Raw genomic sequence first — 55,296 nt, forward strand, 5'->3', positions numbered from 1 at the left:
GAGTACGGAGCTGCGCTGGGCGCGGCAGCAGGCTCACTCGGCGGCGTGTAGCTCACCGATCCTGAAGTGGCCGACCCGGACGCGGCTGGCGGCGTGTACTGGCTGCCCGCGGCAGAAGGCGGCGTGTAGTCGCCTCCCGAGGACGAGGGAGCCGAGGAGTCCGTGCCGGACGCGGCCGGCGGCGCGTAGTCGGTTCCCGAAGCTGCGGGTGCCGAGTAGTCCACGGACTCCGCGGGAGGCGTGTAGGCGGCGGGCGCCTCGTACTGGGGAGGCGTGTTCCCGTCGTCGGGAAGCTTGGGCTTGTCTCCTGGGACCTGGTTGCTGTCGCTCATTGCGGAGCTCCTTCCGGTTCACCGCTCTCGCGGTGTTGTTGGCTGGTGTTCACGTGCGTGGAGCAGGCGAGGGTGCTCTTGCGGGCGTCCGTCAGACCCTAGGTTCCCAGGGTTTGACTGGGAACCGTCACACAAGGTGCGGTCGGTCGTTGACGCTCAGTAGGAGCTGAGGCCGCCGAGGAGTCCGATACCGCCGAAGAAGAGCAGCGCGAGGACGATGAGGAGGAGCAGCCCGAAGACGGAGATGAACCCGAGCACGATGGAGGTGACGGCGAGGGCGCGGCCTCGCGGCTCGCGGCGCAGCGCGATGAAACCGCACACGACGCCAGCGATGCCGACCATCCACCACACGAACTGGAGCACCGGGATCAGCGCGACCAGGAACGAGCCGCCGCTGAGGCAGAGCGCGACGATGCTGAGGGTGAGCGTGCCGGCTGCTGGCGGTCGCGGGCCGGCGTATGGGGCTTGCGTGTAGGGGGCGACCGGATAGGCGGGGTGCTGTGCGGGCATGGGCTGCCCACTTCCCGCGTACCCCTGGCCGTACCCCGTCGAGCTGGCTGTGCCTGTCGAGAATCCAGGATCGTAGCCTGACGAGGCGACGTCGGGGGTCGAGAAGAGTGGAACGGATGCGCCGCCACCCCGCTGATCGAGCGAGTCCTGGCGCACATCCGCGGCCCGGTCTTCAGGACGTTCGTTGAGATTCGGGGCGGGGATCCGCGCTCCGGGGCCTTCTGGTGTTGACCAGGTCATGTCCGCTCCTCTCAAAGCGTCTTGGGATGCTCCAACGGTACGGCCGCGGGCTTGGCGGAGCGTCATCCCCGCGGTCAGAGCACCGTCATCCCGCAGGATGACTTCACGGCAGGCAGGACAACCCGCGGCTTGCCTCAGGCGACGGCGAACGCGAAGCCGACGCAGCCGACGGCGATGACCGCCGCGAGCACGAGGGCCACGACCCAACCGCGATGCCGACGCGCGAGCACTGCCAGCAGCACGGCGACCGCGGCGATGCTCGCACCGGTGTACAGCGGCCAGAGCGGAGACGGCGTCACCGCGACCGAGAGCGCGGTTGCGCCGATGCCGGCCGCGAGCGACAGCAGCACGGAGACGACAAGCGCGAACCGGCTCAGGCCCAGACCTGCGAGCTCAGGCGATTTCGTCGTCGGAGCGGATGCTGACGCGGTGGCCTGGACATGCGCGACGGCCGGGTCGACCTCCACGCGCGGAGCCGACGCAGCGACCGCGGCGGTTTCGGTGCCGGCCTCCGCCGGCGGGTGACCGTCTGCGGTCGTCCGCGGGGTGAGCGCCGAGTAGGCGGCGTTGCTGGTGTCCTCGACCGGGGTGCGGTCGATCGGCGGCAGCTCCACCGGTTTGCGCGGCGGCAGCTTCGGCTGCTCCGGTGTCGTCACGCGATTCCCCCTCCTGCTGAATCCCTCATCGCTGATCCCACCTGCACCCCGAGGGGCGTCGCCACCGGCAGGGTCGAATCCGCGGCGAAGTCGAGCGGCACCGGCGCCTTGCCCGCGGCGAAGAGCATCGCACCGACCGCGGCGATCATCGCCCCGTTGTCCGTGCAGAGACGGAGGGGTGGGATGCGCAGCTCGATCCCGGCGTCCGCGCAGCGCTCCTCGGCAAGCTCACGCACACGGGCGTTGGCCGCTACTCCCCCGCCGAGAACAAGACGGGGCACGCCGAGTTCGGTGCAGGCGGCGACCGCTTTGGCGGTGAGCACATCGGCCACCGCCTCCCGGAAGCTCGCGGCGACGTCGGCGACGGGCACGGGCTCGCCTGCATCCTCCCGCGCCTCCACCCACCGGGCGACAGCGGTCTTGAGGCCCGAGAACGAGAAGTCGTAGCGATGCTTCTCGAGGTCCTTCGGCTTGGTCAGTCCCCGCGGGAAGCGGATCGCCCTCGGGTCGCCGCCGGCGGCAGCCTTGTCGATCTCCGGACCGCCCGGGTACGGCAGGCGGAGCAGGCGCGCTACCTTGTCGAATGCCTCGCCCGCCGCATCGTCGATCGTCTCACCGAGCAGCTCGACATCATCGACGAGGTCGCGAACGTGCAGGAGAGACGTGTGCCCGCCCGAGACGAGCAGCGCGACGGCGGGCAGCTCGAGCTGGCCGACATCGTCGCGGAGCACGTCAGCCGCGACGTGGCCGACGAGGTGGTTCACCGCGTAGAGCGGGATGCCTGTGGCGACGTGCAGCGCCTTGGCCGCCGCCGTGCCGACCATGAGCGCCCCCGCGAGGCCAGGGCCCTGGGTCACGGCGATGGCATCGAGCTCATCGAGCGTCACCCCCGCTGTCTCGAGGGCCGCGGCGATCGTCGGCACGATGGCATCGGCGTGGGCGCGCGCGGCGATCTCCGGCACGACGCCACCGAAGATGGCGTGCTCATCCATGGACGAAGCCACCTCGTTGGCGAGCAGTTCGCGACCGCGGACGATGCCGACGCCGGTCTCGTCGCACGACGACTCGATGCCGAGCACCAGCGGCTCCCGTCGCGAACCCGCCGCGGCGCGCGTTTCCGCAGACACCCGAACCGCTGGCAGCTGGCCGCGCATCACGATCGCATCCACACCCTCTCTTGGGTAGTACTTCGGCCTCCGGCCGATCTCCTCGAAGCCGAGCCCGGAGTACAGGGCCCGGGCCGCCTCACCGTTCTCGCGCACCTCGAGGAACACCTGCTTCGCGCCGCGGCCCTCGGCCCAGGCGAACAGCTCGGCCAGCATCCGCGTCGCCCACCCGCCGCGCCGGAGCCGCTCGTCGACGGCGATCGTCTGCACATCCGCCTCACCACCGCCCTGCAGCGCCATGACTCCTGCGGCCGCGAGGATCTCACCCGTAGCCGCGTCCTCGACGACGACATACCTCGTGTGCTGGCTCTTGACCTCGCCAGCGAGCATGGACGGCGACCACGGGTCGAGCGGGAACGCCGCCTCGTCGAGCCTCACCATGGCTGGGATGTCGTCGTGGGACGCGTCGCGAAGCACGGCCCGCATCATCCGGTCACCCGCTTCGGGCCGTTCGATGGAACGGCATCGGCGCCACGCAGGTAGACGATCGAGTTCGGCTCGGCTTCGAGACCCTGCACCTCGCGGTCGAGCCAGGCGAGGGCGAGGTGAGCGGCCGAGATCGTGCGCGTGTCGAAACGGTGCGCGGCACCGGGAACGGCGTCAGGTCTGTGCAGCTCGCACGAGCTCGCAACCAGGAGGCCCTGTTCGTAGCGGGAGCAGGCGAGCTCACCGCGCCGGGCATCAGTCGACACGAGGAGGTCGCCGTTCGCCTCCGGATGCGCGGCACGCCAATCGTGGGCCGCCGCGTCGTGGCTCGGCATCGGGATGAAGCGCGCACCACGAGCGAACGCGAACGTGCGTGCCGCCGCGACGCCCACACGGAGCCCCGTGAACGGGCCGGGGCCCATCCCGCCGATCACCTGCGTGACGTGCTGGGGTGAGAGCCCCGCCTGGGCGAGCACCGTCTGGATGGCGTTGCCGACCGCCTCGGCATGGTGCCGGGTGTCGGAGCTGCGCAGCTCACCGAGCACGCGACCGTGCGGGGTGACGATCGCGACATCCGTGCCCGCTGACGTATCGATCGCTAAGAGCATGCGGTCGATTCTACGCGGGGGACGCGCCGAACTCGGTGCGCAGCGCGCGCCCGAGCGACTCGCCGACGGGACGGTCCCACACCCCGTGGACGCTCAAGGTCAGACGGCGTGGGTCGAGCGGCTCGTCGTCGGCGTCATCATCATCGTGACCCCCACCCGACAGGGCCCGTTCAGCCTCTGGCGCCGCACGGAACGACGCCGTCGAACGGTCGATGGTGAGCTCCAGCCAGCGATCGGCGACCAGCGGCACCGCATCCCGCCCCCACTCGACGACGGTCACGCTCGCAGCCAGATCGAGTCCGAGGTCGTCGAGCTCCGCGGGGTGCCCGAGGCGGTAGGCGTCGACGTGGATGAGCTCGGGACCGCCCACGAGCGACGGATGGGTGCGGGCGAGCACGAACGTCGGACTCGTGACCGGTCCGCGAACGCCGAGTGCCGAGCCGAGTCCGCGCGCGAACGTCGTCTTGCCTGCGCCCAGTGGGCCGGTGAGCACGAGCACGTCGCCGGCCACCAGCTGACCGCCGATGATCTCGCCAGCCCGAACCATGTCGTCGGCCGTGGCGAGACCGACGATGGCACTCGGTGTCATCTCAGCTCCCATCTTCTTCCCCCTGGAGTTCCCGGCGCACGACGCGCGTGCCCAGCGCCGCCACGAAGGCCCTGGGTTCGACGCCAGACCATGAGGCCCATTCATCGAGGCGGATGTCCTGAGGGCCCGAACCGAAGACGGAGACCGGCATGCCGATCCACGCCTCCTGATCCTGGAGGTCGATGACCACCTGGTCCATGGCCACGCGTCCGACGATCGGTCGCCGCCGGCCACCGACGACCACCTCGGCCCGGCCTGCGACCCGACGGGGAATGGCGTCGGCGTAGCCGAGTGGGACAAGACCCAGGATCGTGGACTCCTCGGCGACCCAGTCGTAGCCGTAGGAGACGCCGTGCCCTGCGGCGACACGCTTGACGTGCACGAGCTCGCTCGCGAGAGAGACCGCCGCGTGCGCTCCCAGCCCGTCGAACCCGTAGACCGCGCGGGTGCCGGCGTCCCTCGTGCGCTCGTGGTCGACGAGCGTGCTGCTCCGTGCCGACTCCCCGATGTGCGCGAGCTCCGCCGTGGTCGCGACGAGCGGGAGCAGGCCGTGTTCGAGGGCAAGACCGGCGACGAGTCGCGCGCCGAGCCCGTACGCGTCCGCGGAGACGTCGACGCTGAACATCCGAGCCGCCTGGCGAGCTCCCGTCCCATCGGCGAGCGCCTTCGCGAGGCCGCGTGCTCGCTCGCCCATGCGCGTGCGCAGCAGCTCGACGTCGACGGTGAGCTCCCGCCGCGGCGCGAGACCGTCGGTCCGCGCCGGGAAGCCCGCAGCGTCGTCCGGCGCTGCGCCGCCGAGTGCGGACGGGCGGCGCGGGATGCGCGCACTGAGCCGGGTGACGACCTCGTAGTTGATGGTGCCCGCCGCGGCCGCCCAGTCGTCGGCGCTCGCAGAGCGATCCGCGTCGATGACCAGCAGGCGAGGCTGCTCGTCACGCGCGGCTGCCTGCTCGGACGGGGCGACGTCAGCGTCGACCGGCTCGATGCGAAGCTCCAGGGCCTCGATCGATGCCAGGCGCCAGCCGGCCCCCGCGTCGTCCGTGAAGAGCAGCGAACCCGGTGCAACCGGGGGCAGCCCGGCTGCATGCCCGACGTCGACTCGAAAACCTCGTTGGTCTTCGCGGATCGGAGCGCTCAGCGCGAGCGCCGGTCGCAGGGCCACGGGACAGTCGGCGTCCGCGGAGAACGGCGAGAGCCCGTACAGCGAGACGCCGAGGCGCACGAGGTCCAAGCGGGCCTCCGGCAACGTCATCGAGCCCGCCGTCGCGGCCAGATGCCGGATCGACGGAGTCAGCCCGCAGCGTTCCGCGAGATCAAGCGCACGCTCGAACGAGGTGAGCTGGGCGACGTCAGCCGCGTGGCCCGCACCCGCGAGGTGACTGAAGAGCCCGTCGAGCCGGATGATGCCTCGTTGCTCGAGCTCGGCCGCCTTCGTGAACGCGGCTTCCCACTCGAGCACACTGATCCCGTTGCGCCCGAGGCCGGTGTCGAGCTTGAGATGCACCGCCACGGAGCGATCCGAGTGCTCGAGGCGACCAAGACCGATGTCCAGGAGTTCAAGCTGGGCGAGCGAGGAGATGCCCAGCTCGATCTCGGCGCCCAGCGCCGCGAGCCAATCGGTGCGGGCCCCGTGCATCCAAGCGAGGATGGGCGCGGTGATGCCAGCCGCCCGGAGCGCGAACGCCTCAGCGAGGTCGACGACGCCGAGGCGCTCCGCTCCGCCCTCGAGTGCGGCCCGCGCTACGTCGGACGCCCCGTGCCCATAGGCGTTCGCCTTGACGACGGCGAGGAGGGGCGTGCCGGTGAGCTCGGCGACCGCGCGCACGTTCGCCCGGATTGCATCGAGGTCGACGTCGATGCGGGCGCCGGTCACGCGCCCGCTCCAGCGCCGACAGCCCGCTCGGCGATGACAAACGCGGTCGCCGTCGTGCGCTCATGGGTGAGCGAGAGGTGCAGGTGGTCGACACCCACGGCGTCGAGGTGCGCGCGGAGCGCGGGGGTCACCGCGAACTCGGGTCGACCCGCGGGACCGCTCTCCACCTCGAAATCGAGGAAGCTGAGCGACCCGATCCCGCCGAGCGCCTTCACGGCCGCCTCGCGAGCCGCGAACCGTGCGCCGAGTGACGCCACAGACCGCTCCCGCTCAGCGGGAGTGAAGAGTCGTTCACGCAAGCGCGGCGCCCGCTGCAAGGCCCGCGCGAACCGCGCGAGCTCCACAGTGTCCACTCCGATACCGACGATCACGCTCGACTACTCGACGGTGACGGACTTCGCCAGGTTGCGAGGCTGGTCGACGTCGAGGCCCTTCGCCGTCGCCAGCTCGATCGCGAAGATCTGCAGCGGCACAACCGCGAGGAGCGGCTCGAAGAAGGGCTCTGTCGGCGGAACCGCGATGACCTCGTCGGCATACGGCAGCACGGCCGCGTCGCCGACCTCGCAGATCGCGAGCACCCGGGCGCCGCGCGCGCGGATCTCCTGGATGTTCGAGACGATCTTCGGGTGCAGCGTGTCGTCGTGGCGAGGGCTCGGCACGATGACGAACACGGGCTGCCCAGGTTCGATGAGCGCGATCGGGCCGTGCTTGAGCTCGCCCGCCGCGAAGCCCTCCGCGTGGATGTACGCGATCTCCTTGAGCTTGAGCGCGCCCTCAAGCGCGATCGGGTAGCCCACATTGCGGCCCAGGTACAGCACCGAACGGGTGTCGGCCATCCAGTTCGCGAGCTCGTGGATGCGTTCCCGAACGCCGAGGACCGTGCGCACCTTCTCGGGGATCGTCTGGAACTCCGTGAGGAGCTCCTCGCGGCGCTCGTCGGTCATCGTGCCGCGCACGGTGGCCGTGTAGATGCCCAGCAGGTAGAGCGCGGTGATCTGGGCGAGGAACGCCTTGGTCGATGCGACCGCGACCTCGGGCCCCGCGTGCGTGTAGACGACCGCGTCCGACTCGCGCGGGATCGTCGCGCCCTGCGTGTTGCAGATCGAGAGCGTCTTCGCGCCTCGGGACATGGCGTAGCGAACCGCCATGAGCGTGTCCATGGTCTCGCCCGACTGGCTCATCGAGACGATGAGGGTGCGGGAGTCGAGGACAGGGTCCCGGTAGCGGAACTCGTGGGCGAGCTCCACCTGCACGGGTACTCTGGCCCACTTCTCCATGGCGTACGCGCCGACCTGCGCCGAGTACGCGGCCGTTCCGCACGCGACGATGATGATGCGGTGGATGTCGTTGAAGAAGTCGTCCCCGAGCGCATCGAGATCCGGCAGCACCACTCGACCCTCGACGATGCGACCGCGCAGCGTGTTCGCGACGGCCTCCGGGTCCTCGTCGATCTCCTTGGCCATGAAGCTCGGCCAGCCACCCTTCTCGGCGGCTGACGCGTCCCACGACACCTCGAACGCCTCTGCCGTGGCAGGCTCGCCATCGAACGTCGTGATCTCAACCGAATCCGGTCGCACGAGCACGATCTGCTCCTGACCGACGGCCAGTGCGCGCGGCGTGTACTCGACGAAGGCGGCGACGTCGGAGCCGAGGAAGTTCTCTCCATCGCCGAGGCCGATGACCAGCGGCGAGTTGAGACGCGCTCCGACGACGAGTCCGGGCTCGTTCGCGTGCACGGCGAGGAGCGTGAACGCTCCGTCGAGACGGCGGACCACGGCGCGGAAGGCCTGCTCGAGGCTGCCGACCTCGCGATAGACGTGGCCGATCATGACGGCCGCGACCTCCGTATCGGTCTCCGACTGGAAGGTGTAGCCCAGCTCGACGAGCTCGGTCTTCAGCTCGGCGAAGTTCTCGATGATCCCGTTGTGAATGACGGCCAGCTTGCCGTCATCGGCGAGGTGCGGATGCGCGTTCGCGTCCGTCGGACCGCCGTGCGTCGCCCACCTGGTGTGGCCGATACCCGTGTGGCCATCGGAAAGCGGGTGGCGCTCCAGGTCCTCACGCAGCACCTTCAGCTTGCCCGCACGCTTGCGGGTCTCGATCTGCCCCTCATCATCGATGACCGCGACACCAGCGGAGTCGTACCCCCGGTACTCGAGTCTTGCGAGGCCGCCCATCAGGATGTCAAGGCTCTCTCGTGGACCAACGTAACCAACAATTCCGCACATACGGGCCATCTTAGGGGCACCGCTCATGCGGGGCCGGACACCGCACTAGACTCGCGTTCTATGTCCGCAACTGGTCAGATTCCGCGCAGCGGAGGAGACTCGCCCTTCGTCGAGATCCTCCGCCAGGACTGGGCCGACCTGGCACCATCCACCCCGATGACGCTCGACGAATCCGACCTCATCCGGCTCCGCGGCCTCGGGGACCACCTTGATCTCGACGAGGTCCGGGACGTCTACGTGCCGCTCTCCCGCCTCATCAACCTGTACGTCTCGAACGCCCGTTCCCTGCACCGGGCGACCAGCGGCTTCCTCGGCGAGCGCAGCGCATCCACCCCGTTCGTCATCGGCGTCGCCGGGTCGGTGGCCGTCGGGAAGTCGACGGTGTCGCGCCTGCTGCGCGAGCTCCTGCGCCGCTGGGAGGACACGCCCCGCGTCGAGCTCGTCACCACGGACGGCTTCCTCTACCCCAACGCGGAGCTCGAACGCCGCGGCCTCATGGAACGCAAGGGCTTCCCGGAGTCGTACGACCAGCGGGCGCTGCTGCGGTTCATCACGAAGGTGAAGAGCGGTGCGGCTGAGGCTCGCGCGCCGTTCTACTCGCACCTGAGCTACGACATCGTCCCCGACGCCGAGATCGTCGTGAATCAGCCGGATGTCCTCATCGTCGAGGGGCTCAACGTGCTCCAGCCCCCGCGCGCTCACTCGCTCGCCGTGAGCGACATGTTCGACTTCTCCATCTACGTCGACGCGCGCTCCGAAGACATCGCCCGCTGGTACGAGCAGCGCTTCCTCTCGCTGCAGCGCGGCGCGTTCACGAACCCGAGGTCGTACTTCCGGCGCTTCGCCGATCTCAGCACCGATGAGGCCCTCGAGCATGCCCGCAGCATCTGGTCGCGCATCAACGGCCCGAACCTGCGCGAGAACGTCATGCCGACCCGCTCCCGCGCGCAGCTCGTGCTTCGGAAGGCGAGCGACCACACCGTACGCAGCGTCCTCCTCCGCAAGGTCTGAGCCCGACTCCTCACGCTCGCACCCTCGGGCGCCCAGGTCGGGGTCTCGTCGTGCACCGCCGTACTCGGTCGCGCGCCGCGGCGTCGAGGTCTCGGGATGGCGGCCTCGCTTCGTTGCGGGAAACTTCCCGCAAGAGAGGAAGGTTCCCATCCCGAGACGACGTGGCACCGCTGGGCGGCCGATCAGCAGGACGCCCCCTCCGAGCGGGCTCGGAAGGGGCGTCCTGCCTGCGTGGAGCGGATGCCTAGGCGGTGCGTGCCGCCTGCGCCTGCTCGACCTCGGCGACGACCGCCGCGAAGAGCGCGCCGCTCTCGAGGCCGGTCACCTCGCGAGTGAACGTCTCCGCGTCCAGCGTGGCGAGCTTCTGCTGCAGCTCGACGCTCTCCTGGTCTGCCTCGACGTCGAACCGAAGGGCCGCTCCGATCGCTCGCACGAGGGCGTCGTACGACAGCCCTGCGGCGGCAGCCTCCGACGCCGGACGCACGAAGCGCTCCTTCGCCGAGAGCTTGCGCAGCGGCTGACGGCCGACACGAGCGGGCTGGTCGGGCAGATCACGGTTCGCGAACCTCGAGAGCGTCGTCGCGACGTACTCGGCGTGGTCGGCTTCCGAGAAGCCGAACTGTGAGACGAGCACTCGGCTCGTCTCGCCGAGCACCGCTTCGACCTCTGCCGCGACCGCAGGAAGCGCGAGCGCATCCTGCATGTTCGTGGCACCCGCGACGAAGCCGTGATAGGCGATCGTCGCGTGACCCGTGTTCACCGTGAAGAGCTTGCGCTCGATGTACGGCTCGAGGTCGTCCACGAAGTGCGCGGCCGGGATGTTGGGCTCGGCACCGTCGAAGGGCGTCCGGTCGATCGTCCACTCGAAGAAGTCCTCGACGGTGACGTCCACTCCGTCGACAGCCTGCTCGGGAACGATGCGGTCGACGGCGGTGTTGGCGAAGACCGCTCGATCGGCCAGCTCCTCAGCGCCTTCGAGGACAGGCCCCCTGAGCGTGTCGGATGCGCCGATCGCGTTCTCGCACGCCATGACCGCCAGCCTCGGCGCATCAGCCGCGCGGGCTGCGAGGCCCTTGCGGATGACGGGCGCGATGAAACGGAGCACGTTCGGACCGACAGCGCACGTGACGACGTCGGCCGTCGCGATCTCCTGCACGACCTCGTCCTCGTGCGTGGCCGAGTTGATCGCCCTGAAGCGATCGACGACGTGGCTCTTCGCGGATGAGCCGACCTCGTGCACCGTGTAGGTGTCGACCGCCTGAAGGGCGCCGATGAGATCGGCGTTGACGTCGGCGTAGACGACCTCGTACCCGGCTTCATGCAGGACGAGCCCGATGAACCCGCGCCCGATGTTGCCAGCTCCGATGTGGACTGCCTTCATTACTCGTTCACGTCCCCGAGGAGCCGCGCGAGCTCTTCCGGTGTCTCCGCCTTCAGGAGGGCTTCCACGTTGCCCTCGTCGCTGAACACGATCGCGACGCTCGAGAGGATCTCGAGGTGGCCGCCGTCCTTGCCTGCGATGCCGATGACGAAACGAGTCTCGTTTCCGCCCCAGTCGATGGGCTCGTCGTAGCGGATCACGGAGAGGGCGGAACCGAGGATCGAGTCCTTGGCCTCGTTCGTGCCGTGCGGGATAGCGAGGTAGTTGCCCATGAACGTCGAGACGCTCTGCTCGCGATCGTGCATCGCCTGGATGTAGTCCTGCGTCACGGCACCGGCTGCGACGAGCAGCTCGCCCGCTTCCGTGATGGCTTCCTCGCGCGTTCGTGCGGTTCCGCCGAGACGGATGCTGTCGAGGCTCAGTACTTCTGCCATTTTTTCGGTTCCTTTCGATAGGAGGCCCCGAGCTGGAGTGTTCCAGCTCGGGGCCGAGGGTCAATCGATGGCGGGGCTCACTGGTTGGCGAGCCTAGCCACGACCTCGTCATACCTGGGGCTGTTCATGAAGTTTTCCACGGACACGTGGATCGCGTCTGGGGACTTCTGCTTCGCCCGGTCCGTGAGGTCCTGGTGCGTGACGATGAGGTCCGGTGTTGCATCGAGGTTCGCGATCGAGACGTTCTTCACGTTGATCCCCTCGATTCCGGCCTTCTTGATCTTGTTCCTGAGCACGGATGCGCCCATGGCGCTCGAGCCCATGCCGGCATCGCACGCGAACACGACGTTGGTGATCACCCTGGTTCCGACCGCGTCGCCACCGGCCTGCGTCGCAAGACCCGACAGCGCGTCGGACTTCTTCCCCTTGTTCGCTTCGGTCTGCGCGACAGCATCCGCGAAGCTGTTGGCTCCGGCAGCTTCCGCGGCCAGGTCCTTCTTGCGCGAGCTCAGCAGGATCGCGGCAGCGATCGCGAAGGTGACTCCGGCCGAGAACACGACCGACAGGATGACGCCGAGGTGGCTTCCCTGCGCCGTCATGATCATGATCGCGAAGATCGACCCGGGAGAAGCCGGTGCGACGAGACCCGAGCCGAAGATGACGTTCGTGAGGACACCGGTCGCGCCACCGCCGATGACCGCGAGGATCAGGGCGGGCTTCGCGAGCACGTACGGGAAGTAGATCTCGTGGATGCCGCCGAGGAACTGGATGACGACCGCGCCAGGTGCACTCGCGCGTGCGACGCCGACACCGAAGAAGCAGAACGCGAGGAGGAGTCCGAGACCGGGGCCGGGGTTCGCCTCGAGCAGGAACAGGATGCTCTTGCCCGCCTCTTCCGACTGCGCGACACCGAGGGGCGTGAGGACGCCCTGGTTGATCGCGTTGTTGAGGAAGAGGATCTTCGCGGGTTCGATGAGGATGCTCGCGAGCGGCAGCAGCCCAGCGTTGACGAGTGCGTCGACTCCCTCGCCGAGGCGTTCGGTGAGCCACGTGATGACCGGAGCGATCGCGAAGAACCCGGCGAGAGCCAGAATCATCGCGAGGATACCGGCGGAGAAGTTGTTGACGAGCATCTCGAAGCCGGCGCGGATCTTGCCGTCCCAGATGCTGTCGACCTTCTTCATGATCCATGCCGCGAGCGGGCCCATGATCATGGCGCCGATGAACATCGGGATTCCCGCGCCGACGATGACACCCATCGTCGCGATCGCGCCGACGACGCCACCACGCGTGTCGTAGACCATCTTGCCGCCCTGGTAGGCGATGAGAAGGGGCAGCAGGTACGTGATCATCGGGCCGACGAGGCCGGGGAAGGCCGAACCCTCTGGGTTCTCGTCGCTGATGGTGCCCGGGTCGATCGCCCAGCCACCGAGGGTGCCCCAGAGCTGGCCGTTGGCGGGGAACAGCTCGTTCAGCCAGCCGGTCTCGATGAAGAGCGTGGTGATGAGGCCCCAGGCGATGAACGCCGGGATATTCGGCATGACCATGCCGGAGAGGAACGCACCGAACTTCTGGACGCCGACCCGGGCGCCCTTGCGTTCGGTCGTAGTGGCTTCTGCAGTCATTGTTGCTCCAAGCAGTCCCCATGCGCGGGGATCGGAGGGGAGAAGTCAGTTCGACTGTTCCCGGATTTCAAGAATTGGCCGAGTGGCCAGAGCGCGCGCGGCGGCTCAAGCGTCGTGGTCGGTCTCCAGAAGAGCCACGAGCTGGTCGGCGACGGCTTCGTCTCCATCAACGGAGAGGGTGATCTCGTCACCCTTGGAGACGCCAAGCGAGAGAACGCCGAGGATGCTGGCCGCGTTGACGCTCTTGTCGCCCTTCGCGATCGTCACCGGGACGCCCGCTTCGGTTGCTGCCTGCACGAAGATCGCTGCGGGACGTGCGTGAAGGCCGTGTTCCGAGGCGACGGTGATCTTGCGTTCGATCATGGAGAGCTCCTTACGATTGGCGGGATTTCCGCGTGTTGAGCATATCCACGCGCGAAGCCCGAGATGCGAGATTGTCACCAAAACTTTGCCTCGGGCTTTGTTTTGTTCGCACACCGAGGTGCGCTCCCCTCACGGAAGGCTCACTGAGGGTGCCAGAGGCGAGGCTGGAGGATCAAGAGGAGTCCCGCAGAACGAGAACGGGGTTCCGCCGCACCATGTGCTGGTGCGGCGGAACCCCGTTCTTGAATGGTGTCCGCGGTGCCTCGCGAGCCCGACTCAGAGAGCCAGGCGTTCGCGGACGACCGCGGCAAGGGCCTCTGCGTGACGTTGCGCGGTCTCCTGCTCCCCGGCTTCGATCATGACGCGCACGAGTGGCTCGGTGCCGGACGGGCGCAGCAGCACTCGTCCGCTCTCACCGAGGTCGCGTGCGACCTGGGCGACTGCAGCCTGCAGCGGTTCGTCGGTGGCGCAGTCTTCCTTCCGCACCCCCGGCACGTTGATGAGCACCTGCGGGTAGACGCGCATGACGGATGCGAGTTCGGCGAGGGTCTTGCCCGTGCGCCGCATCTCCGCAGCGATGTGGAGTCCGGTGAGAATGCCATCCCCCGTCGTCGCATAGTCGGTCAGGATCACGTGCCCCGACTGCTCGCCACCGAGAGCGAGGCCTCGCTCGTTGAGCTCCTCGAGCACGTATCGGTCGCCGACCTTGGTCTCGATCATGCGGATGCCTGCTTCGCGCATCGCGATCTTGAGGCCGAGGTTCGACATGACGGTCGCCACGAGCGTGTCTTCACGCAGGGCGCCGCGTCGGCGCATGGAGACGGCTAGGATCGCCATGATCTGGTCGCCGTCGACGACGTTCCCGTCAGCATCGATGGCGAGGCAGCGGTCGGCGTCGCCGTCGTGGGCGATGCCGAGATCAGCCCCGAGGTCCGTCACGGTGCGCGCCAGCTCACCGAGGTGGGTCGACCCGACGCCCTCGTTGATGTTGAGGCCGTTGGGCGCGTTGCCGATGACCGTCACCTGCGCGCCAGCATCGGTGAAGACCTCGGGAGAGACCCCCGCGGCCGCACCGTGGGCGCAGTCGAGCACGACGTGCAGTCCCCGCAGCGGCGAAATGCCGTCCTCGCGGAGCGGCAGGCTGCGCAGCAGGTGGAGCGCGTAGCGGTCTTCCGCGTCGGCGAACCGCTCGATGCTCCCCACACCAGCACCGGTCGGCGTGAGCTTCTCTCCGCCGAGCAGCGCCTCGATCTGATTCTCCAGATCGTCGGCCAGCTTGCGTCCGCCGCGCGCGAAGAACTTGATCCCGTTGTCGGGCGCAGGGTTGTGCGACGCGGAGATCATGACGCCGAAGTCTGCGCCGATCTCCGCCGTCAGGAACGCGGCGGCAGGCGTGGGGATGACCCCGGCGTCGAGCACGTCGACCCCGGAGGAGGCGAGCCCAGCCGCGACGGCAGCTGAGATGAACTCGCCTGAGACCCGCGGATCGCGGGCCAAAACAGCACGAGGCCGCCGCCCGTGCTCGCGAGCAGATGTCGCGAGCACGATGGCAGCGGCCTGGGCGAGGCTGAGGGCGAGCTCGACCGTGAGGTGGTCGTTCGCAAGCCCACGAACCCCGTCCGTTCCGAAAAGCCTAGGCATTCGAAATGTCTGGACTTAGCGCTTCGAGTACTGAGGCGCCTTACGGGCCTTCTTGAGTCCGGCCTTCTTGCGCTCCTTGACGCGAGCGTCACGAGAGAGGAAGCCAGCCTTCTTGAGCTCCGGGCGGTTGTTCTCGCGGTCGATCTCGTTGAGAGCGCGCGCGATGCCGAGGCGGAGTGCACCGGCCTGACCGGAGGGTCCGCCACCTGAGATGCGTGCGATGACGTCGTACGCGCCACCGAGGCTCAGGATCGTGAACGGGTCGTTGATGAGCTGCTGGTGCAGCTTGTTCGGGAAGTAGTCGGCGATGTCGCGGTCGTTGACCGTGATGGTGCCGGTTCCCGGGATGAGGCGCACGCGGGCGATGGCCTGCTTGCGGCGACCGACAGCTGCACCGGGAACGGTGAGTGCCGGACGAGGAGCCTGGACGGCTGCCTCTGCCTCTGGGGTTTCGGTCGAGTAGCTCTGCGGCTGCTCGATGGACTCTGCAATGGTTGCCACTGTGTTCTCTTTCCTAGCTCGGGCCGCTACTGGGCAACCTGGTCGAAGACGTACGGCTTCGGCTGCTGGGCTGCGTGCGGGTGCTCAGCACCTGCGTAGACCTTGAGCTTCTTGAGCTGGTCGCGTCCGAGCGTGTTCTTGGGGAGCATGCCGCGGATCGCCTTCTCGACGGCGCGCGTTGGGTGCTTCTCGAGCATCTCCGTGTAGGAGGTCGCCGTGAGGCCGCCCGGGTAGCCCGAGTGGCGGTAGGCGAGCTTCTTCTGGAGCTTGGAGCCCGTCAGCGCGACCTTCTCAGCGTTGATGACGATGACGAAGTCGCCCATGTCAACGTGCTGAGCGAAGGTTGCCTTGTGCTTGCCGCGGAGCAGTGCTGCCGCGTGGGTTGCGAGACGGCCGAGAACGACATCAGTCGCGTCGATGACCACCCAGTCATGGGTGATGTCACCGCCCTTTGGTGTGTACGTGCGCATGAATGTGCACCTTTCGTCGAAATGAGGAGGTCGTGAATCCCGCTCTGTCGTGATGGTTGCGGATGACGTGCCGGGAACCGTGTCCCGGGGACGCTCAGCCGCGAACGTCACAGTCGAGGGCTCAACTTCGAAGCCGACACCGGAGTGCAGACAACTTGAGTAGCTTACGTCAGCGAACGTCCGATGGCAATCTCATGCGGGCACATGCGCGAGGCGGCGCGCGCGGATCGTCCGGAACCTCGCCGCCGCGCCGAACACGCCGACGATCAGCATGGTCCCCACTCCCCCGGCGATCAGGGATGCGGCGAAGAGGAAGGAGCCTAGGAAGAAGTCGGGGTCGGTCGGGTCGAGCGAGGGAATCGCCATGCTCACGACGCCGTAGGCGGCGACGATGATGCCGACTCCGAGCGCGGTCCAGGCCCCGGCCGCCGTGGCCCTGGGCCAGAGCTTCGAGGCCAGGCTCAGCAGGATGAAGACGGCGACGGGCAGAGCCAGCGCCGCGTAGCTGATGAGATCGACCATGCATCCAGTCTGAACGCTCGCGAGACCCTGGGAATCAGTCGGGAGATGTAGATCCCGCATCGACGCTCGGCGACTCAACCAGCGGCTCGACCAGATGCAGTGCCGGGCGCTGCGCCCTCGTCACCTGCTGGCGTGCGAGCAGCTCGTGCTCCGGCGGGTAGCCGACCCCCGTCAGCGTCAGTCCTCGCGCAGAGAGGACGGGGAACGCGCTGCTTCGCTCGGTGGCCTCGAGCAGCGCTGGCACGTCCTTCAAGCGGATGCGACCGGCCCCGACCTCAGCGCACATCCCCACAAGTGAGCGCACCATCGAGTGGCAGAACGCATCGGCCTCGAGGTGCGCGACGAGCACGCCGTGTTCATCGCGCATCCACTCGAACCGCTGCAGAGTTCGGATCGTCGTCGCGTTCGGGCGGGGCTTGCAGAAGCCGGCGAAGTCGTGGAGGCCTACGAGGGTCTCCGCCGCCGCCTGCATGAGACCAGCGTCCAGCGCGCGCGTGACAACGGCGGTCCGGTGCCGCTCGATGGGATTCGGGGGCGTGAGCCGATCTGCGATACGGAACTCGTAGCTGCGTGAGATCGCCGAGAAGCGCGCGTCGAAGCCGTCCGGCGCTGGTGACACACGCGCGATGACGACGTCGCTGTCACGCCCGAGGACACCGTTGGTGCGTCGGAGGAGGATCGCAGCGATGTCGTCGTCTGACCGCCGTCGGATGTTGTCGACCGCGCGCTCATCGAGATCGAGGTGCGCGACCTGAGCCGTGGCGTGGACGCCGGCGTCGGTCCTGCCCGCGACCGTGAGGAGCGGCCCGGGCGGGAGTTCGCGGGCAACGAGGCGAAGCGCGTCCTCGAGCGCCCCTTGGACGGTGCGCAGCTCGGGCTGCGCGGCCCAACCGCTGAACGCTGTCCCATCGTAGGCGACGTCCAGACGGAACCGTGCTGTGTCTCGCCCGTGCGCCATGAACCCATCTTCCCTTACTCGATCATGATTCTCTGCGACACGACGAAGCCCCCGAGCATTCCGTGTGGATGCTCGAGGGCTTCGGTGTCAGGTCCGACTACTTGGCGTCGTCGGCCTTCTCGTCGGTGTCCGACTCGGCGGCGTCTGCTGCCGCGTCGTTGGCTTCCGTCGGCTGCGTGCCGCCGTCGGCCGTGGGCTCGGACGCCTCGGTGTCACCCGCGGCCGTGTCGACCTCGTCAGCTTCGACCTCGGGCTCAGCAGGTGCCGCGGCCGGCGCGGTCTTCACTGCGGAGGCCTTCGGGGTGACGGGCTCGAGGACGAGCTCGATGACTGCCATCGGGGCGTTGTCGCCCTTGCGGTAGCCGGTCTTGATGATGCGGGTGTATCCGCCGTCGCGACCTTCCATCTGCGGTGCGATCTCCGTGAAGAGCTCGTGCACGACGGTCTTGTCGGTGACGATCTGCAGCACGCGACGGCGTGCGTGGATGTCGCCGCGCTTCGCGAACGTGATCAGGCGCTCAGCGAGCGGGCGGAGGCGCTTGGCCTTCGTCTCGGTCGTCTGGATGCGCTTGTGCGTGTAGAGCTGCGCCGCGAGCGTAGCGAGCATGAGGCGCTCGTGTGCGGGGCCGCCTCCGAGGCGAGGACCCTTGTTGGGCTTAGGCATTCGTCATTCTCTTTCGTGTGAAGTCGGTCTGGCGGGCAGGTCTGTTTAGACGTACTCGCCGGTGTCGTCGCCGGCACCGTAGAAGTGAGCACCCTCGAACCCGGGAACCGAGTCCTTGAGCGAGAGGCCGAGCTCGGTGAGCTTGTCGCGCACCTCGTCGACCGACTTCTGACCGAAGTTGCGGATGTTCATGAGCTGGGTCTCGCTGAGCGCCACGAGCTCGGAAACCGTGTTGATGCCCTCGCGCTTGAGGCAGTTGTACGAGCGCACGGAGAGGTCGAGGTCTTCGATCGGCATCGACAGCTCGTTGGTGAGGACCGCGTCGACCGGCGCTGGGCCGATCTCGATGCCCTCTGCCTGCTCGTTCAGCTCGCGGGCGAGGCTGAAGAGCTCGACGAGCGTGCGACCAGCCGAGGCGATGGCGTCGCGCGGCGAGATGGCCGGCTTCGTCTCGACGTCGACGACGAGGTTGTCGAAGTCAGTGCGCTCACCGGCACGCGTCGCGTCGACACGGTAGGTGACCTTGAGGACGGGCGAGTAGATCGAGTCGATCGGGACCTGTCCGGCCTCGGAGAACTCGTTGCGGTTCTGCGTCGCCGACACGTAGCCGCGGCCGCGCTCGATCGTGAGCTCGAGCTCGAACTTCGCGTCGTCGTTCAGCGTTGCGATGACGAGGTCCGGGTTGTGCACCTCGACACCGGCCGGTGCGGAGATGTCAGCAGCCGTGACCTCGCCAGCCCCCGTCTTGCGGAGGTAGGCCGTGATCGGCTCATCGTGCTCGCTGGAGACGACCAGCTGCTTGATGTTGAGGATGATCTCGGTGACGTCTTCCTTCACACCAGGGATGGTCGTGAACTTGTGGAGGACACCGTCGAGACGGATGCTCGTGACTGCAGCCCCCGGGATGGAGGACAGCAGGGTGCGACGCAGTGAGTTGCCGAGGGTGTAGCCGAAGCCGGGCTCGAGCGGTCCGATCGTGAACTTCGAGCGGTTCTCGGAGAGGCTTTCCTCGGTGAGCGTTGGACGCTGTGCGATAAGCACTATGGGTTCCTTTCGGCAAAGTGTCCGCTATATGACACTTGGCGATTCAGCCGACGCACGTCGTCGACCGGGTGTGGAGTTCGAGCGGGGACGCCGAACATCCGCCACAAGGCCCTCCCTTGCGGGAGAGCCTCGCAGCGGACGAGAGGCTAGACGCGGCGACGCTTCGGGGGGCGGCAGCCGTTGTGTGCCTGGGGGGTGACGTCGTTGATCGAGCCGACCTCGAGGCCAGCGGCCTGAAGCGAGCGGATCGCGGTCTCGCGGCCTGAGCCCGGTCCCTTGACGAAGACGTCGACCTTCTTCATGCCGTGCTCCTGCGCCTGGCGAGCTGCTGCCTCAGCGGCGAGCTGCGCGGCGAACGGGGTCGACTTGCGCGAGCCCTTGAAGCCGACTCCACCGGAGGAAGCCCAGCTGATGACAGCGCCGGACGGGTCGGTGATCGACACGATCGTGTTGTTGAAGGTCGACTTGATGTGAGCCTGGCCCACTGCGACGTTCTTCTTGTCCTTCTTGCGCGGCTTACGAGCGGCGCTCTTTGGGGTAGCCAATGTTCTCTCCTACGAAATCTGCGGGCGCTGTCGCGGCGGCGACTAGCGTGCCTTCTTCTTGCCGGCGACCGTGCGCTTCGGGCCCTTGCGGGTACGCGCGTTGGTCTTCGTGCGCTGGCCGCGCACGGGGAGACCGCGGCGGTGGCGGAGGCCCTCGTAGCTGCCGATTTCGACCTTGCGGCGGATGTCAGCTGCGACCTCGCGTCGGAGGTCACCTTCTACCTTGAAGTTGCCTTCGATGTAGTCACGGAGCTGGACGAGCTGCTCGTCGTCGAGGTTCTTGACGCGGATGTTGCCGTCGATGCCGGTGTCCTCGAGCGCCTTGAGTGCGCTCGTGCGGCCGACGCCGTAGATGTAGGTGAGTGCGATCTCGACGCGCTTTTCGCGCGGGAGGTCGACGCCTGCGAGACGTGCCATGGGATTTCTCCTGTGGGTTGAGGTGTGATGCACCGGATGGGCCCCGGCCTCGGTCCGAAGGTGTCCCCGTCGGGCTTGACGCCCTCCGGTTCTTACTGGTGCTGTTTCGTATTCAGTTGTGACGTCGAGTGCAGGTGCACTCAGGGGCATCCCTCACGCCGGCCCTGCACGTGAGAGAGGAGCCCCGAGCGATTAGCCCTGGCGCTGCTTGTGGCGCGGGTTCTCGCAGATGACCATGACGCGACCGTGACGGCGGATAACCTTGCACTTGTCGCAGATCTTCTTGACGCTGGGGTTGACCTTCATTGAAGTTCCTTCTGTGATCGCTGGCCTCGTGCTGGGCATACGCATGCCCAGCCGTTCCTTACAGCGTGCCTACTTGTAGCGGTAGACGATGCGGCCGCGGGTCAAGTCGTACGGGCTCAACTCCACGATCACGCGGTCCTCAGGAAGGATGCGGATGTAGTGCTGACGCATCTTGCCCGAGATGTGAGCAAGAACCTTGTGTCCGTTCGAGAGCTCTACGCGGAACATTGCGTTTGGCAATGCCTCGACAACCGAACCCTCGATCTCGATGACGCCGTCTTTCTTGGCCATAGCCTCACTGTCGTTTGCTATTGAATGCACGCTGGTCGTGCGGATGGACGGTGACGACGCGCGCGAAATCGCAACGCAAAAGACACCAAGCGTCAACTCTAGGTGGTCTTCCCGCGGAGTGCAAGTGCGGTCTATACTCCGGCGCCGGCCGGCGGCGTGGGGACGACGCCGAACGCGGCGAGGCCCGCCGCGCCCCCGTCGTGTGCCGTCGAGACCCAGATGCCGTCGGCGTGCACGAGGATCGTGTGCTCCCAGTGGGCGCCGAGCGTTCCGTCTGCTGAGCGGACGGTCCACTCGTCAGCGTCGATGACAACATCCGGCCCGCCGAGCGTGAGCATGGGCTCGATGCAGATGGCGAGACCGGGCTTCACGACTGGCCCGCGGCCGAACACTCGGATGTTGTGCACGGTCGGCTCCTCGTGCATGCTTCGCCCGATGCCATGGCCCGCGAAGTCCTCGAGGATCCCGAAGTCGCCGGACTGCTCGATGGACTCCTCGACCGCGGCGCCGACCTCGGCGAGGTGCTTCGCCGTCGCGAGCCTCGCGATACCTGCCCACAGCGAGCGCTCGCAGGCCTCGCTGAGACGCGTCCCATCTGCCACCGCGGCCGCGTCTGCGCCATCGCCTGGGACGACGAAGGTGCGGGCCGAGTCACCGTTCCAGCCTTCGAACATGGCGCCGGCATCGATCGAGACAAGCTGACCTGACCTGAGCGGCTCAGCGTTCGGAATGCCGTGCACCACTGCATCGTCGACGGAGGCGCAGATCGTGTGGCGGTACCCGGGGACGAGCGCGAAGTTCGGCACCGCGCCGTTATCGCGCACGACACGCTCCGCGATGGCGTCGAGCTCCAGGGTGGTCACTCCCGGCCGGATCGCCTCGGTGACGGCGTCGAGGGCGAGGGCCGTGATCCGTCCGGCTGGGACCATCGCTGCGAGCTCGGCGGGGGTCTTGTAGATGCTCTTGCGCATCAGGAGAGTCTACGACCCCGGTGAAGGCGGCGACCGCGTCCACACTCAGCCGGTGGCGACGCAGTCGCCGTCGATCCACAGGTACAGCCACCCATCGTTCGTCTCCAGGGTTGCGAGGGCCAGGGCGTCGCTGCTGAGACCGTCTCCCGTCACCGAGGTGCTGTCCGCGATGAACTCGGTGTCCCTGGAGACAACCAGCCCGTGCTGCGTCCAGAGTTCCTCGACCGCGGTCATGTCGATGTCGGCGGTCGGGCTCCTGAAGCTCGCCGAGACCCATGCCTGGACCCCGGGATGCTCCTCATCGCCGCATGCGACCTCATTGACGCCCACGTACTGCGCGTAGTCGGGGTTGTCCTCGAGGGGTTCAGGCACGAGCGCTCTGGTCTCATCTGCAAGGGCTGTGACAGCCGCCTTCACCTCGTCGGCACTCAACGACGAGAACGTCGGGACTACGGGAGCAGCGGGCGACGGCTCGACGTACGTGTCGTCGTAGCCGTACCCGAACTCCGCCTCGTCGTAGCTTCCCTCGTAGCTGGTGGAGAGGCTGGAGGACGCGGTCACAACACCGTTCACCACGACCGTGGCGGCGATCAGGAGCATGGCGAGCGTCGATAGAGCCGAGATCGCCAGGGGCCCATAGAGAGGGCCAGCCTGCTCGGCCTTCCCCTCGCGGCGCATCCGGCCCACCAGCAGCCAGACCACCACGGCGACTAGCGCGGGGATCAGAGCGAGGAGCACGATCAGGAGCGCCTGCAGAATCGCTCCCCACACGTAGCTCCCTGCCGTGGCCATCCCGTCGAGGAAGTACGTGGGCGAGAGAATCGCCATGCCGACGGAGGAGAACGGGCTCAGCGCTATCACAGCCGCGAAGACGGGAACCTGCACGACGGCGACGGCGAGCCCGTACAGGCCGATGAACAGCGCGCGGTCTGGCGTACTGGGGGCACGGCCAACGGCGCCCTGCTGTCGTTGCGGCTCCGGTCGCGCCGGGTCCACGCCAACCTCGGCCGCGCGCTCGTCTGAGCTCTCCATCGTGTTGTCCTCCTGCACGTCATGCACCAGCAGCCCGGCTTGCCGCGACGGCACACCAGATGATTGTGAAGGCAGCGTTCGCCGCTGCCAGCAGACCGGCGGCCACGACGGCGGCGAGTGCCCCGCGCGTCCGGATCCTCGCGAGCCGGACCGAGCCGCCGACGGCCACGGCGAAGATGAGGGCAGGGAAGGCGGCGAGCAGCCCCCCGCGGATCCAGAGCCACGCGGCCGGCAGGTCGCCGGTCGCGGCCGCGAACGGGAACGTGATCGCGACGAGCGGCGCGAGCGAGCTGATCGCGGCGCAGACCAGGACGACGGTGGCCAGCGGCCACGGTTGCGGCTTCTCTGCGAGCGAGGAAGCAGGGGCGCTCGGTGGCGCGGGCAGTTCAGTCATCGGCCACGCCGCATTTCCCCGAGATGGTGAGGGACAGCCACGGTTCGCCCGGCAGGGTCTCATCCGGCCCCACCAGTGATACGAACGACACGGAGGGATGGTAGGTTCCGCTGGCCACCAGCGTGTCCACGGTCGCCTCTACGAAGAAGCCTTCGCCGCGCACGAGCGCTTCGACGGCCGCCCAGCTCGCGGCGTCGTCAGCTGTCCTGAAGCTGAAGACGTTCTCGTACCTGACCCCCGGATGCGCGTAGTCCCCGCAGTCCTGCGGGTTGGGCTGCGCGCGCAGCGGGAACTGCGAGTCCTCGGTGACCGGCTCGGCAAGCACATCGACGAGCGCATCGACAAGAGAGCTGTAGTCCGCTTCCAGCTCGTTCTGGGTCAGGACCGTCGTGGTCTCTTCGCCGGCGATCCCCCACTGCTCCCAGCTGGCTACCGCGCGCTCGTTGTCGACCCGCTGAGCCGCTGCGGCCATCTCACCGGCGTGGCGTGCGGGGGCAACAACGAGGGTGGAGCTCCCCGCGACCGCGACGAGGCACAGAGCGGTTGTGATCCACGTTCGGCGTCGCGCGTCCCTCACGCGTCGCCGGCGGAGCGGGAGGGCGACGATGCACGCCGCCGTCACCAGCGCAAAGGCGAAGAGGACGCCGGACACCGCTCCGTCGGAAACGAGCGCATCACGCACCGCCGTGAGCGGGGACGCCTCTGACAGCGCGACCGCGGTCAGCACGCCAACGACGGCCGCGACGCCAGCTGCGGCAAGGATCGCCGCGTCCTCAGCGCTGCCCCGCTGCGGTGCAGAACCGTTTGTCATGCATGCACCCCGACCTCTTGGCGCCCCTGATGTGGCGCACCAGAACGACGCTAGTGGGCGGCCCGGGCTTCTCCGGTCACCAGACGACAACGCTTCGGCAACGCTGCGCGTCCGCACGTCACGGTTCAGTAACGCGCTCCTGGTGCCAGACGGCCCTCTCCCCCGCCGTTGGGAGATCGGGCGGCGGCCCGGCGGAGCGCGCGGGTGTCGACGAGAGGTGGATGGGGTTCGCCACCGACCGCACACGCTCTCCTTCCTCGTCCGTCAGCTCGAGGACCGCCTCGAGCCCGAGCGACTCCGCGAAGGCGAACGCCTCCGCGACGTCGTTCACCAGACCGGCTGGAACCCGAGCGTCGCTCAGACGCCCCACCCAGTCGCGGGCATCATCTTCGCCAAGTCGGGCGCCCAGCAGCGCTCTGAGCTCCGACCGGTGGTGCACGCGGAGCTGATTCGAGGAGAAGCGGGCATCGGTGGCCAGCTCCGAGCAGCCCAAGGTCTCGACGAGGGACGCGAACTGACGATCGTTGCCGACGGCGATCACGAGTGGCCGGTCCCGAGCATCGAACAGCTCGTACGGAGCGATGCTCGGGTGCGCGTTGCCGAGCCGCGCAGGAGCCTCTCCCGTCGCCAGCGTGCTGGACGCCTGATTTGCGAGCGCCGACAGGAGGCTCGTCATGAGATCGACCTCGACCCGCTGCCCGGCGCCGGTCCTGTCCCGCTCACGAAGAGCGAGAAGTATCCCGGTCACCGCGTTCAAGCCTGTCAGCACGTCGACGAGCGCGACGCCGGCCTTGCTCGGCTCGCCGCCCACGGGCCCGGTGATGCTCATGAGGCCGCCGACGGCCTGCACCAGCAGGTCGTACCCCGGCAGCACCGCACCGCCGGCGGCGCCGAATCCCGTGACCGAGCAGTACACGGTGGACGGGTTCTCACCGCGCACCGTCTCGTAGTCCAGCCCGAAGCGCGCCATGACCCCCGGTCTGAAGTTCTCCACCACAACATCAGCCTCGACGGCGAGGCGTCTCGCCGTCGCCACGTCAGCCCCGTCGGTCAGGTCGAGCAACAGCGACCGCTTGCCCCTGTTCACGCCCCCGAAGTACGTCGACTGCCCACGCGCGTCGACCGGCGGCGTCCACGCGCGCGTCTCGTCACCGCCGGGCGGCTCGATCTTGATGACGTCCGCGCCGAAGTCGGCCAGCATCATCGTCGCGTATGGGCCCGCGAGCACCCGCGAGAAGTCCGCGACCCGCACCCCGCTCAGCACGCCGTCGTGTTCGCGATCCGGAAGCATCGGCCGTGCCTACCTGAAGGCCGGGATGCCGGTCAGCTTGCTGCCGAGGACGAGGGTGTGGATCTCGTCTGTCCCCTCGTAGGTGCGCACCGACTCGAGGTTGTTCGCATGACGCAGCGGCGAGTAGTCGAGGGTGATGCCGTTGCCGCCCAGGATGGTCCTCGCCTCACGTGCGATGGCGATCGCCTCGCGCGTGTTGTTGAGCTTGCCAGCGGAGATATGGTGCGGTTGGATGCGGCCGGCGTCCTTGAGGCGTCCGAGCTGGAGCGCGAGCAGGAAGCCCTTGTTGATCTCGAGCGCCATATCGACGAGCTTCTGCTGCGTCAGCTGGAAGCCGGACAGCGGACGATTGAACGGCTGCCGCTCCCCCGCGTACGCGAGCGCCGCCTCGAAGCTGTCCCTGGCCGCTCCCATGACGCCCCACGCGATGCCGTAGCGCGCTTCGTTGAGGCACTCGAAGGGCCCGCGCAGCCCGCGTGCCCCGGGGAGCATCGCATCGGCAGGGACCCTGACCGAGTCCAAGACGATGTCGCACTGCACGGAGGCGCGCATCGAGAGCTTCGGGCCGATCGGCGTCGCCGAGAACCCAGCGGATGCCGTCGGCATGAGGAAGCCGCGGACGCCGTCGTCGGTCTGCGCCCAGATGACCGCGAGCTGAGCGAGCGACGCCAGGCCGATCCAGCGCTTGGCCCCGCTGATCACCCAGTCGTCGCCGTCCCGCCGGGCGAATGTACGCATGGTCCCCGGGTCAGATCCAGCCTCCGGCTCGGTCAGGCCGAAGCATCCGATGACCTCGCCCGCCGCCATGCGCGGAAGCCACTCGTTCTTCTGATCCTCGCTGCCGTGCTTCCAGATCGCGCTCATCGCGAGGGAGCCCTGCACGGAGACGAACGTGCGGATCCCCGAGTCGCCGGCTTCCAGCTCGGCGGCAGCGATGCCGTACTCGACGGCGCTGCGTCCGGCGCACCCGTACCCGCCCAGGTGCATGCCGAGCAGTCCCTCGCTCGCAAGCACCGGCACGAGGTCGATCGGGAACACAGCATCCTCGTACCAGGAGGCGATTCGCGGCCGCACGTGCTCGTCCACGAGGAGCCGCACCCGTCGACGCGAGGCCAACTCCTCCTCGCTCAACAGCACGTCGAAATCGACGAGGTCATGTGGCTCAGCTGAGGGCGAGGGCATACGCGTCTCCATTCCTGGACAACCTTGTCTACAGGGCTCATGCAGCGCCTCCCGACTGAGAGGGCCGACAGGGCAACGCTAGCCGAGAAGCTTCGCGCAGAACCAGGGACGAAAGGCCCGAGACGACGCCCGCCGTGTGCGATCGGCCCTCAACCACGAAGGACCCGCCCGGAGTCTCCTCCCGGCGGGTCCTTGGTTGTGGTGCTGTGTCGGGCTTACTTGCCGCTCAACCGATGCAGCGGGTGACGCAGGCCACGTTGCTCGAGGGCGGCGAAGATCCGGTTGCGAACTTCCTCGACGGTGCCGAAGCCATTGACGCTCACGAGCACACCGCGCGCTGCGTAGGTCTCGAGAAGCGGCGCAGTCTCCTGCAAGTAAACGTTCTGACGGTGGCGGATGGCCTCTTCCGTGTCGTCCGCGCGACCCTGCTCGAGTGAACGACGGCGGAGACGCTCGACGACGCTGTCCACCTCGACCTTGAGCTCGATGACCGCGTCGATGGCGGTGCCCTGCTCCGCGAGCAGCTGCGTCAGGAAGGCGACCTGCTCCAGGGTGCGGGGGTAGCCGTCGAGCAGGAAGCCGGCCGCGGCGTCTGCCTCGGTCAGGCGGTCGCGCACGAGCTCGTTCGTGAGGGAGTCGGGAACGAGGTTGCCGCTCTCGATGATCTCGCGAACCTGGAGGCCGAGGTTCGTGCCGTTCTTGATGTTGGCACGGAAGATGTCGCCCGTGGAGATGGCGGGGATGCCGAAGGCCTCAGCGATGCCGACGGCCTGGGTTCCCTTGCCAGCCCCTGGAGGTCCGACGATGAGCAGGCGGAAGGTCTGGTCGTCATGTGTCATCGGAGAAGCCCCTCGTAGTTGCGTTGTTGGAGTTGAGCGTCGATCTGCTTCACCGTCTCGAGTCCGACACCGACCACGATGAGGATCGAGGCGCCGCCGAACGGGAAGTTGGCGTTCGCGTTGACGGTGGAGAGCGCGATGAGCGGGATGAGCGCGAGAACGCCCAGGTACAGCGAGCCGGGGAACGTGATGCGCGTCAGCACGAAGTTGAGGTACTCGGCAGTCGGTCGACCGGCGCGGATGCCGGGCACGAAGCCGCCGTGCTTGCGCATGTTCTCTGCGACTTCCTCAGGGTTGAAGGCGATCGCGACGTAGAAGTACGTGAAGCCGATGATGAGGAGGAAGTACACCGCCATGTAGAGCGGGTGGTCTCCGGTCGTGAAGTTGTTCATGACCCAGGTGACCCACTCGGGCGGGGTCTCCCCCGCTGCCGGCTGGTTGAACTGCGCGACGAGCGCGGGCAGGTACAGCAGCGACGAGGCGAAGATGACCGGGATCACGCCGGCCTGGTTCACCTTGATGGGGATGTATGTGCTGTTGCCGCCGTAGGTGCGGCGCCCGACCATGCGCTTCGCGTACTGGACCGGGATGCGCCGCTGGGACTGCTCGACGAACACGACGGCCATCATGATCAGCAGACCGATCGCGATGACGATGACGAGCGTCGTCATGCCACCGGTTCCGGCCGCGATGGCGCCGAACGCCGAGGGGAACGAGGCGGCGATCGAGGTGAAGATCAGGAGCGACATGCCGTTGCCGACGCCGCGCTCCGTGATGAGCTCCGCCATCCACATGATGACGGCAGTGCCTGCCGTCATGGCAGCGACCATGAGCACGATGCGGACCATGTTGATCACGGCGTTCTCGGGCGTCGCCGCCGACTCATTGAGCATGTTGAGGACGTTCTCGCAGGCTGCGTTGCCCGTGCCGAAGAGCGTCCCGGACTTCGCGACTGTGGCGAGCGTCGTCGCCTGCAGGATCGCGAGGGCGATCGTCAGGTATCGCGTGTACTGCGTGAGCTTCGACTGGCCCGCCTGACCCTCCTTATGGAGTGCCTCGAAGTGGGGGATGACCACACGCAGCAGCTGCGTGATGATCGATGCCGTGATGTACGGCATGATGCCCAGCGCGAAGATCGACAACTGGAGCAGTGCACCACCGGAGAACAGGTTGACCATGTCATAGAGACCGGCCATCTGCGTCCCAGTGTCGAGACACTGCTGCACGTTGACGTAGTTCACAAAGGGGCCAGGAACCGTGGTGCCGATCCGGTAGATGGCGACCATAGCGAGCGTGAAGAGGATCTTGCGACGAAGATCCGGAGTCTTGAACACTCGTGCGACGGCACTGAACACTACGTTCCTGCTTTCATTTCTCGTGAAAGAGACAAGCGGGGGTCGGCAACCGCCGACCCCCGCTTGGAGTTACTACTTGACGGAACCGCCGGCAGCAACGATCTTCTGCTCTGCTGAGCTGGAGACCTTGTCGACCGCGACGTTCAGCTTAACCGCAATCTCGCCATTGCCGAGCACCTTGACGGGCTCGTTCTTGCGAACTGCGCCCTTTGCCACGAGGCCGGCGATGGTGACGTCGCCGCCTTCGGGGAAGAGCTCAGCCAGCTTGGAGAGGTTGACGACCTGGTACTCGACGCGGAACGGGTTCTTGAACCCGCGCAGCTTCGGCGTACGCATGTGCAGTGGCATCTGGCCACCTTCGAAGCCGATGCGCACGGTTGTACGTGCCTTCGACCCCTTGGTGCCGCGACCAGCGGTCTTGCCCTTGGAGCCCTCACCGCGACCGACGCGCGTCTTGGACTTCTTGGCGCCGGGAGCGGGACGGAGGTGGTGGACCTTGAGCTGCGGCTCGGAGGTCACGTCCTTCTCGTTCTCGTTCTTGCTCATTCGGAAATCTCCTCAACTGAGACCAGGTGAGCGACAGTCTTGACGTAGCCGCGGTTCACCGAGTTGTCCGGCCTCACGACGGTGTCGCCGATGCGCTTGAGGCCGAGCGAGCGCAGGGTGTCGCGCTGGTTCTGCTTCTCGCTGATCTTGGACTTGATCTGGGTCACCTTGAGACTCGCGGCCATCAGGCACCAACCTTCTGTGCTTCGGCTGCTGCCTTGGCCGCGTTGGCCTCGGCACGCAGGATGCGCTGCGGGACGACCTGGTCGACAGGCAGGCCACGGCGAGCTGCCACTGCGCGCGGCTCCTCGAGCTGCTTGAGGGCCGCGACGGTCGCGTGCACGATGTTGATCGTGTTCGACGAGCCGAGCGACTTCGACAGGACGTCATGGATGCCCGCGCACTCGAGTACGGCGCGGACGGGGCCACCGGCGATAACACCGGTACCTGCAGCGGCGGGACGGAGCAGGACGACGCCTGCTGCTGCCTCGCCCTGCACGGGGTGCGGGATCGTCTTCAGGACGCGGGGGACGCGGAAGAAGTTCTTCTTCGCCTCTTCGACGCCCTTGGAGATGGCCAGCGGGACCTCACGGGCCTTGCCGTAGCCGACGCCCACGAGACCGTTGCCGTCTCCGACGACGACGAGCGCGGTGAACGCGAAGCGACGACCGCCCTTGACGACCTTGGAGACGCGGTTGATGGTGACGACGCGCTCCAGGAACTGGCTCTTGTCATCGCGGGAGTTGCGGTCACGACCGCCACCCTGGCCGCGCTCGCCGCGACCGCCGCCGCGACGGTTGTTGTCGCGTCCGCTGCCGCCTTCGCGCTGTGCCGACTCACTCGACGCGGCCGTCTCAACGGGCGTGTCGGTCATGTTGTCGGGCGTGTTGGTGTCGATTTTCTCGGTCACAGGTTCAGCCCTGCCTCTCGTGCTCCATCAGCGATGGCCGCGACGCGACCGGCGTACTTGTTGCCGCCGCGGTCGAAGACCACGCTCTCGATGCCGGCGTCCTTGGCGCGTGCGCCGACGAGCTCGCCGACACGCTTCGCCTTTGCGGACTTGTCGCCCTCGAACTCACGCAGCTCAGCTTCCATGGTGGATGCGGATGCGAGCGTGATGCCCTTGGTGTCGTCGACAACCTGGACGAAGACGTGACGCGCGGAGCGCGTGACGACGAGACGGGGACGCTGCGCGTCGCCGGAGACCTTCTTGCGAAGGCGGACGTGGCGGCGACGGGTCGCTGCCTGCTTGCTCTTTCCTCGAGTTCCGAGTCCCATGGTTACTTACCTGACTTTCCGGCCTTGCGGCGGATCTGCTCGCCCTCGTAACGCACGCCCTTGCCCTTGTAGGGCTCGGGGAGGCGGAGCTTGCGGATGTTCGCTGCGACCTCGCCGACAGCCTGCTTGTCGATTCCGACGACCGTGAGCTTGTTGTTGCCCTCGACCTGGAACGTGATGCCCGCCGGGGGCTCGACGTTGATCGGGTGCGAGTAGCCGAGTGCGAACTCGACGCCCGTGCCCTTGGAAACGATGCGGTAACCGGTTCCAACGACCTCGAGCTTCTTGGTGTAGCCCTCGGTGACGCCGATGATGTTGTTGTTGATGAGCGTGCGGGTCAGGCCGTGCAGTGCACGTGACTCACGCTCGTCGTTCGGACGCGTGACGAGAACCTGACCGTCTTCGAGCTTGACCTCGATGGGGTTCGCGACGACGAGCGCGAGCTCGCCCTTCGGGCCCTTGACGGTGACGTTCTGCGCGTCGATCTTGATGTCAACGCCAGCTGGGACGCTGATCGGGAGACGACCAATTCGTGACATGACGGATTACCACACGTAGGCGAGGACTTCTCCGCCTACGCCCTTCTGCTCGGCCTGACGGTCCGTGAGGAGACCGGAGGAGGTGGACAGGATGGCAATGCCGAGGCCGCCGAGGACGCTTGGCAGCTCGGTCGAGCGCGCGTAGACGCGAAGACCTGGCTTGGAGACGCGCTTGATGCCGACGATCGACCTCTCGCGGTTCGGACCGAACTTGAGCGAGAGAGTGAGGGTCTGGCCCACTCGTGCATCTTCGACTGTCCAGTCGGTGATGTAACCCTCGCGCTTGAGGATGTCGGCAATGTGGGACTTGAGCTTCGAGCTCGGCATCGACACGGAGTCGTGGTGCGCCGAGTTCGCGTTGCGCAGTCGCGTCAGCATATCTGCGACGGGATCTGTCATCGTCATGATGAGTGCCTTTCGCCTGGTTTCGCGGGGCCGTACACGGCCCCGCGACCTGTGGTGGACGGGCGGTTGCGGTTGCAACAGCCCGATGGGGTCACGGCTGCTGCCGTGACCCTCGGGTGTTCAGACTAGTTCTGCTGGAGACCGGCCTGGAACGGGAAGCCGAGCTTGCCCAGGAGGGCGCGTCCTTCTTCGTCGTTCTTCGCCGTCGTGACGACGGTGATGTCCATACCGCGTGTGCGGTCGATCTTGTCTGGATCGATCTCATGGAACATTACCTGCTCCGTGAGGCCGAAGGTGTAGTTTCCGTTGCCGTCGAACTGGCGGTCGCTGAGACCACGGAAGTCGCGGATACGGGGAAGGGCAAGCGAGAGCAGGCGGTCGAGGAACTCCCACATGCGGTCACCGCGCAGCGTGACGTGCGCGCCGATCGGCTGACCTTCGCGCAGCTTGAACTGCGCGATGGACTTCGTGGCCTTCGTGACCTTGGGCTTCTGGCCCGTGATCGCCGTGAGGTCCGTGATGGCACCCTCGATGATCTTGCCGTCGCGAGCTGCCTCGCCAACACCCATGTTCACGACGATCTTCACGAGACCCGGAACCTGGTGGACGTTGCTCACGCCGAGGTCTGCCTGCAGCTGAGCCTTGAGCTCTTCGCGGTACTTCAGCTTGAGACGGGGCTGGATTTTGCCAGCCTCCGTGGCGATGTCAGTCATATCTACTCGTCGTCCTTCTTCTTCGGTGCGGCGGCCTTGGCCTTCGTCGCAGGCTTCTTCTCGGCCTTCTCAGCCTTGTCAGCCTTGGCGGCCTTCTCTGCCTTGGCAGGCTTGGCTGCGCGACGCGAGGGCTTGAAGACGCGCGTGCGCACCGTCTTGGTGACGCCGTCCTTCGTGACCTCTTCGACCTTCACACCGGTGCGAGCCGGCTGCTTGGTCTCGGGGTCGACGAGTGCGACGTTCGAGATGTGGATGGGGGCCTCGACGGTCTCGATGCCACCCGTCTTCGTGCCACGCTGCGTCTGTCCGACGCGAACGTGCTTGGTCACGAAGTTGATGCCCTGGACGAGAATGCGGTTCTCATCGCGGAGCACCTCGAGCACTTCGCCCTGCTTGCCGCGGTCTCCACCGCGAGCCTGGCTCGTGCCTGAGATGACCTGGACCAGGTCTCCCTTGCGGATCGTTGCCATGGGTTAAATCACCTCCGGCGCGAGCGACACGATCTTCATGAACTTCTTGTCGCGGAGCTCGCGACCGACCGGTCCGAAGATTCGAGTGCCACGCGGCTCGTTGTCACCCTTGAGGATGACCGCTGCGTTCTCGTCGAACTTGATGTACGAACCGTCGGGACGACGGGTCGACTTGATCGTGCGAACGATGACGGCCTTGACGACCTCACCCTTCTTGAGGTTGCCGCCGGGGATCGCGTCCTTGACGGTCGCGACGATGACGTCACCGATTCCCGCGTAGCGGCGGCCGGAGCCACCGAGTACGCGGATCGTGAGGAGTTCCTTGGCGCCGGTGTTGTCGGCGACGCGGACTCGGGATTCTTGCTGAAGCATCTGTCAAATTCCTTCGCTGAGCGGTCGAAGAGGCGAGGCCTACTTCGCCTTCTCCAGGATCTCGACCAGGCGCCAGCGCTTGGTAGCGCTGAGGGGACGGGTCTCTGCAATCAGGACGAGGTCGCCGATGCCGGCCTGGTTGTCGGCGTCGTGCGCCTTGACCTTGCTCGAGCGGCGGAGCACCTTGCCGTAGAGGGGGTGCTTGACGCGCTCTTCGACCGAGACGGTGATGGTCTTGTCCATCTTGTCGCTCGTGACGTAGCCGCGCCGGGTCTTCCGGTAGTTGCGCTCGTGCGCCTCTTCCGTTGCCTCGGGCTGTGTCGTGCTTTCAGCCATTACTTGGTCTCCTCGTTCTCAGCCTCGGGCGCAGCCTCAGGGGCTTCGGCCTTCTTCGAAGCCTTCGTGGCCTTCGACTTCTTGGCCGGCTTCTCGACCGGGGCCGGGGTTGCGCGGATCCCGAGCTCACGCTCGCGGATCACCGTGTAGATGCGCGCGATGTCGCGCTTGACCTGACGGATGCGTCCACGCTCTTCGACCTGGTTGGTCACGGCCTGGAAGCGCAGGTTGAACAGCTCTTCCTTCGCCTTCTTGAGCTCTTCGACGAGACGTCCGTCTTCGAAGTTGTCGAGCTCGGTGGTGGCGAGCTCCTTGGTACCAATCGCCATGATTACTCGCCTTCCTCGCGCGAAATGATGCGTGCCTTGAGCGGCAGCTTGTGGATGGCGCGTGTGAGGGCCTCGCGAGCGAGCTCCTCGCTGACGCCGGCGACCTCGAAGAGGACGCGGCCGGGCTTGACGTTCGCGACCCAGGAGTCGACTGCACCCTTACCGGAACCCATGCGGGTCTCGGCGGGGCGGGCGGTCATCGGGCGGTCCGGGTAGATGTTGATCCAGACCTTGCCGCCACGCTTGATGTGGCGGGTCATCGCGATACGAGCTGCCTCGATCTGACGGTTCGTGACGTAGGACGGCGTGAGCGCCTGGATGCCGAACTCGCCGAACGAGACGGTGTTGCCACCCTTCGACATGCCGCTGCGGTCCGGGCGGTGCTGCTTACGGTGCTTGACTCGACGTGGAATCAACATGGTTACGCCTCAACTCCTGCGGCGACCTGCTTCTCGTTGTCGCGGCGCGGGCCACGGCGGGAGCGGTCGTTACGGTCCCCACGGGACGACTTCTGGTTGGCCTGTTCGCGGGCGAGTTCCTTGTTGGTCATGTCGCCCTTGTAGATCCACACCTTGACACCGATGCGACCGTACGTGGTCTTGGCCTCGTAGAAGCCGTAGTCGATGTTGGCGCGGAGCGTGTGCAGCGGAACGCGTCCCTCGCGGTAGAACTCCGAGCGGCTCATCTCAGCGCCGCCGAGGCGGCCCGAGACCTGGATGCGGATGCCCTTGGCACCTGCACGCTGAGCGCCCTGGAGGCCCTTGCGCATTGCACGGCGGAAGGCGACGCGAGCAGAGAGCTGCTCGGCGATGCCCTGCGCGACGAGCTGAGCGTCAGCCTCGGGGTTCTTGACCTCGAGGATGTTCAGCTGGATCTGCTTGCCCGTGAGCTTCTCGAGGTCGGCGCGGATGCGCTCGGCCTCGGCTCCGCGTCGTCCGATGACGATGCCGGGGCGAGCCGTGTAGATGTCGACGCGAACGCGGTCACGTGTGCGCTCGATCTCGATGCGCGAGACGCCTGCACGGTCGAGCGACTTCTGGAGGTACTCGCGGATGCGAATGTCCTCCTTGACGTAGTCGCTGTAGCGCTGACCCGGCTTGGTCGAGTCTGCGTACCAGCGGCTGACGTGGTCGGTCGTGATTCCGAGACGGAAGCCGTACGGATTGATCTTCTGGCCCATTACTTGCTGCTCCCCTTCTCGGCCTCGGCGAGCTCCGGCGTCGCCAGCACAACCGTGATGTGGCTTGTGCGCTTGTTGATGCGGAATGCTCGTCCCTGTGCACGCGGACGGAAGCGCTTGAGGGTTGCACCCTCGTCTACGAACGCCTTGGCGATGTAGAGGTCGCGCTCGTCAAGGAACTCGCTGTCCTTGTCCGCCTTGACTCGTGCGTTGGCGATTGCTGATGCAACGACCTTGTAGACCGGCTCAGAGGCACCCTGAGGTGCGAACTTCAGGATTGCGAGCGCTTCGAGCGCCTGCTTGCCGCGGATCAAGTTGACGACGCGACGAGCCTTCTGAGGGGTGACGCGGATGTGCCGCACGCGTGCGGTTGACTCCACCATATTTTCCTCCTTCACGTCGCCGCGTTAGCGGCGACGACCCTTCTTGTCGTCCTTCTCGTGTCCACGGAAGGTGCGGGTCGGTGCAAACTCGCCGAGCTTGTGGCCGACCATGGTTTCGGTGACAAACACGGGGATGTGCTTGCGACCGTCGTGCACGGCGATGGTGTGTCCGAGCATGTCCGGCACGATCATCGATCGGCGCGACCAGGTCTTGATGACGTTCTTCGAGCCAGCTTCGTTCTGCTTGACCACCTTCTGGAAGAGGTGTTCGTCGACGAAGGGGCCCTTCTTGAGACTGCGAGGCATCTTCTGATCTCCTACTTACGCTTCTTGCCGGCAGGGCGACGGCGGACGATGAGCTTGTCGCTCTCCTTGTTGGGGCGACGGGTGCGGCCTTCTGGCTTACCCCAGGGGCTCACCGGGTGACGTCCACCGGAGGTGCGACCTTCACCACCACCGTGCGGGTGGTCGACCGGGTTCATGACGACACCACGGACCGTGGGACGAACGCCGAGCCAGCGCTTGCGGCCGGCCTTGCCCAGGTTGATGTTCGACTGCTCGGCGTTGCCGACCTCGCCGATCGTCGCGCGGCAGCGCACGTCGACGTTGCGGACTTCGCCGCTCGGCAGACGCAGCTGGGCGTAGGGGCCGTCCTTCGCGACGAGGCGGACGGATGCTCCGGCCGAGCGCGCCATCTTCGCGCCGCCGCCTGGGCGGAGCTCGATGGCGTGGATGACCGTACCGGTCGGGATGTTCTTCAGCGGGAGGTTGTTGCCCGGCTTGATGTCGGCGCCAGCGCCCGACTCGACGATGTCGCCCTGCTTGAGCTTGTTCGGAGCCAGGATGTAGCGCTTGGTTCCGTCGAAGAAGTGCAGCAGCGCGATGCGAGCGGTGCGGTTGGGGTCGTACTCGATGTGAGCGACCTTGGCGTTCACGCCGTCCTTGTCATTGCGACGGAAGTCGATGACGCGGTACTGGCGCTTGTGGCCACCACCGATGTGACGAGTCGTGATGCGTCCCTGGTTGTTGCGGCCACCCGACTTGGTCAGGGGGCGGAGCAGCGACTTCTCGGGAGTCGAGCGCGTGATCTCGGTGAACTCGGACACCGAGGCTCCACGACGGCCAGGCGTCGTGGGCTTGTAATTGCGAATAGCCATGTGAATTCGTCCTCTGTGCTCTCGATTAACCGGCGTTCGAGAAGATGTCGATGGTGCCGGACTTGAGCGAGACGATGGCGCGCTTGGTGTCCTTGCGCTTGCCGAGCCCGAAGCGGGTGCGGCGCGTCTTGCCCGTGCGGTTCAAGGTGTTGACCTTGTCGACCTTGACGTCGAAGATCTGCTCGATGGCGAGCTTGATCTCGGTCTTGTTCGAACGAGGGTCGACCTCGAAGGTGTACTTGCCCTGGTCGATCAGGCTGTAGCTCTTCTCGGAGATCACCGGCGCGAAGATGATGTCGCGCGGGTCCTTGTTGTTTGCGCTCATGCGCCCTGCTCCTTGCTGGTCTTGCTCTCGACGAACGCGTCGTAGGCAGCCTTCGTGAAGAGGATGTCGTCCGAGACGAGCACGTCGTAGGCGTTGAGCTGGTCAACGAACAGGACGTGGAGTGCCGGGAGGTTGCGCACGCTCAGGAGGCTGAGCTCATCGCTGCGGTCGAGGACGACGAGGATGTTGCGTCCTGCCGCGACCTTCGCGATTGCTGCTGCTGCGACCTTGGTCGAAGCCTTCTCACCCGTGACGAGGGAGTCGACGATGTGCAGGTGGCCACCGCGTGCGCGGTCGCTCAGTGCCCCGATGAGGGCTGCTGCGATCATCTTCTTGGGGGTGCGCTGCGAGTAGTCGCGCGGCGTCGGCCCGTGGACGATGCCACCGCCCTTGTGCTGCGGCATGCGGACCGAACCCTGACGGGCGCGGCCGGTGCCCTTCTGCTTGAACGGCTTGCGGCCTGAGCCGGAGACCTCTCCACGGTTCTTCGTCTTGTGCGTGCCCTGACGAGCAGCTGCACGCTGTGCGACGACAACCTGGTGGATCAGCGGGACGTTGGTCTGCGCGTCGAAGATGGCGGCAGGCAGTTCGACCGTGCCGGACTTCTTGCCGGCTGCGTCGGTGACGTCAATCTTGGTTGCCATAGGAAACTAGGCCCCCTTCACTGCGTTGCGAACGAAAACGAGACGACCCTTGGGGCCGGGGACAGCACCCTTGACGAGGAGGATGCCCTTCTCGGCGTCGGCTGCGTGAACCGTGAGGTTCTGGACGGTGACGCGGTCGCCACCCATCCGGCCAGCCATGCGCGTGCCCTTGAAGACACGGCTGGGGGTCGCGGAGGCACCGATGGAGCCGGGGCGACGGTGGTTCTTGTGGGCACCGTGAGATGCGCCGACACCGGAGAAGTTGTGACGCTTCATGACACCGGCGAAGCCCTTGCCCTTGCTGGTGCCGACGACGTCGATCTTGGTGCCGGGCTCGAACGTGTCTGCGCCGAGCTCCTGACCGATCGTGTACGTCGCTGCGTCAGCGGTGCGGAGTTCGGTGATGTGACGGCGCGGCGTGACGCCCGCTGCTGCGAACTTGCCGGCGGCCGGCTTGTTCACCTTGCGCGGGTCGATGGCGCCTGCGGCGATCTGGACGGCTTCGTAGCCGTTCTTTTCGACGGTCATGATCTCGGTGACGACGTTGGTGCTCACCTGGATGACCGTGACGGGGACGAGACGGTTGTCAGCGTCCCAGACCTGGGTCATGCCGAGCTTCGTGCCCAGCAGTCCCTTGAACGTCTTGGTAGCGGTAGACATGTGTTTCCCTAGAGCTTGATCTCGATGTTGACGTCGGCCGGAAGGTCGAGACGCATGAGCGAGTCGACGGCCTTCGGCGTCGGGTCGACGATGTCGATCAGACGCTTGTGGGTGCGCATCTCGAAGTGCTCGCGGCTGTCCTTGTACTTGTGAGGGCTACGGATCACGGCGATCACGTTCTTCTCGGTAGGCAGGGGCACCGGACCGATGACGGAGGCGCCAGCACGGGTTACGGTGTCGACGATCTTGCGCGCCGAGCTGTCGATGACCTCGTGGTCATACGACTTCAGTCGAATGCGGATCTTCTGTCCCGCCATGGTTGACTCTCTCTCTCAATGACGTGCCGCCATTGCGGCTTCGCATGCAACCCCGTGGCGTCTTCACGCCGGGATTCGCACCACTGTTTTTCTGTCAAGTTCACCTGCTCGGAGCACAGGAGTGTACTCAAGCTGATGGACGGCCTTCCGGACTCGACCTCGGTGAGGTGTTGTCCTTTGGCCGGAGCTTTGCTCTGCTGCCGGTGGCCTAAGCTGCACACCAGGCGTCTTGCGACGCGGGGCGCTTATGCACTCTCCGGGCAGTGATTCGAACACACGACTAGCGCCGGGCCCCGAAATACTGAACTCACCGAGTTTAGACCGGACGGACCTGTTCTTGCAACCCGGGCGTGTCGCGCCGTCGAGATCGGTGGCTCAGAAGCCGTGCGGGGCCAGAACTCGGTCCGCGATGACCTTCGACAGGTAGAGCGAGTACTGCCTGCCGATGTGCGTCGGATCGCTGTGAACCGGAGTCCCGGCGACCACGCTCGGGCACGACGCCAGGTCGAGGTCGCAGAACCAGGCTGTCGTGGGCACCACATCCGCACCGGACTCCCCCATCTCGGTCGCGAGCTCGTCGACGCGCTGCTGGCGCTCGTCGCCGAACGGCGTCTCGCAGGCCCTGGCTGCCTCCGAGACCGTCGACGCCTCCATGCACTCGTCGAGGTCCTGCGTCGGCGGTACCGAATCGAGCCAGACGACCTCGATGCCGAGATCGGTGAGGGCTCTCACGTAGTCGCTGCTGCCCCGTCCGAGGTCCGCTCCGACGTCGTCGCCGAGGTGCTCGTATCCGTCACCGACCCACCAGGCACCGTACGTGACCACGACCACATCCGGGAGACGCTCAGTCGCCTGTTCGACCACCCAGGAGTTGTGTCCCTCACACGTCTCCCGGTAGTGGTCGATGCTGTCCAGTCCAGCTCCGGAGGTGAACGGGCACATCGACAGCCCCATGAGCTGCAGCTTCGTGTCCTCGCCGAGGGCGTCTCGGAATCCGGGCGCCCAGGTCACGGCCTGGGAGTCCCCGACGATCCACACCTCGCGTTCCGCATCCGGACTTCCGTAGGCGCAGCGATCAACCGCTTCGTCCGACGCGACCGACACGCAGTCGTCCAGCTCCCACTCTTCGCTGCGCGCTTCCGCTCCGCTGAGAAGCCTCCCGTCCGGGACGGTGGGATCTGCGATCGCATCCGCGATGACCGCCGAGAGCTCGTCGAGGTTGTCGACGGCAGGCGCGAGTTCGATCGCCTCGATGGCGTCCTCGTGGACCTGCGGAGCGACCTGGACGCCGATGAAGGCGAGGAGTGCGACCAGGGGAACGGTGACGGAGGTGATGAGCCTCGGGTTCGGCTTCCACTTCGGGGCAGTCGCATCGATCTGGGCGAGCGGGTTCCTGATCCTCCCCAGGAGCTTGAGCCCGCGGGAGGTCGCCCACGCGATGGCGATCGAGACGGCGAGGAGGAGCAGCCCATCGAAGAACGAGACCGGCTCAGCTCGGTCTGGGAAGACCTCGACGAACAGCTTGAGGATCGGCCAGCTCCAGAGGTACAGCCCGTACGAGAAGCCGCCGAGCCAGACCAGGGGCCTCCAGGTCAGCAGTCGGTTGCCTCCAGCAGGGTCTCCCGACGCCCCGGCGATGAGGACGAGCAACGCCCCGCCGACCGGGTAGAGCGCGATGAGTCCCGGATACGGCCAGGAGCTCGGCAGGAGACCTGCGGTCAGCACGAGCGCGAGACCCAGGCTGCCGACGATCGCCCGGAGCGCCTTCGGCGGGTGGATCCGCGTGATGACGAGCGCGGCGACGGCCCCGATCCCGAACTCCCACAGGCGGGCCCATGTGCTGTAGTACGTGGGGACCGGGTCGACCGCCACCTCGTTGAGGGCGTAAGCGAAGGAAGCTGCGGTGAGCAGCGCGAACCCCACGATGGCCACGCGCCGCACGGGCCACTTCGCCAGCTTCGCGACGGCGCCGAGCAGCAGGACGAACCCGAGCAGGATCAGCGTGGACTGGCCCTGCACCGACATGGCCCAGAAGTGCTGGACAGCTGACTTGTCGTGGCCCGCAGCGATGTAGTCGGTCGCGTCCCCGGCGAGTCGCCAGTTCTCCCAGTAGGTGGCGGCGGCGAACAGGTCGGTGACATTGCGCTGGAAGGACAGCGCCGGGGCCGTCAGCAGGAGAACGACTGCGACGACGAGGAGGACGAGACCGGCCATGGGGAACAGGCGTGTGGCCGTGCGCTTGACGTACTGCCAGGCTCGAATGCTCCCCCGACGCTCGAGTTCACCGACGAGGGTCGTGGCCAGCAGGAATCCGCCGAGGACGAAGAAGAGGTCGACGCCGCCGGAGACGGTGCCGAACCAGATGTGGAACGACGCGACGAGGAGGGACGCGATCGCCCGCAGCCCTTGGATGTCGGTGCGGTAGCGGTTCGGCGCAGACCGAGCGGTCGCGCTCGTGGGGCGTTCTGCGCGTACGGACATTCGTCGAGCTCCTGGGGCTGCGCTGAGGCGGTGGGCGTTCCTCCGCTCGTGCGTCGAGGAGCTCATCGGAGGGGATCGAGAGGCTGCGGAGCTTCGCTCGTCACACGGTTTCTGATTCTAACCCGGTTCCCGAATCGGTGAGCTGCGGTGACGACCCGCGAGCAGTCACGAGCCGTTCGGACGCGGAGAGCGCAAAAATGGGGCCGGACCCGAAGGTCCGACCCCACTCTGCAGTGAGCTGGAAGCTTACTTGTTGATGTTCGTCACCGTGCCGGCGCCGACGGTGCGGCCACCCTCACGGATCGCGAAGCCGAGGCCCTCTTCCATGGCGATCGGCTGGATGAGCTCGACGGTCATGTCCGTGGTGTCACCAGGCATGATCATTTCCTTGCCCTCGGGCAGGGTGATGACGCCGGTCACGTCCGTGGTACGGAAGTAGAACTGCGGGCGGTAGTTCGTGAAGAACGGGTTGTGACGGCCACCCTCGTCCTTCGAGAGGATGTATGCGGTTCCCTCGAAGTTCGTGTGCGGCGTGACGGAACCGGGAGCGACGATGACCTGACCGCGCTCGACGTCCTCACGCTTGGTGCCACGGAGGAGCAGACCACAGTTCTCACCGGCCCAGGCCTCGTCGAGCTGCTTGTGGAACATCTCGATACCCGTGACCGTCGTCTTGACGGTCGGGCGGAGGCCGACGATCTCGACGTCGGAGTTGATCGAGAGCGTGCCACGCTCGGCGCGACCCGTGACGACGGTTCCACGACCGGTGATCGTGAAGACGTCCTCGACGGGCATGAGGAACGGCTTGTCCTTGTCGCGGACGGGCTCCGGCACGTTGTCGTCGACAGCCTGCATGAGCTCGACGATCTTCTCGGCCCACTTCTCGTCGCCCTCGAGCGCCTTGAGGCCCGAGACCTGAACGACAGGTGCGTCGTCGCCGGGGTAGTCCTGGCTGGAGAGGAGCTCGCGAACCTCGAGCTCGACGAGCTCCAGGATCTCCTCGTCGTCAACCATGTCGGCCTTGTTCAGCGCGACGACCAGGTACGGCACGCCGACCTGCTTCGCGAGCAGCACGTGCTCACGCGTCTGAGCCATGGGGCCGTCGGTTGCGGCGACCACGAGGATTGCGCCATCCATCTGCGCAGCGCCCGTGATCATGTTCTTGATGTAGTCGGCGTGACCCGGAGCATCGACGTGAGCGTAGTGACGCTTGGGCGTCTCGTACTCGACGTGGGAGATGTTGATCGTGATACCGCGCTGACGCTCTTCCGGAGCGGAGTCGATCGACGCGAAGTCACGCTGCACGTTGGTCGCCGAAGGGTACTTGTCAGCAAGCACCTTCGAGATCGCTGCGGTGAGCGTGGTCTTGCCGTGGTCGACGTGACCGATCGTTCCGATGTTTACGTGCGGCTTGGTCCGCTCGAACTTGGCCTTAGCCACTGTGGTCCTCCTAGGACGTCGTTGGTGCCAGTCCGCGAATGACGCAGAATGACTTCCGGGTTTTCAGTGATGAATGTTACCCGCTCGGGCGACGCGTTGCGTCACCCGAGCAGGTTCGGGCTACTCGCCCCGGTTCTTCTGGATGATCTCCTCGGCAACAGCCTTGGGGACCTCGGCGTACGTTTCGAACGTCATCGAGTACACGGCGCGACCAGAGGTCTTGCTGCGCAGGTCTCCGATGTATCCGAACATCTCCGACAGCGGCACGAGTGCACGCACCACCTTCACACCACTGGCATCTTCCATCGACTGGATCTGGCCGCGGCGCGAGTTGAGGTCGCCGATCACGTCGCCCATGTACTCCTCAGGAGTACGGACCTCGACCGCCATGAGCGGCTCGAGGATGACGGGACCGGCCTTGGGAGCTGCTTCCTTGAACGCGATCGAGCCCGCGATCTTGAACGCCATCTCCGAGGAGTCGACGTCGTGCGCAGCACCATCGAGGAGCGACGCCTTGACGCCGACCATCGGGTAGCCGGCGAGGACGCCGACCTGCATCGCATCCTGGATGCCAGCATCCACGGATGGGATGTACTCACGAGGAACGCGACCACCGGTGACGGCGTTCACGAACTCGTAGGTCTTGTCCGCGTCCATCTCAAGCGGCTCGAGCTTGATCTGGATCTTCGCGAACTGGCCGGAGCCACCCGTCTGCTTCTTGTGGGTGTAGTCGAACTTCTCGACGACCTTCGTGAGCGTCTCGCGGTAGGCGACCTGGGGCTTGCCCACGTTCGCCTCGACCTTGAACTCGCGCTTCATGCGGTCGACGAGGATGTCGAGGTGGAGCTCGCCCATGCCCTTGATGACCGTCTGACCGGTCTCCTGGTCGAGCATGACGCGGAACGTCGGGTCTTCCTCGGCGAGCTTCTGGATGGCCGTTCCGAGCTTCTCCTGGTCGGCCTTGGTCTTCGGCTCGATGGCGACCTCGATGACGGGCTCCGGGAAGGTCATCGACTCGAGGACGATCTGCTTGTCAGGGTCGCTCAGGGTGTCACCGGTCATGGTGTCCTTGAGGCCGATGACGGCGTAGATGTGTCCCGCGGTCATCGACTCGACCGGGTTCTCCTTGTTGGCGTGCATCTGGAAGATCTTCCCGATACGCTCCTTCTTGCCCTTCGAGGAGTTGACGACCTGCGCGCCGGACGGGACGTGTCCCGAGTAGACGCGCGTGTAGATCAGTCGACCGAAGAACGGGTGCACGGCGATCTTGAAGGCGAGAGCAGCGAACGGCTCGTCGGCGCTCGGACGACGTGTGAGCTCCTCCGACTCGTCGCGCGGGTTCATGCCGATGACGGCAGGAACGTCGAGCGGCGACGGAAGGTAGTCCACGACTGCATCGAGCATCGGCTGGACGCCGCGGTTCTTGAACGCGGAGCCGCAGAGCACGGGGTACATCTCGCTCGTGACGGTGAGCTTGCGGATGGCCGCCTTGATCTCGGGGATCGAGATGTCCTCGCCCGCGAAGAAGCGCTCCATGAGCTCGTCGTCGGTCTCGGCGACAGCCTCGAGGAGCTTCGTGCGGTACTCGTCCGCGCGCTCCTTGAGGTCTTCCGGGATCTCCAGGGTCTCGTAGGCGGCACCGAGGGTGGTGTCACCCTTGGAGTCGCTCGGCCAGACCTTGGCGTTCATCTCGACGAGGTCGACGATGCCGATGAAGTCGTTCTCAGCGCCGATGGGGAGCTGGATCACGAGCGGCTTCGCGCCGAGGCGGTTGACGATCGTGTCGACGGTGAAGTAGAAGTCAGCGCCGAGCTTGTCCATCTTGTTGACGAAGCAGATGCGCGGAACGTCGTACTTGTCGGCCTGGCGCCAGACGGTCTCCGACTGGGGCTCGACGCCCTCCTTGCCGTCGAACACGGCGACTGCACCGTCGAGGACGCGGAGCGAGCGCTCCACCTCGACGGTGAAGTCGACGTGACCGGGCGTGTCGATGATGTTGATCTGGTTCTTCTTCCAGAACGACGTCACAGCAGCCGAGGTGATCGTGATGCCACGCTCCTGCTCCTGCTCCATCCAGTCCGTCGTCGAGGCGCCATCGTGCGTCTCGCCGAGCTTGTGGTTGACACCGGTGTAGAACAGGATGCGCTCGGTGGTTGTCGTCTTGCCGGCATCGATGTGCGCCATGATGCCGATGTTGCGGACCTTGTTCAGGTCAGTAAGCACGTCCTGTGCCACGGGTGTCCTCCGAAAGGATTGAAGCGAGAGTGGTGAGGGCTACCAGCTGCTGGATTACCAGCGGTAGTGCGCGAAGGCCTTGTTGGACTCGGCCATCTTGTGCGTGTCTTCACGGCGCTTCACCGCGGCACCGAGGCCGTTGGATGCGTCGAGGATCTCGTTCGTGAGGCGCTCGGTCATCGACTTCTCGCGACGGTTCTTCGCGTAGCTCGTGAGCCAGCGCAGTGCGAGCGTGTTGGCACGGTGAGGCTTGACCTCGACCGGGACCTGGTACGTCGAGCCGCCGACGCGACGCGAGCGGACCTCGAGCGTGGGGCGCACGTTGTCGAGCGCCTTCTTCAGGGTCGCGACCGCGTCCTGGTCCGACTTGGCGGCAACGCCCTCGAGCGCGTCGTACACGATGCGCTCTGCGAGGCCCTTCTTGCCGTCAAGCAGGATCTTGTTGACGAGCTGGCTGACGATGGGGGCGCCGTACACGGGGTCGGCGACCACAGGGCGCTTGGGGGCTGGACCCTTACGTGGCATTACTTCTTCTCCATCTTCGCGCCGTAACGGCTGCGAGCCTGCTTGCGGTTCTTCACTGCCTGGGTGTCGAGTGCACCGCGGACGATCTTGTACCGCACACCCGGGAGGTCCTTCACACGACCGCCACGGACGAGCACCATCGAGTGCTCCTGGAGGTTGTGGCCCTCACCTGGGATGTAGGCGGTCACCTCGGTGCCGTTCGACAGCTTGACACGAGCGACCTTACGGAGCGCCGAGTTCGGCTTCTTGGGTGTCGTGGTGTAGACGCGGGTGCAAACCCCGCGCTGCTGAGGGTTGGCCTTCAGGGCTGGCGTCTTGGACGCCGACGCCTTGGGGCGGCGGCCCTTGCGGACCAACTGCTGAATTGTTGGCACGAATAATCTCCTTGGTTTTGTACTGCGTGATCGTGGTAAGCACGATTCCTGTGCCTACGAGGCACTGTTTGCCTCTTGATAACCGACCGGCGGTACAAAATCTCTGGTATCGCTGGTTGGTGAAGCGGTGGCAGTCGAGGCGACTGGCGTTGCTTACAGTTGCGCGCTTCGCTGCAGATTCTTCGCAGTTTCAGCGTTCGCACGGTTTTGGGCGCGACAGGGCGCGCGCACCGAAAAATCCTACCCCGTCAGTTTTGCAGGGTCAAGCGGGACCCCGACCGGGCCGCGTCGGCCGTGACGTCGAGAGCACCGCCGCGAGGATGACGAGCGCCGCCAGGGGAACGATCGAGAGCCCGAAGGGGCCCACGGAAAGCCCGATGGCGACCTGGCTCGGGAGCGGTGAGATGGCGTCCGGGTCTCCGGCCTCGGCTCGGGACCCCGTGGCTGCGATGCCGGCCACGATCGCGAAGGCGAGCCAGGCGAGGATGCTCCCGGGGGCGGCGAGCCAGAGCACGCCCGGCCTGCCTCGGTACCGTCTGCGGAGCGCGAGCGCCACGGAGGCGGCCACCACGACCGTTCCTGCCGCCACAGCGAGCGGGGCCACGAGCACGCTCACACCGGGCAGGTCGATGACGTCGCGGTCCAGGCCCAGGGCGACGAAGCCCCAGGTTGCTATGACCAGGGAGGCGAAGACGAGGCCGCTGACGGCTCCCCACATGACGGCCCTCCCCCAGGTCGAACCCGGGTCGGGAGGGAGCTCCGCGTCGTAGCGTTCGATCATGGGACCGCTGCCGTCCAGGTCAGGCTGCGAGCTCGACCTGGAGTCCGCGGACGATCACCGCGATGTCCTTGCCGATATGCGCCGATTGGGCGGCCGTGCTCGTGCCGACCGCGGTGACGATCTCCGTGAGCGGCCCGCGATGCAGGACGACCATCTTCGAGCGGACCTCGAGCCCGCCCAGCCTCGGGTCCCGCTGCGTCGACTCGACGTAGTGCATGAGCTGTGGTTCCGTGCCGGACTCGGCGAGGCGCTCCTTGCCGCCGCCCTGCGTGATGCGCTGACGCAGCACTGTCAGCGCATCCTCGTGCGAGACGGTGCCAGGCCACCGCTCGATCGTCACGAGCACATTCGGGTTGAAGCCGTTCGTCGCGACGAGGTGCCGCGCACCGAGCACCGAGCCAGCCCACTGCAGCGGCTCCCACCCGGCGGGCACGTCGATCGCCACCTCGGGGAAGGCCGGGAACTCGGCGCTCGGCAGCGTGAGTCTGCGCAGCTGGTCACCGCTCACTCGGCCACTCCGTTCGCATCCGCGGTCTCGGCGGAGCGCTCCGCCATGCGCTTCTCGTACCCGAGCTTCGCCCTGCGGTTGGCTCGCGACACCCGTCGCCCTCGAGCCGCGGCGATGCCGCCCACCCAGGTGAAGGCCTCCCTGGCCGCGATCGCAGCGACCAGCGCGGACAGCAGATGCTCGGAGGCCCTGAACTTCGCGAGGACCTCGTCGAGCTGGATGCTCGTGATGGGGAGCCCGTCAGCGAGGTGCTGCTGGAGAGCCGCTCCGAAGTAGTAGCCGGCCGCCACGAGCACCGCTGCCAGGAACCCGCCGAGGACGTAGGCCCACCAGCCGGCGCGGTTCACGATCAGTGCCCACAGCACGCCGAACGCGGCGAAGACCGTGACGGGAACCGTGAAGGCCGCGGTGATCGCGAACTCGGAGGCCTCGCCGATGGGGTCGAGCCCCGTGTTGAACGCCGTCCGCAGCAGGGCGAAGGCCAGCAGGTAGAGGGCTGCGAACACCACCGAGGCGACCAGGGCGACGAACACCGCGAACATCCGGTTCCCGCGCTTCTTCGGCTTCACCGGGGCCAGGTCGTCGCTGTCCGTCGGTGCGGAGAGTCGGAGTGGCGCGAACGTCGAGTCGTCGTCTGCCTGCGTGGCGGACGCGTCGGCGTCCGGCTTGGCGGAGTCGGTGTCCACGCGCTCGTCGCTCGCGTGCGTCGACTCGACCGTCCGTGCGGCTTCGGGACGGTCCGCGGCATCCGTCTCGAGGACGGCGTCGGCATCGGCATCGGCGTCAGCCGCGTCTTCGGTCGGCGCGTGGGTCACAGCTGCGGCATCTGCTTCGTCGAGGACGTCCACGCGCTCCGTGACGGTGACCGCTTCCACGGTCTCCCCGTCCTCGGCGAGCTGCTCGGTGACCGCCTCCGTGACGACCACGTCCGCACGCGTGACCTCCCCCGCGACAGGGGTGGCCACGTCGAGGGCCTGATGGTCGTCAGACGGTTCCGGATCGACCGCTGCCTGCGCCGATGGGCGGGCTGCGCTCGAGGCCGCGACACGGGCAGCTGTGCGGTCTATCTCGAGGGTGCGGCGCGGAGACTCACGCTCCTCGTCAGGCGCAGTGGCAGATCCGGCGGCGTCCACCGTGATGGCCGAGACCGAGGCGGCGCCAAGCGCGTCAGCCGCGAGGTCCTGGGCGGGAACCGGTTCGGTCACCGGGAAGTCCGCGGCGTCATCCTCTTCGGCGATCTCGCGTTCCATGACCGGCACGTCCTCCGACGCCGAGGCATCTTCTGGTCCAGCGTGGCCATCAGCACCGGCCTCCGGCGCGGACGGCACCGTGTCAGACGTCGAAGCAGACTCGCCGTGGACCTCCGTTGTCTGCTCGGTGTCGGCTGCCGCACCTGCAGGTGCGCCTGGACGCGGTCCATCGGCGAGCACGGCCGCGAGCTCATCCCGATCGAGGCCCACCGTCGCGTTCGGGTCGGTGCCGTCGGTCGCGAGGGGATCCGCGAACGCGACCCTGACGTCTTCCTGAGGCGCGAGCGCGGGATCGGTCGGCGCTTCCGCCCGACCGTCGAACGCGAGGTCATCCCCCGCGAGCACCTCACCGGACGGCACCTCGCCGTCCTCGCCGATGCCGCGGCTGCGAGCGAGCGCGGCCTCCAGCCGATCCTGGGAGTCGGGAAGCTCTCGGGGTTCGCCGGCTCCGCCGCCTGCTTCCGGCTCGTGGCCGTCATCCGAGGGCTGGCGAGGCGCGCGCGTGTCGTCACTCATGGAGCCAACGTTAGGGCCGCGGGCTCGCTTCTTCCCGGTGACAAGCCGCAGACGCGCGAACGCCCCCACCCGTGACGGGTGGGGGCGTTCGCACTGGTGCGTCGGCGAGCCGACGCGACTTCAGGGCTAGCTGAAGTTGGAACCGCCGAAGTCATCGCTCGAGAAGGCCTCGAAGTCGACGAACGTGAGGTCGTTCTCGTCGAAGCTGCCCTCGTCTGCGCCGAACGGGTAGCGCTCGGCGCGAGCCTCGTCGGTCGGCTCGACCGACATCTCGCGGTACTTGGTGAGACCAGTACCAGCCGGGATGAGGCGACCGATGATGACGTTCTCCTTGAGGCCGACCAGCGGGTCGGTCGTCGCTTCCATGGCGGCCTGCGTGAGCACGCGGGTCGTCTCCTGGAACGAAGCGGCCGAGAGCCACGATTCGGTCGCAAGCGACGCCTTCGTGATTCCCATGACTTCCTGACGGCCGGTCGCGGGCTTGCGGCCCGACATGACGGCTGCGCGGTTGATGGACGCGAAGCGCTGTCCATCAGCCAGCTCACCCGGCAGCATGTCGGTCTCGCCGTGGTCGATGACCGTGATCTTGCGGAGCATCTGGCGGACGATGACCTCGATGTGCTTGTCGTGAATCGGCACACCCTGCGAACGGTAGACGCCCTGCACACCGCTGACGAGGTACTTCTGCACCTCGCGAGCACCCTTGACCCGCAGCACGTCCTTCGGGTCGATGGGACCCTCGTGCAGCTGCTGGCCGTGCTCGACGTGCTGGCCGTCCTCGACGAGGAGCTCAGCGCGCTTCAGCACCGGGTAGATGTGCGGCTCGTCGCCGTTGTCCGGGATGAGGACGATCTTGCGCGACTTGTCGGTGTCCTGGATCTCGATGCGACCAGCGGCCTCGGCGAGCGGCGATGCGCCCTTCGGGGTGCGGGCTTCGAAGAGCTCCTGGACACGCGGCAGACCCTGCGTGATGTCACCAGCGCTCGACACACCACCGGAGTGGAACGTACGCATCGTGAGCTGGGTACCAGGCTCGCCGATGGACTGTGCCGCGATGATGCCGACGGCCTCACCGATGTCGACGAGGTTGCCGGTGGCAAGCGAGCGGCCGTAGCACGCTGCGCAGACGCCGACGCTGGACTCGCACGTGAGGACAGAACGGATCTTGACCTCGGTGATGCCTGCGTCCATGAGCTGGTCGATGACGACGTCGCCCATGTCGGTGCCGGCAGCGGCGACGACGTTGCCGTCGGCGTCCACTGCGTCGACCGAGATGCTGCGGGCGTAGACCGCGTTCTCCACGTTGTCGTCGACGACGATCTCGCCGCCGTCCGTGATGTGGGCGATCTGGATGTCGAGGCCACGAGCGGTGCCGCAGTCGTCCTCACGGATGATGACGTCCTGCGAGACGTCGACGAGTCGACGCGTCAGGTAGCCGGAGTCGGCCGTACGGAGAGCCGTGTCGGCCAGACCCTTGCGGGCACCGTGGGTCGAGATGAAGTACTCGGCAACCGTCAGGCCCTCGCGGTACGAGTGCACGATCGGGCGAGGAATGGTCTCACCCTTCGGGTTGGCGACCAGGCCGCGCATACCGGCGATCTGGCGAACCTGCAGCCAGTTGCCGTTTGCGCCTGCCGTGACCATGCGGTGGATGGAGTTGGTCGACGGGAAGGCCGACTGCATCTCGTCGGCGACGAGTGCGGTTGCAGCTTCCCACTTCTTGATGACCTCTTCGCGGTACTCCTGCTCGGAGATCGCGCCCATGACCTGCCACTCGTTGCGCAGCTCGGCCACTTCGGCCTCGGTGCGCTCGACGATCTCGCGCTTCGAGTCGGGCGTCACGAGGTCGCTGAGCGCGATCGAGATGCCCGAGCGGGTAGCCCAGTAGAAGCCGGAGTCCTTGATGCGGTCGAGCGTCTCGGCGACCTCGTCCTTCGAGTACCGCTCCGCGAGGTAGTTGACGACACCGGACAGACGTCCCTTGGTCATCGTGTCCTCGACGTAGGGGTAGTCGGACGGGAGCAGCTCGTTGAAGCGAGCGCGGCCGAGCGTCGTCTCGACGAGCACGGTCTCTCCCTGGACGTAGCCCTCAGGAGCCTTGCCCTCTTCGAACGTGATGCCCGTGAGGCGCAGCCTGATCGGAGCGTTGAGGTCGAGCGAGCCCTGGTCGAACGCCATGATCGCCTCGGCCGTGGACGAGAAGACTCGTCCGGCGCCCTCGACGTCGTCCTGCAGCGTCGTCAGGTGGTACAGACCCGCGACCATGTCCTGCGAAGGCAGGGTCACGGGGCGTCCATCCGACGGCTTGAGGATGTTGTTCGACGCAAGCATGAGCACGCGAGCCTCGGCCTGGGCCTCGACCGAGAGCGGCAGGTGGACGGCCATCTGGTCGCCGTCGAAGTCGGCGTTGAACGCCGCGCAGACGAGCGGGTGCAGCTGGATCGCCTTGCCCTCGACGAGGAGCGGCTCGAACGCCTGGATGCCCAGACGGTGCAGCGTGGGTGCACGGTTGAGCAGCACCGGACGCTCGCGGATGACCTCTTCGAGCACGTCCCACACCTCGGGCTTCGCGCGCTCGACGGCACGCTTGGCTGCCTTGATGTTCGACGCGTGCTGCAGGTCGATCAGTCGCTTGATGACGTATGGCTTGAACAGCTCGAGCGCCATCTGCTTCGGGAGGCCGCACTGGTGCATGCGCAGCTGCGGTCCCACGATGATGACGGAACGGCCCGAGTAGTCGACGCGCTTTCCGAGGAGGTTCTGACGGAAGCGGCCCTGCTTGCCCTTCAGCATGTCGCTGAGGGACTTGAGAGCGCGGTTGCCGGTACCCGTGACCGGGCGGCCGCGGCGACCGTTGTCGAACAGCGCGTCGACCGACTCCTGGAGCATGCGCTTCTCGTTGTTCACGATGATCTCGGGAGCACCGAGATCGAGCAGGCGACGGAGGCGGTTGTTGCGGTTGATCACACGACGGTAGAGGTCGTTGAGGTCGCTGGTCGCGAAGCGGCCACCGTCGAGCTGCACCATCGGGCGGAGCTCCGGCGGGATGACCGGGACGACATCGAGGACCATCGCGGCGGGGCTGTTGCCCGTTGCGAGGAACGACGAGACGACCTTGAGGCGCTTGATGGCGCGGATCTTCTTCTGACCCTTGCCCTCCGCGATCTGGGTGCGCAGCAGCTCGCCTTCGGCCTTGAGGTCGAAGTTCTGCAGGCGCTTCTGGATCGACTCGGCACCCATGTGGGCTTCGAAGTAGTCGCCGTAGCGGTCGACGAGCTCGTGGAAGTCGGTGTCCTCCGGCTTGAGCTCACCGACCTTCAGGTTCTTGAACGACTCGAAGACGCGCTCGACGCGGGTGATGTCCTCGTCGAACCCCTTGCGGAGCTGACCCATCTCCTTCTCGCCGGCGTCCTTCGTCTTGCGGAGCTGGTCTGCCTTGGCGCCCTCGGTCTCGAGAGCACCGAGCTCCTCTTCGAGGCGGAGCATGCGAGCCGCGATGGCCGCATCCTTCTGGTCGTTCAGGCTCTTGAGCTCGAGACGCATCTCGCTCTCGAGGCCGCTGAGGTCGTCGCGACGACCCTCCTCGTCCACCGAGATGACCATGTACGCGGCGAAGTAGATGACCTTCTCGAGGTCCTTCGGCGCCATGTCGAGGAGGTAGCCGAGACGGCTCGGAACGCCCTTGAAGTACCAGATGTGCGTGACGGGAGCCGCGAGCTCGATGTGGCCCATGCGCTCACGGCGCACTGCCGACTTCGTGACCTCGACGCCGCATCGCTCGCACACGATGCCCTTGAAGCGGACGCGCTTGTACTTGCCGCAGGCGCACTCCCAGTCTCGGGAAGGGCCGAAGATCTGTTCGCCGAACAGACCGTCCTTCTCGGGCTTGAGCGTGCGGTAGTTGATGGTCTCGGGCTTCTTGACCTCGCCGTACGACCACTTGCGAATGTCATCTGCCGTGGCTAGGCCGATGCGCAGTTCATCAAACTTGGTTGCATCCAACAATGCTGTTGTCTCCTTGTGAAGAATGAGTCTTCGTCGTGTCGGGGAGGCTTAGATCTCGTCGACGGACGAGGACTCGAAGCGGCTGGAGATGTTGATGCCGAGTTCTTCGGCGGCCCGGTAGGCCTCGTCGTCGTTATCGCGGAGGCTCAGCGCGGTGCCGTCAGCCGAGAGGACCTCGACGTTCAGGCAGAGCGACTGCATCTCCTTGAGGAGAACCTTGAAGGACTCGGGGATACCCGGCTCCTGGATGTTCTCGCCCTTGACGATGGCCTCGTAGGCCTTGACGCGTCCGACGATGTCGTCGGACTTGATGGTGAGGAGCTCCTGGAGCGTGTATGCGGCGCCGTACGCGTAGAGCGCCCACACCTCCATCTCACCGAAGCGCTGTCCACCGAACTGCGCCTTACCACCGAGTGGCTGCTGCGTGATCATCGAGTACGGACCCGTCGAACGCGCGTGAATCTTGTCGTCCACGAGGTGGTGCAGCTTCAGGATGTACATGTAGCCGACGGAGATCGGGTCCGGGAACGGCTCGCCGGAGCGGCCGTCGAACAGGACGGTCTTTCCGGTCGAGTTGATGAGGCGGTCGCCGTCGCGCGTCTTGAGCGTCGAGTCGAGGAGGCCCGTGAGCTCTTCCTCGGTCGCGCCGTCGAAGACGGGGGTCGCGAGCTTGACGCCCGGGGTTCCCTCGTAGGCCTCGGGGACGAGGTTCTTCGCCCACTCGGGCTCGCCCTCGATCTTCCAGCCGGTCTTCGCGACCCAGCCGAGGTGCGTCTCGAGCACCTGGCCGAAGTTCATGCGCTTCGGGATGCCCAGCGGGTTGAGCACGATGTCGAGCGGCGTTCCGTCGGCGAGGAACGGCATGTCCTCTTCCGGCAGGATCTTCGCGATGACGCCCTTGTTGCCGTGACGGCCGGCGAGCTTGTCACCCTCGGTGATCTTGCGCTCCTGCGCGATATACACGACAACGCGCTGGTTGACGCCGGAGCCGAGCTCGTCGTCGCCCTCTTCGGAGTCGAAGACCTTCACCTGGATGATCGTGCCGGCTTCACCGTGAGGGACCTTGAGCGAGGTGTCGCGCACCTCGCGGCTCTTCTCGTTGAAGATGGCACGCAGCAGGCGCTCTTCCGCGCTGAGCTCGGTCTCGCCCTTCGGCGTGACCTTGCCGACGAGGATGTCGCCCGGCTGGACCTCTGCACCGATGCGGATGATGCCGCGCTCGTCGAGGTCCTTGAGGAGCTCGGGCGAGACGTTGGGCAGGTCGCGGGTGATCTCTTCCTTGCCGAGCTTGGTGTCGCGAGCGTCGACCTCGTACTCCTCGATGTGGATCGAGGAGAGGGTGTCGTTCTTCACCAGGTTCTGGCTGAGGATCATGGCGTCCTCGAAGTTGTGGCCTTCCCACGGCATGAAGCCGACGAGGAGGTTCTTGCCGAGCGCGAGCTCGCCGTTCTCCGTCGCAGGACCATCCGCGATGACCATTCCCTCTTCGACGCGCTCGCCGGCCGAGACGACAACGCGGTGGTTGTAGCACGTGCCGTGGTTCGAGCGGTCGAACTTGCGGAGGAAGTAGGACTCGGTGCCACCCTCGTCGAGCTGCAGGACGACGTGGTCGGCCGAGACCGACTGCACGACGCCCGCGCGGTTCGCCGTGATGACGTCACCGGCGTCGATGGCTGCGAAGCCCTCCATACCGGTTCCGACGACTGGGCTCTCGCTGCGGACGAGCGGCACGGCCTGACGCTGCATGTTGGCGCCCATGAGCGCGCGGTTTGCATCGTCGTGCTCGAGGAACGGGATGAGGCTCGTCGCGACCGACACCATCTGGCGCGGGGAGACGTCCATGTAGTTGACCTCGCCGGCTGGGACGAGCTCGACCTCGCCGCCCTTACGGCGGACCAGGACCTCGTCCTCGACGAAGTGGCCGTCGGCGCCGATAGGCGCGTTGGCCTGTGCGACGACGAACTCGTCTTCCTCGGACGCGGTCAGGTAGTCGACCTGCTCCGTGACCTTGGTGTCGACGACGCGGCGGTACGGCGTCTCGATGAATCCGAAGGCGTTGATGCGGGCGAACGTCGCGAGCGAGCCGATCAGACCGATGTTCGGGCCTTCAGGCGTCTCGATCGGGCACATGCGGCCGTAGTGCGACGGGTGGACGTCACGGACCTCGACGCCTGCGCGCTCACGCGAGAGACCGCCGGGCCCGAGGGCCGAGAGGCGACGCTTGTGCGTGAGACCCGCGAGCGGGTTGTTCTGGTCCATGAACTGCGAGAGCTGCGACGTTCCGAAGAACTCCTTGATCGCGGCGACGACTGGTCGCACGTTGATCAGGGTCTGCGGGGTGATCGCCTCGATCTCCTGCGTCGTCATGCGCTCGCGCACGACACGCTCCATACGGCTGAGTCCGGTGCGGACCTGCGACTGGATGAGCTCGCCGACAGCACGGATGCGACGGTTGCCGAAGTGGTCGATGTCGTCGACGTCGAGGCGGATGTCGGCGGGCTCGCCGTTGCGCTTGCCGTCGAACTTCTCGTCGCCGGCGTGCAGCGCGACGAGGTACTTGATCGTCGAGACGATGTCCTCGACGGTCAGAACCGACTCGCTGATCGCGGACTCGATGCCGAGCTTGCGGTTGATCTTGTAGCGACCCACCTTGGCGAGGTCGTAGCGCTTCGAGTTGAAGTAGAAGTTGTCGAGGAGAGCGCGCGCTGCCTCCGTGGCGACCTGCTCGCCCGGACGGAGCTTGCGGTAGATGTCCTTGAGGGCATCTTCCTTCGTGCGGATGTCGTCCTTCTCGAGCGTGAGCTCGATGGACTCGTACCCGGCGAACTGCTCGCGGATCTCTTCGGTCGTC

62 protein-coding genes and 1 pseudogene (2 of these 63 running past the window's edge) are annotated in these 55,296 nt (G+C 66.6%); 1 reads left to right on the forward strand and 62 read right to left on the reverse strand.

Annotation, left to right across the window (positions count from 1 at the left end):
* The 9 genes from ABVF28_RS08455 to glmS all read right to left on the reverse strand — a co-directional run.
* Window positions 1–332 carry the beginning of a hypothetical protein gene (locus tag ABVF28_RS08455; protein ID WP_371030186.1) on the reverse strand. 412 nt of this gene lie to the left of the window's left edge, so 332 of the gene's 744 nt are visible here — the first part of the coding sequence; its start codon is at window positions 330–332; its stop codon lies beyond the left edge, outside the window.
* Between the two features lie 156 nt (window positions 333–488).
* Window positions 489–1,082 (reverse strand): DUF4190 domain-containing protein, encoded by a 594-nt coding sequence (locus ABVF28_RS08460; protein WP_371030187.1) that lies wholly within the window; start codon window positions 1,080–1,082, stop codon window positions 489–491.
* Between the two features lie 134 nt (window positions 1,083–1,216).
* Entirely contained in the window at window positions 1,217–1,738 is a 522-nt protein-coding gene (locus tag ABVF28_RS08465; protein ID WP_371030188.1) for a hypothetical protein, read from the reverse strand.
* Window positions 1,735–3,330: a tRNA (adenosine(37)-N6)-threonylcarbamoyltransferase complex transferase subunit TsaD gene (tsaD, locus tag ABVF28_RS08470; protein WP_371030246.1), complete on the reverse strand. Its 1,596-nt coding sequence runs from the start codon at window positions 3,328–3,330 to the stop codon at window positions 1,735–1,737. Before tsaD ends, ABVF28_RS08465 begins: the two co-directional genes overlap by 4 nt.
* A complete protein-coding gene (tsaB, locus tag ABVF28_RS08475) occupies window positions 3,330–3,938 on the reverse strand; it encodes a tRNA (adenosine(37)-N6)-threonylcarbamoyltransferase complex dimerization subunit type 1 TsaB (protein WP_371030189.1) in 609 nt (202 codons plus the stop codon). The genes tsaD and tsaB overlap by 1 nt, the downstream gene beginning before the upstream one ends.
* A gap of 10 nt (window positions 3,939–3,948) precedes the next feature.
* Window positions 3,949–4,527: a tRNA (adenosine(37)-N6)-threonylcarbamoyltransferase complex ATPase subunit type 1 TsaE gene (tsaE, locus tag ABVF28_RS08480; protein ID WP_371030190.1), complete on the reverse strand. Its 579-nt coding sequence runs from the start codon at window positions 4,525–4,527 to the stop codon at window positions 3,949–3,951.
* A gap of 1 nt (window position 4,528) precedes the next feature.
* Complete coding sequence (locus ABVF28_RS08485) at window positions 4,529–6,400, reverse strand: alanine racemase (protein ID WP_371030191.1); 1,872 nt, start codon at window positions 6,398–6,400, stop codon at window positions 4,529–4,531.
* On the reverse strand, window positions 6,397–6,771 hold the full coding sequence (locus ABVF28_RS08490) for a holo-ACP synthase (protein ID WP_104312697.1): 375 nt from the start codon (window positions 6,769–6,771) through the stop codon (window positions 6,397–6,399). Before ABVF28_RS08490 ends, ABVF28_RS08485 begins: the two co-directional genes overlap by 4 nt.
* Window positions 6,772–6,777: 6 nt before the next feature.
* Window positions 6,778–8,628, reverse strand: a complete 1,851-nt coding sequence (glmS, locus tag ABVF28_RS08495) for a glutamine--fructose-6-phosphate transaminase (isomerizing) (RefSeq protein WP_371030192.1) — start codon at window positions 8,626–8,628, stop codon at window positions 6,778–6,780.
* A gap of 60 nt (window positions 8,629–8,688) precedes the next feature.
* Here glmS and coaA point away from each other — a divergent pair, with 60 nt between their 5' ends.
* The gene (gene coaA, locus ABVF28_RS08500; protein ID WP_104254010.1) at window positions 8,689–9,639 is read left to right on the forward strand and encodes a type I pantothenate kinase; all 951 of its coding nucleotides are present in this window, start codon (window positions 8,689–8,691) and stop codon (window positions 9,637–9,639) included.
* A gap of 244 nt (window positions 9,640–9,883) precedes the next feature.
* On the opposite strand, the gene ABVF28_RS08505 is transcribed toward coaA, so the two are convergent.
* The 53 genes and pseudogenes from ABVF28_RS08505 to ABVF28_RS08765 all read right to left on the reverse strand — a co-directional run.
* Window positions 9,884–11,020, reverse strand: a complete 1,137-nt coding sequence (locus ABVF28_RS08505) for a mannitol-1-phosphate 5-dehydrogenase (RefSeq protein WP_371030193.1) — start codon at window positions 11,018–11,020, stop codon at window positions 9,884–9,886.
* Window positions 11,020–11,454 (reverse strand): PTS sugar transporter subunit IIA, encoded by a 435-nt coding sequence (locus ABVF28_RS08510; protein WP_371030194.1) that lies wholly within the window; start codon window positions 11,452–11,454, stop codon window positions 11,020–11,022. The genes ABVF28_RS08505 and ABVF28_RS08510 overlap by 1 nt, the downstream gene beginning before the upstream one ends.
* Window positions 11,455–11,531: 77 nt before the next feature.
* Complete coding sequence (locus ABVF28_RS08515) at window positions 11,532–13,079, reverse strand: PTS mannitol transporter subunit IICB (protein WP_371030195.1); 1,548 nt, start codon at window positions 13,077–13,079, stop codon at window positions 11,532–11,534.
* Between the two features lie 105 nt (window positions 13,080–13,184).
* On the reverse strand, window positions 13,185–13,442 hold the full coding sequence (locus ABVF28_RS08520) for an HPr family phosphocarrier protein (RefSeq protein WP_068479230.1): 258 nt from the start codon (window positions 13,440–13,442) through the stop codon (window positions 13,185–13,187).
* A gap of 276 nt (window positions 13,443–13,718) precedes the next feature.
* Window positions 13,719–15,083 (reverse strand): phosphoglucosamine mutase, encoded by a 1,365-nt coding sequence (gene glmM, locus ABVF28_RS08525; RefSeq protein ID WP_371030196.1) that lies wholly within the window; start codon window positions 15,081–15,083, stop codon window positions 13,719–13,721.
* 15 nt (window positions 15,084–15,098) lie between these two features.
* Window positions 15,099–15,584, reverse strand: coding sequence for a 30S ribosomal protein S9 (rpsI, locus tag ABVF28_RS08530; RefSeq protein WP_104242637.1), 486 nt, complete (start codon window positions 15,582–15,584; stop codon window positions 15,099–15,101).
* Between the two features lie 26 nt (window positions 15,585–15,610).
* Window positions 15,611–16,054: a 50S ribosomal protein L13 gene (rplM, locus tag ABVF28_RS08535; RefSeq protein ID WP_068479234.1), complete on the reverse strand. Its 444-nt coding sequence runs from the start codon at window positions 16,052–16,054 to the stop codon at window positions 15,611–15,613.
* Between the two features lie 192 nt (window positions 16,055–16,246).
* Window positions 16,247–16,576: a hypothetical protein gene (locus ABVF28_RS08540; RefSeq protein WP_371030197.1), complete on the reverse strand. Its 330-nt coding sequence runs from the start codon at window positions 16,574–16,576 to the stop codon at window positions 16,247–16,249.
* A gap of 34 nt (window positions 16,577–16,610) precedes the next feature.
* Complete coding sequence (truA, locus tag ABVF28_RS08545) at window positions 16,611–17,534, reverse strand: tRNA pseudouridine(38-40) synthase TruA (RefSeq protein WP_371030198.1); 924 nt, start codon at window positions 17,532–17,534, stop codon at window positions 16,611–16,613.
* A gap of 97 nt (window positions 17,535–17,631) precedes the next feature.
* A complete protein-coding gene (gene rplQ, locus ABVF28_RS08550) occupies window positions 17,632–18,198 on the reverse strand; it encodes a 50S ribosomal protein L17 (RefSeq protein ID WP_104312705.1) in 567 nt (188 codons plus the stop codon).
* Between the two features lie 45 nt (window positions 18,199–18,243).
* Window positions 18,244–19,239 (reverse strand): DNA-directed RNA polymerase subunit alpha, encoded by a 996-nt coding sequence (locus tag ABVF28_RS08555; protein ID WP_104254019.1) that lies wholly within the window; start codon window positions 19,237–19,239, stop codon window positions 18,244–18,246.
* Window positions 19,240–19,388: 149 nt separating this feature from the next.
* On the reverse strand, window positions 19,389–19,787 hold the full coding sequence (gene rpsK / locus ABVF28_RS08560; RefSeq protein WP_068479244.1) for a 30S ribosomal protein S11: 399 nt from the start codon (window positions 19,785–19,787) through the stop codon (window positions 19,389–19,391).
* Between the two features lie 42 nt (window positions 19,788–19,829).
* Window positions 19,830–20,204 (reverse strand): 30S ribosomal protein S13, encoded by a 375-nt coding sequence (rpsM, locus tag ABVF28_RS08565; RefSeq protein ID WP_068479246.1) that lies wholly within the window; start codon window positions 20,202–20,204, stop codon window positions 19,830–19,832.
* A gap of 192 nt (window positions 20,205–20,396) precedes the next feature.
* Window positions 20,397–20,510: a 50S ribosomal protein L36 gene (gene rpmJ / locus ABVF28_RS08570; RefSeq protein ID WP_008361054.1), complete on the reverse strand. Its 114-nt coding sequence runs from the start codon at window positions 20,508–20,510 to the stop codon at window positions 20,397–20,399.
* A 69-nt stretch (window positions 20,511–20,579) separates the two neighbouring features.
* A complete protein-coding gene (gene infA / locus ABVF28_RS08575; RefSeq protein ID WP_066056559.1) occupies window positions 20,580–20,801 on the reverse strand; it encodes a translation initiation factor IF-1 in 222 nt (73 codons plus the stop codon).
* A 131-nt stretch (window positions 20,802–20,932) separates the two neighbouring features.
* Window positions 20,933–21,772 carry a type I methionyl aminopeptidase gene (map, locus tag ABVF28_RS08580; RefSeq protein ID WP_211889968.1) on the reverse strand — a complete coding sequence of 280 codons (840 nt, stop codon included), beginning with the start codon at window positions 21,770–21,772 and terminating at the stop codon, window positions 20,933–20,935.
* 45 nt (window positions 21,773–21,817) lie between these two features.
* Window positions 21,818–22,804: a hypothetical protein gene (locus ABVF28_RS08585; protein ID WP_371030199.1), complete on the reverse strand. Its 987-nt coding sequence runs from the start codon at window positions 22,802–22,804 to the stop codon at window positions 21,818–21,820.
* Between the two features lie 19 nt (window positions 22,805–22,823).
* Entirely contained in the window at window positions 22,824–23,198 is a 375-nt protein-coding gene (locus tag ABVF28_RS08590; protein WP_104312708.1) for a hypothetical protein, read from the reverse strand.
* On the reverse strand, window positions 23,191–24,009 hold the full coding sequence (locus tag ABVF28_RS08595; RefSeq protein ID WP_371030200.1) for a hypothetical protein: 819 nt from the start codon (window positions 24,007–24,009) through the stop codon (window positions 23,191–23,193). The genes ABVF28_RS08590 and ABVF28_RS08595 overlap by 8 nt, the downstream gene beginning before the upstream one ends.
* 118 nt (window positions 24,010–24,127) lie before the next feature.
* On the reverse strand, window positions 24,128–25,300 hold the full coding sequence (locus ABVF28_RS08600; protein ID WP_371030201.1) for a CaiB/BaiF CoA transferase family protein: 1,173 nt from the start codon (window positions 25,298–25,300) through the stop codon (window positions 24,128–24,130).
* A 9-nt stretch (window positions 25,301–25,309) separates the two neighbouring features.
* Window positions 25,310–26,482 carry an acyl-CoA dehydrogenase family protein gene (locus tag ABVF28_RS08605; RefSeq protein WP_371030202.1) on the reverse strand — a complete coding sequence of 391 codons (1,173 nt, stop codon included), beginning with the start codon at window positions 26,480–26,482 and terminating at the stop codon, window positions 25,310–25,312.
* 215 nt (window positions 26,483–26,697) lie between these two features.
* Entirely contained in the window at window positions 26,698–27,321 is a 624-nt protein-coding gene (locus ABVF28_RS08610; protein ID WP_179556246.1) for an adenylate kinase, read from the reverse strand.
* Entirely contained in the window at window positions 27,318–28,676 is a 1,359-nt protein-coding gene (gene secY / locus ABVF28_RS08615; RefSeq protein WP_104254027.1) for a preprotein translocase subunit SecY, read from the reverse strand. The genes ABVF28_RS08610 and secY overlap by 4 nt, the downstream gene beginning before the upstream one ends.
* Before the next feature lie 72 nt (window positions 28,677–28,748).
* Complete coding sequence (gene rplO / locus ABVF28_RS08620; protein ID WP_104312713.1) at window positions 28,749–29,222, reverse strand: 50S ribosomal protein L15; 474 nt, start codon at window positions 29,220–29,222, stop codon at window positions 28,749–28,751.
* Window positions 29,219–29,407: a 50S ribosomal protein L30 gene (gene rpmD, locus ABVF28_RS08625; RefSeq protein ID WP_104312714.1), complete on the reverse strand. Its 189-nt coding sequence runs from the start codon at window positions 29,405–29,407 to the stop codon at window positions 29,219–29,221. Before rpmD ends, rplO begins: the two co-directional genes overlap by 4 nt.
* Complete coding sequence (gene rpsE / locus ABVF28_RS08630) at window positions 29,407–30,096, reverse strand: 30S ribosomal protein S5 (protein WP_104286337.1); 690 nt, start codon at window positions 30,094–30,096, stop codon at window positions 29,407–29,409. Before rpsE ends, rpmD begins: the two co-directional genes overlap by 1 nt.
* A 32-nt stretch (window positions 30,097–30,128) precedes the next feature.
* Window positions 30,129–30,500, reverse strand: a complete 372-nt coding sequence (gene rplR, locus ABVF28_RS08635) for a 50S ribosomal protein L18 (RefSeq protein WP_371030203.1) — start codon at window positions 30,498–30,500, stop codon at window positions 30,129–30,131.
* Between the two features lie 2 nt (window positions 30,501–30,502).
* Window positions 30,503–31,039: a 50S ribosomal protein L6 gene (gene rplF / locus ABVF28_RS08640; protein ID WP_104254028.1), complete on the reverse strand. Its 537-nt coding sequence runs from the start codon at window positions 31,037–31,039 to the stop codon at window positions 30,503–30,505.
* 6 nt (window positions 31,040–31,045) lie between these two features.
* Window positions 31,046–31,444, reverse strand: a complete 399-nt coding sequence (gene rpsH / locus ABVF28_RS08645; protein ID WP_068479267.1) for a 30S ribosomal protein S8 — start codon at window positions 31,442–31,444, stop codon at window positions 31,046–31,048.
* 125 nt (window positions 31,445–31,569) lie between these two features.
* Complete coding sequence (gene rplE, locus ABVF28_RS08650; RefSeq protein ID WP_104254029.1) at window positions 31,570–32,157, reverse strand: 50S ribosomal protein L5; 588 nt, start codon at window positions 32,155–32,157, stop codon at window positions 31,570–31,572.
* A 125-nt stretch (window positions 32,158–32,282) separates the two neighbouring features.
* Window positions 32,283–32,627: pseudogene (gene rplX, locus ABVF28_RS08655) on the reverse strand (50S ribosomal protein L24); the annotation flags it as partial.
* A 3-nt stretch (window positions 32,628–32,630) separates the two neighbouring features.
* On the reverse strand, window positions 32,631–32,999 hold the full coding sequence (gene rplN, locus ABVF28_RS08660) for a 50S ribosomal protein L14 (protein ID WP_104254031.1): 369 nt from the start codon (window positions 32,997–32,999) through the stop codon (window positions 32,631–32,633).
* 39 nt (window positions 33,000–33,038) lie between these two features.
* Window positions 33,039–33,335, reverse strand: coding sequence for a 30S ribosomal protein S17 (gene rpsQ / locus ABVF28_RS08665; protein WP_104254032.1), 297 nt, complete (start codon window positions 33,333–33,335; stop codon window positions 33,039–33,041).
* Window positions 33,335–33,664: a 50S ribosomal protein L29 gene (rpmC, locus tag ABVF28_RS08670; RefSeq protein WP_104254033.1), complete on the reverse strand. Its 330-nt coding sequence runs from the start codon at window positions 33,662–33,664 to the stop codon at window positions 33,335–33,337. The genes rpsQ and rpmC overlap by 1 nt, the downstream gene beginning before the upstream one ends.
* Window positions 33,665–33,666: 2 nt before the next feature.
* Window positions 33,667–34,083, reverse strand: coding sequence for a 50S ribosomal protein L16 (gene rplP / locus ABVF28_RS08675; RefSeq protein WP_068479279.1), 417 nt, complete (start codon window positions 34,081–34,083; stop codon window positions 33,667–33,669).
* A 2-nt stretch (window positions 34,084–34,085) separates the two neighbouring features.
* Window positions 34,086–34,844 (reverse strand): 30S ribosomal protein S3, encoded by a 759-nt coding sequence (rpsC, locus tag ABVF28_RS08680; RefSeq protein ID WP_068479282.1) that lies wholly within the window; start codon window positions 34,842–34,844, stop codon window positions 34,086–34,088.
* Window positions 34,844–35,227, reverse strand: coding sequence for a 50S ribosomal protein L22 (gene rplV / locus ABVF28_RS08685; protein WP_104254034.1), 384 nt, complete (start codon window positions 35,225–35,227; stop codon window positions 34,844–34,846). Before rplV ends, rpsC begins: the two co-directional genes overlap by 1 nt.
* A gap of 24 nt (window positions 35,228–35,251) precedes the next feature.
* The gene (gene rpsS / locus ABVF28_RS08690) at window positions 35,252–35,533 is read right to left on the reverse strand and encodes a 30S ribosomal protein S19 (protein WP_068479286.1); all 282 of its coding nucleotides are present in this window, start codon (window positions 35,531–35,533) and stop codon (window positions 35,252–35,254) included.
* Between the two features lie 11 nt (window positions 35,534–35,544).
* Window positions 35,545–36,384, reverse strand: coding sequence for a 50S ribosomal protein L2 (rplB, locus tag ABVF28_RS08695; RefSeq protein ID WP_104312716.1), 840 nt, complete (start codon window positions 36,382–36,384; stop codon window positions 35,545–35,547).
* Window positions 36,385–36,409: 25 nt separating this feature from the next.
* Window positions 36,410–36,709 (reverse strand): 50S ribosomal protein L23, encoded by a 300-nt coding sequence (rplW, locus tag ABVF28_RS08700; protein ID WP_068479290.1) that lies wholly within the window; start codon window positions 36,707–36,709, stop codon window positions 36,410–36,412.
* Window positions 36,706–37,353 (reverse strand): 50S ribosomal protein L4, encoded by a 648-nt coding sequence (gene rplD, locus ABVF28_RS08705; RefSeq protein WP_104254036.1) that lies wholly within the window; start codon window positions 37,351–37,353, stop codon window positions 36,706–36,708. The genes rplW and rplD overlap by 4 nt, the downstream gene beginning before the upstream one ends.
* A 6-nt stretch (window positions 37,354–37,359) precedes the next feature.
* On the reverse strand, window positions 37,360–38,013 hold the full coding sequence (rplC, locus tag ABVF28_RS08710; protein WP_104254037.1) for a 50S ribosomal protein L3: 654 nt from the start codon (window positions 38,011–38,013) through the stop codon (window positions 37,360–37,362).
* Between the two features lie 8 nt (window positions 38,014–38,021).
* Window positions 38,022–38,330, reverse strand: coding sequence for a 30S ribosomal protein S10 (rpsJ, locus tag ABVF28_RS08715; protein ID WP_068479296.1), 309 nt, complete (start codon window positions 38,328–38,330; stop codon window positions 38,022–38,024).
* 375 nt (window positions 38,331–38,705) lie between these two features.
* A complete protein-coding gene (locus ABVF28_RS08720; RefSeq protein WP_371030204.1) occupies window positions 38,706–40,811 on the reverse strand; it encodes an acyltransferase family protein in 2,106 nt (701 codons plus the stop codon).
* A gap of 246 nt (window positions 40,812–41,057) precedes the next feature.
* On the reverse strand, window positions 41,058–42,251 hold the full coding sequence (tuf, locus tag ABVF28_RS08725; RefSeq protein WP_371030205.1) for an elongation factor Tu: 1,194 nt from the start codon (window positions 42,249–42,251) through the stop codon (window positions 41,058–41,060).
* A 120-nt stretch (window positions 42,252–42,371) separates the two neighbouring features.
* On the reverse strand, window positions 42,372–44,486 hold the full coding sequence (fusA, locus tag ABVF28_RS08730; protein ID WP_104312718.1) for an elongation factor G: 2,115 nt from the start codon (window positions 44,484–44,486) through the stop codon (window positions 42,372–42,374).
* Window positions 44,487–44,540: 54 nt separating this feature from the next.
* Entirely contained in the window at window positions 44,541–45,011 is a 471-nt protein-coding gene (gene rpsG, locus ABVF28_RS08735) for a 30S ribosomal protein S7 (protein WP_104254040.1), read from the reverse strand.
* Complete coding sequence (rpsL, locus tag ABVF28_RS08740; RefSeq protein WP_068479306.1) at window positions 45,011–45,385, reverse strand: 30S ribosomal protein S12; 375 nt, start codon at window positions 45,383–45,385, stop codon at window positions 45,011–45,013. The genes rpsG and rpsL overlap by 1 nt, the downstream gene beginning before the upstream one ends.
* Window positions 45,386–45,647: 262 nt before the next feature.
* Complete coding sequence (locus ABVF28_RS08745) at window positions 45,648–46,166, reverse strand: hypothetical protein (RefSeq protein ID WP_371030206.1); 519 nt, start codon at window positions 46,164–46,166, stop codon at window positions 45,648–45,650.
* A 19-nt stretch (window positions 46,167–46,185) separates the two neighbouring features.
* The gene (locus tag ABVF28_RS08750) at window positions 46,186–46,674 is read right to left on the reverse strand and encodes a hypothetical protein (RefSeq protein ID WP_104312720.1); all 489 of its coding nucleotides are present in this window, start codon (window positions 46,672–46,674) and stop codon (window positions 46,186–46,188) included.
* Window positions 46,671–48,440, reverse strand: a complete 1,770-nt coding sequence (locus ABVF28_RS08755) for a hypothetical protein (protein ID WP_371030207.1) — start codon at window positions 48,438–48,440, stop codon at window positions 46,671–46,673. Before ABVF28_RS08755 ends, ABVF28_RS08750 begins: the two co-directional genes overlap by 4 nt.
* A 126-nt stretch (window positions 48,441–48,566) precedes the next feature.
* Window positions 48,567–52,445, reverse strand: coding sequence for a DNA-directed RNA polymerase subunit beta' (locus ABVF28_RS08760; RefSeq protein ID WP_371030208.1), 3,879 nt, complete (start codon window positions 52,443–52,445; stop codon window positions 48,567–48,569).
* 48 nt (window positions 52,446–52,493) lie between these two features.
* Window positions 52,494–55,296 carry the 3' portion of a DNA-directed RNA polymerase subunit beta gene (locus tag ABVF28_RS08765; protein WP_104254045.1) on the reverse strand. Its footprint extends 686 nt past the window's final position, so 2,803 of the gene's 3,489 nt are visible here — the last part of the coding sequence; its start codon lies off the right edge, out of view — the gene reads right to left on this strand; it ends in the stop codon at window positions 52,494–52,496.

This window comes from Pseudoclavibacter sp. JSM 162008, from assembly GCF_041366455.1.
In the GTDB taxonomy this organism is placed as follows: Bacteria; Actinomycetota; Actinomycetes; order Actinomycetales; family Microbacteriaceae; genus Pseudoclavibacter.

Excerpts from the sequence above, each read along its gene's own strand:
- truA (WP_371030198.1), bottom strand. The coding sequence starts at position 17,534 with ATGGCGCACGGGCGAGACACAGCACGGTTCCGTCTGGACGTCGCCTAC.
- ABVF28_RS08595 (WP_371030200.1), bottom strand. The coding sequence starts at position 24,009 with ATGACAAACGGTTCTGCACCGCAGCGGGGCAGCGCTGAGGACGCGGCG.
- rpmD (WP_104312714.1), bottom strand. The coding sequence starts at position 29,407 with ATGGCCGCGAGTCTCAAGGTGACCCAGATCAAGTCCAAGATCAGCGAG.
- rplC (WP_104254037.1), bottom strand. The coding sequence starts at position 38,013 with ATGTCTACCGCTACCAAGACGTTCAAGGGACTGCTGGGCACGAAGCTC.
- ABVF28_RS08585 (WP_371030199.1), bottom strand. The coding sequence starts at position 22,804 with ATGGAGAGCTCAGACGAGCGCGCGGCCGAGGTTGGCGTGGACCCGGCG.
- rplE (WP_104254029.1), bottom strand. The coding sequence starts at position 32,157 with ATGACTGACATCGCCACGGAGGCTGGCAAAATCCAGCCCCGTCTCAAG.
- glmS (WP_371030192.1), bottom strand. The coding sequence starts at position 8,628 with ATGTGCGGAATTGTTGGTTACGTTGGTCCACGAGAGAGCCTTGACATC.
- rpsQ (WP_104254032.1), bottom strand. The coding sequence starts at position 33,335 with ATGGCTGAAAGCACGACACAGCCCGAGGCAACGGAAGAGGCGCACGAG.
- ABVF28_RS08510 (WP_371030194.1), bottom strand. The coding sequence starts at position 11,454 with ATGGCAGAAGTACTGAGCCTCGACAGCATCCGTCTCGGCGGAACCGCA.
- ABVF28_RS08610 (WP_179556246.1), bottom strand. The coding sequence starts at position 27,321 with ATGACACATGACGACCAGACCTTCCGCCTGCTCATCGTCGGACCTCCA.
- tsaB (WP_371030189.1), bottom strand. The coding sequence starts at position 3,938 with ATGCTCTTAGCGATCGATACGTCAGCGGGCACGGATGTCGCGATCGTC.
- ABVF28_RS08745 (WP_371030206.1), bottom strand. The coding sequence starts at position 46,166 with ATGATCGAACGCTACGACGCGGAGCTCCCTCCCGACCCGGGTTCGACC.
- rplV (WP_104254034.1), bottom strand. The coding sequence starts at position 35,227 with ATGGTGGAGTCAACCGCACGCGTGCGGCACATCCGCGTCACCCCTCAG.
- ABVF28_RS08600 (WP_371030201.1), bottom strand. The coding sequence starts at position 25,300 with ATGCTTCCGGATCGCGAACACGACGGCGTGCTGAGCGGGGTGCGGGTC.
- rplQ (WP_104312705.1), bottom strand. The coding sequence starts at position 18,198 with ATGCCTAAGCCCAACAAGGGTCCTCGCCTCGGAGGCGGCCCCGCACAC.
- coaA (WP_104254010.1), top strand. The coding sequence starts at position 8,689 with ATGTCCGCAACTGGTCAGATTCCGCGCAGCGGAGGAGACTCGCCCTTC.
- rplO (WP_104312713.1), bottom strand. The coding sequence starts at position 29,222 with ATGAGCAAGAACGAGAACGAGAAGGACGTGACCTCCGAGCCGCAGCTC.
- rplM (WP_068479234.1), bottom strand. The coding sequence starts at position 16,054 with ATGCGCACGTACACACCAAAGGGCGGTGACATCACCCATGACTGGGTG.
- glmM (WP_371030196.1), bottom strand. The coding sequence starts at position 15,083 with ATGCCTAGGCTTTTCGGAACGGACGGGGTTCGTGGGCTTGCGAACGAC.
- map (WP_211889968.1), bottom strand. The coding sequence starts at position 21,772 with ATGCGCAAGAGCATCTACAAGACCCCCGCCGAGCTCGCAGCGATGGTC.
- ABVF28_RS08590 (WP_104312708.1), bottom strand. The coding sequence starts at position 23,198 with ATGACTGAACTGCCCGCGCCACCGAGCGCCCCTGCTTCCTCGCTCGCA.
- rplB (WP_104312716.1), bottom strand. The coding sequence starts at position 36,384 with ATGGCTATTCGCAATTACAAGCCCACGACGCCTGGCCGTCGTGGAGCC.
- rpsJ (WP_068479296.1), bottom strand. The coding sequence starts at position 38,330 with ATGGCGGGACAGAAGATCCGCATTCGACTGAAGTCGTATGACCACGAG.
- rplD (WP_104254036.1), bottom strand. The coding sequence starts at position 37,353 with ATGGCAACCAAGATTGACGTCACCGACGCAGCCGGCAAGAAGTCCGGC.
- rpsE (WP_104286337.1), bottom strand. The coding sequence starts at position 30,096 with ATGACCGACACGCCCGTTGAGACGGCCGCGTCGAGTGAGTCGGCACAG.
- ABVF28_RS08605 (WP_371030202.1), bottom strand. The coding sequence starts at position 26,482 with ATGCCCTCGCCCTCAGCTGAGCCACATGACCTCGTCGATTTCGACGTG.
- rplN (WP_104254031.1), bottom strand. The coding sequence starts at position 32,999 with ATGCTTCAGCAAGAATCCCGAGTCCGCGTCGCCGACAACACCGGCGCC.
- tsaE (WP_371030190.1), bottom strand. The coding sequence starts at position 4,527 with ATGACACCGAGTGCCATCGTCGGTCTCGCCACGGCCGACGACATGGTT.
- rpsC (WP_068479282.1), bottom strand. The coding sequence starts at position 34,844 with ATGGGCCAGAAGATCAATCCGTACGGCTTCCGTCTCGGAATCACGACC.
- ABVF28_RS08755 (WP_371030207.1), bottom strand. The coding sequence starts at position 48,440 with ATGAGTGACGACACGCGCGCGCCTCGCCAGCCCTCGGATGACGGCCAC.
- infA (WP_066056559.1), bottom strand. The coding sequence starts at position 20,801 with ATGGCCAAGAAAGACGGCGTCATCGAGATCGAGGGTTCGGTTGTCGAG.
- rplR (WP_371030203.1), bottom strand. The coding sequence starts at position 30,500 with ATGGGACTCGGAACTCGAGGAAAGAGCAAGCAGGCAGCGACCCGTCGC.
- rpsH (WP_068479267.1), bottom strand. The coding sequence starts at position 31,444 with ATGACGATGACAGATCCCGTCGCAGATATGCTGACGCGACTGCGCAAC.
- ABVF28_RS08505 (WP_371030193.1), bottom strand. The coding sequence starts at position 11,020 with ATGAAGGCAGTCCACATCGGAGCTGGCAACATCGGGCGCGGGTTCATC.
- ABVF28_RS08520 (WP_068479230.1), bottom strand. The coding sequence starts at position 13,442 with ATGATCGAACGCAAGATCACCGTCGCCTCGGAACACGGCCTTCACGCA.
- tsaD (WP_371030246.1), bottom strand. The coding sequence starts at position 3,330 with ATGCGGGCCGTGCTTCGCGACGCGTCCCACGACGACATCCCAGCCATG.
- rplF (WP_104254028.1), bottom strand. The coding sequence starts at position 31,039 with ATGTCACGAATTGGTCGTCTCCCGATCAGCGTCCCAGCTGGCGTTGAC.
- rplW (WP_068479290.1), bottom strand. The coding sequence starts at position 36,709 with ATGAGCGCAAACAACAAGGACCCGCGCGACATCATCTTCGCGCCGGTG.
- rpsG (WP_104254040.1), bottom strand. The coding sequence starts at position 45,011 with ATGCCACGTAAGGGTCCAGCCCCCAAGCGCCCTGTGGTCGCCGACCCC.
- rpsS (WP_068479286.1), bottom strand. The coding sequence starts at position 35,533 with ATGCCTCGCAGTCTCAAGAAGGGCCCCTTCGTCGACGAACACCTCTTC.
- ABVF28_RS08720 (WP_371030204.1), bottom strand. The coding sequence starts at position 40,811 with ATGTCCGTACGCGCAGAACGCCCCACGAGCGCGACCGCTCGGTCTGCG.
- ABVF28_RS08460 (WP_371030187.1), bottom strand. The coding sequence starts at position 1,082 with ATGACCTGGTCAACACCAGAAGGCCCCGGAGCGCGGATCCCCGCCCCG.
- rpsM (WP_068479246.1), bottom strand. The coding sequence starts at position 20,204 with ATGGCACGTCTCGCAGGCGTCGACCTCCCGCGCGAAAAGCGCGTCGAG.
- rplP (WP_068479279.1), bottom strand. The coding sequence starts at position 34,083 with ATGTTGATTCCACGTCGAGTCAAGCACCGTAAGCAGCACCGCCCGGAC.
- rpmJ (WP_008361054.1), bottom strand. The coding sequence starts at position 20,510 with ATGAAGGTCAACCCCAGCGTCAAGAAGATCTGCGACAAGTGCAAGGTT.
- rpmC (WP_104254033.1), bottom strand. The coding sequence starts at position 33,664 with ATGGCGATTGGTACCAAGGAGCTCGCCACCACCGAGCTCGACAACTTC.
- ABVF28_RS08515 (WP_371030195.1), bottom strand. The coding sequence starts at position 13,079 with ATGACTGCAGAAGCCACTACGACCGAACGCAAGGGCGCCCGGGTCGGC.
- ABVF28_RS08540 (WP_371030197.1), bottom strand. The coding sequence starts at position 16,576 with ATGGTCGATCTCATCAGCTACGCGGCGCTGGCTCTGCCCGTCGCCGTC.